Genomic DNA, 56656 nt, shown 5'->3' with positions numbered 1-56656 from the left:
GCGACTGCGCGGCGAGCAGGATTTCATCGTCGCGCCGACCCGAAATCTCGGTCACTACGTGGTCGGCAGGCTCGCCGAGCGGCTCGGCATCGTGGTCGAGTTGAGCGTCTCGCCGGTGAGCGGCATCGTCGCGCGCCTGACGCTGCCGCCGGGGATGCTCGAGACGGAGCAGCAACAGCGCGGCGACCCGCGTGAGCCCGCGCCCCGCTCCGCCAGGCAGAGCGATCCCAGTTCGCCGAAGGCGCGCCCCACCGCGACTGCCGGGGTTCACACAGCGGTTCAGGCGGGGTCTTCGGCCCGCACCCAGATCGGTGCCGCACGATCCGAGCCGGCGGCAAGCCTCGGCGCAGCCGAAACAACCCGCGCCGCAATGCGATCCGATGCGGACGAAAACCCCGTGCGGCGCACCGAGAACGGCCTGGTCAAACGCAACAAGAAGGCTCGCGGCGCCAGTTCGGGCGTTCGTCCCGGCCCGGCAGTCCGGCCGGAGCCCGCCCCCGCGGTCGAGCGCTCACCCGAGCAGATCCGCGGCATGCTGTCGGCCTTCCGATCGGGCCATCAGCGTGGTGCGCCCCCACGGCACGCCGCCGAACGTGACCACCGCGTCCCCGTGGCCGACGCGGCGCACGAACTCCAACCCGCAGCGACCATGACAGAGGAGATCCGGTGACCACCCCCATATCGAGCGCCGACCAGCACACGTTCGACTGGCTGCTGGCCAACTTCGTTCGCGACACCGACGGTGTGCGCGAGGCGGTCGCGGTCTCCTCGGACGGCCTGCTCATCGCCATGTCCGACGGCTTGGACCGCGCCTCCGCCGACCGGCTCGCCGCCATGGTGTCCGGGCTGGTCGGGCTCGCCAGAAGCGCGTCGCGCAGTTATTCCTTCGACGGGCTGAAGTTGATCATGATCGAAATGAAACGCGGATTCCTGCTGGTGTCCGCCATGGGCGGCGGCAGCTGTCTCGGCGTGATCGCCGACAGCGGCTGCGATGTCGGACTGGTCGGCTACGAGATGGCGGTGCTCGCCGACCGTGCGGGTGCGTTGCTGGACCCCGCGCTCATCGCCGAACTGCGCCAGTCGCTGCCGCGATGAGACACGAAGCGGCTCGGGGCGACGACCGTTTCGTGCGCCCCTTCGTGGTCACCGCCGGACGCACCACACCGCTGTTGGACGGACTGCGCGTCGAGACGTTGGTGCGGGCCGAACCCGCCGCGCTGTCCGCACCGCTGCGCTTCGAGCAACGCACCCTCGTGCGGTTGTGTCAGCGGCCGCATTCCATCGCCGAGATCGGCACCGCGCTCGGCGTCCCGATCGGGGTCGCCAAGGTCGTCGTCAGCGACCTGGCCGCCACCGGACACGTGACCGTGCGCGCCGCCGATCAGCTCACCGCCGCCGCCATCGAGAGGATCAGGGACCTTGTCCGGGCACTTTGACACACGCACGCCTGCCATGCCGTCGTCGGTGAAAATCGTGGTCAGTGGCGGATTCGGCGTCGGGAAGACGACGTTCATCGGGGCTATCTCGGAAATCGAGCCCCTCGTGACCGAGGCGGCGATGACCGAGGTGGCGGTCGGCGTGGACGACGCGGGACACGGGGCGGACAAGACGCAGACCACCGTCGCACTCGACTTCGGGCGCATCACCCTGGACAGTGCACTGCTGCTGTACCTGTTCGGCACGCCGGGCCAGGACCGTTTCGTCTTCCTGTGGGACGACCTGGTCGACGGGGCGCTCGGTGCGGTGATCGTGGTGGACACCAGCCGCGTCGACGACTGCTATCCGGTGCTGGACTACTTCGAGGCGCGCGGCACGCCCTTCGTCGTGGCGGTCAACCGCTTCGACGGCGGCACCCGCTTCGATCTCGACGAGGTCCGTGAGGCACTCGAGCTCGAGACGTGGATCCCGGTGCTGGAATGCGATGCCAGGCGACGTGATTCGGTGAAGCAGGTGCTGGTGTCACTGCTCGAACAGGTCCTGTTGCACCGTGCGGATCACCTCACCGCCCGAGACGCGGGCTGAAATCGGGTCGATCGGCCGGCGGAAACAGTGCGCCGCGCCGCCGATGAATTCGCCGCGCGTGCGTCGTCTGTACTGTTGCCCCACCCTGACGACCACAAGGAGCAGCAGCATGAGCAACGGCGCAGATCTCGCCCTCACCCACATCGGCGTCCTGGTCGCCGACCAGGACAAGGCCCTGGAGTTCTACCGCAACGTGATCGGCCTCGAGGTGCGGGCCGACCTGCCGTTCGCCGGTGGGCGCTGGCTGACCGTCGGCCCGGCGAAGCAGCCGGGCATCGAGTTCATCCTGGAGACGCCGGAGATGGTGCCGGACGAGGCGGCCGGTGCGGCGGCGCGGGCGCGGCTGGCCAACGGCGCGCAGGGCACGCTGATCTTCATCACCGACGACGTGGACGCCACCTTCGCCCGGCTGCGCGACGCCGGTGTCGAGGTGACGCAGGAACCGATCTCCCAGCCGTACGGCGTGCGCGACTGCGGCTTCCGCGACCCGTGGGGCAATCACCTGCGCTTCTCCCAGCTTCCCGGCTGAGCCGGTCGCGGCCGGTGCGGGCCGCGTCGCATACCCCGGCGGCCCGCGCAATACTGTCTGATCATGGGCGAATCGATGAGCGAGACCGAACAGGACGCCATCCGGCCGCTGCGCGACGACATCCGGTTTCTCGGCGGCGTGCTCGGTGACACCATTCGCGACCACGAGGGACCGGAGGTCTTCGACCTCATCGAGCGGGTACGTATCGAAGCGTTCCGGGTGCGCCGCGAGGAGGTCGAGCGCAGCGCCGTCGCGGAGATGCTGGACGGTGTGGACATCGCGGTGGCCCTGCCGCTCATCCGCGCGTTCAGCTACTTCGTGCTGCTGGCGAATCTGGCCGAGGACATCCAACGCGATCGCCGCCGCGCGGCGCACGAGGCGGCGGGCGAACCGCCGCAGGACTCGTCGCTGGCGGCCACCTACCGCAAGCTGGACGCGGCGGCGCTGGACGGGACGCGGGTCGCCGATCTGCTGGCCGACGCGCTGGTGTCGCCGGTGATCACCGCGCACCCGACGGAGACGCGCAGGCGCACCGTCTTCGACGCGCAAGCGCGGATCACCGAATTGATGCGCCTGCGTCAGCGCTACGCCGAGAACGAGCGCGAGCGGGCGGACCTGGAACTGCGGATCCGCCGCCAAGTACTGAGTCTCTGGCGAACCGCGCTGATCCGCCTGGCGCGCCTACGGATCCAGGACGAGATCTCGGTGGGTCTGCGCTACTACGACCTCACCCTGTTCGACGTGATCCCGGCGATCAACGCCGAAGTGCGCGCCGCGCTGCGCTCGCGCTGGCCGGGCGTGGAGCTGCTGCCGCGCCCGATGCTGCGTCCCGGCTCGTGGATCGGCGGCGATCGCGACGGAAATCCCAACGTCACCGCCGAGGTCGTGCGTCAGGCCGCCTACCGCGCGGCGGGCGTCGCGTTCGAGCGTTACCTGCGCGAGCTGGTGGAACTGGAGAAGACGCTGTCGCTGTCGGCTCGGCTGGTCGCCGTGACGCCCGAGGTCGCCGCGCTCGCCGAGACCGGATATCCCGATCCGGCCGCGCACGCCGACGAACCGTATCGCCGTGCGCTGCATCATGTCCGGGCCCGGCTGACCGCCACCGCGTCGGCCGCGCTCGGCGAGATTCCGCCGAACGGACTGGACGCCGGAGCACGGCCCTACCCGAGCCCGCAGGCGGTGCTGGACGACCTGGACGCGATAGACGCCTCCCTGCGGCGCAGCGGCGACGGCTTGCTGGCCGACGATCGCCTGGCCGCGCTGCGCCACGCCCTGGAGACCTTCGGCTTCCACCTGCAGAGTCTGGACATGCGGCAGAACTCCGAGGTGCACGAGCAGGTCGTCGCCGAACTGCTGGCCTGGGCCGGCGTGCACCCGGACTACGCGAGCCTGCCGGAGTCGCGCCGGGTGGAACTGCTCGCGGCCGAGCTGCGCACCCGCCGCCCGCTGCTCGGCCCGCACGCACGGCTGAGCGAACTGGCCGGCAAGGAACTCGACATCGTCCGCGCCGCACGCGAGGTGGTGGACACGCTCGGCGCGGCGGCGGTGCCGACCTACATCATCAGCATGTGCACGTCGGTCAGCGACCTGCTCGAAGCCGCCCTGCTCTTGAAGGAAGGCGGACTGCTCGACCCGGGGGAGCCGGACGGGCCCCCGAGCTGCCCGGTGGGCATCGTCCCGCTGTTCGAGACCATCGAGGATCTCGGCGCCGGAGCGGCGACGTTGTCCGCGGCGCTGGAGGTGGGTGTCTATCACGACCTGGTGGCCGCGCAGGGCATGCGCCAAGAGGTGATGCTCGGCTATTCCGACTCCAACAAGGACGGCGGGTACCTGGCGGCGAACTGGGCGTTGTACCGGGCCGAACTGGATCTCGTCGAGGTCGCTCGCAAGACCGGCATCCGGCTGCGGCTGTTCCACGGCCGCGGCGGCACGGTCGGCCGCGGCGGCGGACGCAGCTACGACGCGATCCTCGCGCAGCCTGCCGGGGCGGTGCGCGGCTCGTTGCGGCTCACCGAGCAGGGGGAGGTGATCGCCGCGAAATACGCCGAACCCGGCACGGCGCACCGCAATCTGGAGTCACTGATCGCGGGCACCCTGGAGTCGACCTTGCTGGACGTGGAGGGACTCGGCGCCGACGCCGAGCCGTCCTACGGCATCATGGACGACCTGGCTGCCCGTGCCCGCGCCGCGTACGCGCGGCTGGTGCACGAGACCCCCGGTTTCGTCGAGTATTTCCGGCAGTCCACGCCGGTCGCCGAGGTGGGCGACCTGAACATCGGCAGCAGGCCCGCCTCGCGCAAGCCGACGAACACGGTGGCGGACCTGCGCGCCATCCCGTGGGTGATGTCGTGGAGTCAGGCGCGGGTGATGCTGCCGGGCTGGTACGGCACCGGAACGGCGCTCGAGGAGTGGATCGGCGGCGACCCGGAGCGCCTGGCCACCCTGGCGGATCTGTACCGGCGCTGGCCCTTCTTCCGCACGGTGTTGTCCAACTTGGCGCAGGTGATGGCCAAGAGCGATCTGGACATCGCCGCCCGCTACGCCGAACTCGTGGACGACGTGGCGTTGCGCGAGCAGATCTTCGGCATGATCCGCGACGAGCACGCCCGGACGGTGCGCATGCACGCCGCGATCACCGGAAACGATCATCTGCTGGCGGACAATCCGTCGCTGGCCGAGTCCATCCACAACCGTTTCCCCTACCTGGAGCCGCTGAACCAGATGCAGGTGGAGCTGCTGCGCCGCCTGCGCGCCGGGGACGACTCCGAACTGGTCAAGCGCGGCATCTTGCTGACCATGAACGGCTTGGCCACCGCCCTGCGTAACTCGGGTTAGCCGTCGAACGGCCCGGGCCGGGAGGAAGGAAGGTCGTGTCGATCGACGAAGCAGCCGTGGCGGCGCTCGCGGACCGCCGGATCGGTCCCGAACACAAGGGCATGTCACCCGCGTTCTGGGGGCGGAGCGTGCGGGAACTGCGCGGTGCCGCACCGGCCCTCGACGAGCTGGAGACGCCGGTGCTCACCGTCGACCGCGCGGCGCTGACGGCGAACATCGCGGTCATGGCCGAGTGGGTGCGCGCGGCCGGGGTGCGCTTGGCGCCGCACGGCAAGACCACGATGGCGCCACAGGTGTGGGCCGAGCAGCTGGCCGCGGGCTCGTGGGGCATCACTCTGGCGACCATCTGGCAGACGCAGGTGGCGCGGTCCTTCGGCGTCGCGCGGGTATTGCTGGCCAACGCGCTGGTCGATCCGGTCGGATTGCGCTGGGTGGCGCGGGAATCGGCGCGTGACCCGTCGTTCGAGTTCCTCTGCTGGGCCGACAGTGTCGAAACGGTCGCGCTGATGGACGCGCATCTGCGCAGCGTCCCGGACGCGAAGCCGATCCGGGTACTGGTGGAACTCGGTGGCCCGCACGGCAGAACCGGCGCGCGCACGGTGGAACAGGCGCATGCCGTGGCGGCGGCGCTCGACGCGGCGGCGCGGTTGACGCTCGCCGGGGTCGGCGGCTACGAGGGGGCGCTCGCCCACGACCGCACGGCGACCGGTGTCCGCGCGGTGCGCGATTACCTCGGCGAACTCGCCCGCCTGCACCGGGAACTGCTGGCGGCGGGGCGATACCGCGGTGCGGCCGTCGTCACCGCCGGTGGCAGCGCCTATCCGGAACTGGCGCTGGAGTACCTCGCCCCGTTGTCCGACGAACAGGGACGGCGGGGCGTCGCGACGACGGTCGTGCTGCGCTCGGGCGCTTATGTCATCCACGACGACGGCTTCTACGCGAGCATGTCGCCGCTGTCGGCTCCCGAGTGCGCGCGGCCGCTGCGCTCGGCGATGCACGGTTGGGCCCGCGCGCTCTCGCGCCCGGAACCCGGGCTCGCGTTGCTGGATGCCGGTAGACGCGATCTGCCGTTCGACGAGGGACTCCCGATTCCGCAGCGCGTCGCGGGACCGCACGGCGGCGCGCTGGACCCGGACGCGACGGTCACCGCGCTGAACGACCAGCACGCTTTCCTCCGGTTGCCCGACGACGCCGAGTTGCCCCTCGGCTCGGTCGTACGGCTCGGTCTCTCGCATCCGTGCACCGCCTTCGACAAATGGCGGCTGATCCCGGTGATCGATGACGCCGACGCCCCGACGCCTCGGGTGGTGGATCTGTTGCACACGTTCTTCTGACACGGCCGCCTTCGAAAACCGGCATGCGCGTCATCGCGCCCATGGCGATGCGCAGGTGTCTACCTGGGCCTGCAGATCTTCTGCGTTCGATCGTTCAGCGGGTAGTGCTACTGGTGGTCCGGCCGGGAGGACGTGACCGGGGCGGCACCCTCGGCGGATCGGTGAGTATCTCCCCGTTGCGGCGGTAGTGATCCGCGTTACGGGGACGTTTTCGTTTACTACGTTTGTAGTATCGTGCAGGGTAACCGCTCGTCGAGCGGTCCGGAGAGAGGGGTAGCGATGCCCGAGGCGCTCATCGTGGGCGGTGGCATCGGTGGGTTGGCGACCGCGGTGGCCTTCCTGCGGCGGGGCTGGCGCGTCGAAGTGCTCGAGCGCGCTGCCGAGTTCACCGAAGTCGGCGCGGGGCTGTCCCTGTGGCCGAACGCCCTGCGCGCGCTCGACGCACTCGACCTGGGAGACGACGTGCGCGCCCGAGCCGTCGAGCAGGGCGCCGCGGGCATCCGCGACCGTGCGGGACGGTGGCTGACCAGGATGGACACCGAAGCGATCCGGGCACGGTACGGCAGCCCGATCATGCTGCACCGCGCCGATCTGCTGCACATCCTGCGCTCCGCGATCCCGGCGGCGGCGTTGCGCACCGGTATCACCGTGTCCGAGGCCGGGACGGACGGCACGGTGGTGCATTCGGCCGGGACGTCCGGCGCAGACGTCGTCGTCGGCGCCGACGGCATCCGCAGCGTGGTACGCCGTGCCGTCTGCGGCGAGATACGACCGCGTTACGGCGGCTACATCGCGTGGCGCGTCGTGGTCACACCGCATCAGCCGGTGACCGAGATGGGTGAAAGCTGGGGCCGCGGCGAGCGTTTCGGCTACGTTCCGCTCGCCGACGGCCGGGTCTACTGCTTCGCCACCGCGAACATGCCCGCGGGAACGGCGGGCGGCGGACTCGCCGAGTTGCGCAGCCGATTCGGCGGCTGGCACGAGCCGATTCCCGCCCTGCTCGCCGCGGCCGGGGACGCCGAGGTGCTGCGGCACGATCTCTACGACCTGCCGCCACTGAAAACCTATGTGGCAGGCCGGACAGCGCTCGTGGGTGACGCGGCGCACGCGATGATGCCGACTCTCGGGCAAGGCGCCTGCCAGGCGCTGGAGGACGCCGTGGTGCTGGCCGAGGTGGCCGCGCGCGGCGGTGACCTGAGCGGCTACGACCGGGAACGGGGGCCGCGCACCCGGATGATCGCCGCCCGCTCGCGCCGGCTCGGCGCGCTGGGGCAACTGTCGTTCCCGCCCGTGGTCGCGATCCGCGACGCCGTGGTGCGAGCGGTCCCCGACGCGATGCAAGTCCGATCGATGGCCGACGTCCTGGACTGGCGCTGCTAGCCGACGGCGTATTCACGGCGCGGGGAAGGCGCGCACGGCCCGCTCGCAGCGGGCGGCCTGGGCACGGAGGGCGTCGGCGAGTTCCGGTGGACCCGTGAGCAAGGTGAAGTCCAGATCGACCGAGGTGATCATCCACACCAGCTGCTCGGGCGAGTCGCTGCCCACGTGCAGGCGGCAGCTGTGCTCGTCGACCGCTTCCAGGACGCCCATCCCGGGCCACACCCGGTCGGCGGCGTCGTCGGCCGAGTGGTGCAACAGCACCGTCGCCTGCTGTGGCCAGGCGTGCGCCGACAGCCGCATCGAAAGATATGCCGCGACATCGCCTTCCGGCGGTTCGCGGGGGGTGAAGCGTGGTCCGGTCGGGATTCGGGGGGTGACCCGGTCCACCCGGAAGGTGCGCCAGTCGGCGCGATCCACGTCCCATGCCACCAGATACCAGTGCCTGCTGAAGTGCACGAGGGTGTGCGGCTCCACGGTGCGCAGGCCGAGCGCGCCGCCGTGCGCGCGATAGTCGAACCGCAGGCGTTCGTGGCGCTGGCACGCCTCGGCGATGGCCACGAGCGTGTCCGGACGAACCTGCGGCACCGGCGCGCCGACCCGTAAGGTGGCGCCGCGCAGGGTGCGCACCCGATGCCGCAAGCGGGGTGGCAACACCTGCTCCAGCTTGGTCAGCGCGCGCAGCGACGCCTCTTCGAGTCCAGTCGCGGCGCCGCCGGAGGCGCCGCGCAACCCGACCGCCACCGCGACCGCTTCCTCGTCGTCGAGCAACAGCGGCGGCAGCGCGGCTCCCGCGCCGAGGCGATACCCCGCCGCGCCCCGGGTGGCGTGCACCGGGTAACCGAGTTCGCGCAGCCGATCGACATCACGGCGGACCGTACGGCCGGTGACGCCGAGCCGCGCGGCCAGTTCGGGCCCCGTCCAGTCGGGGCGGGTCTGCAGCAGAGTCAGCAATTCCAGCAGGCGGGCCGACGTTTCCAGCATGCCGCCAGCATGCCGGAAAGTTAGGAAAGATCCCGTCCTGAGCGCTTCCCGCGGTGGCGGGCACGACTACCGCATCCGACATCCGCCCGTTCCGCATCGCCATTCCGCAGGAAAAGATCGACGATCTGCGCCGCCGCCTCGCCGCCACGGTGTGGCCGAGCGACCTGCCCCGCGTCGGGTGGGAGAAGGACATGCGCGTGTCCTACCTGCGGCCGCCGGCCGCATACCGGCGTACCGAATTCGACTGGCGCGCGGTGGAAGCGAAGCTCGATGAGCTGCCGCAGTTCGTCACCGCGATCGACGGGCGGCACGTGCACTTCCTGCGCGTCCGCTCACCGGAGCCGGATGCTCTTCCGCTGGTGCTCGGGCAGGGCCGGCCCGCGTCGTTCGCCGAGTTCCTGGAGGTGCTCGGGCCGCTCAGCGATCCGCGGGCGCACGGGGGCGATCCGGCCGACGCCTTCCACCTCGTCGTGCCCTCCCCGCCGGGGTTCGCGTTCTCCGACGTATCCCGGAACCGGGTGCGGGTTCGACCGAGCGGTTCGCGGACGTGGTCGCGGCACTCATGGCGCGCCTGGGCTACGACCGCTACGGCGTACGGGCGCGGCGACGCGGGGTACAAACTCGCCGAGGACGCGCACCACATCGTCCGATGGACCGAGGACGACCGCGGCGAGCACTTCGCGGCGATGGAGGCGCCGGATCTGTTGATCGCGGAGGTGCGGGAGTTCTTCCGCGCATTGCGCCGAGAAGGTGTGCCTGCCTGCTGTGGCCTAGTTTCCGGAGTAACGCGCGTGCATGGCGGCGGCGGTCGCCGCGAGTCGCGCGCGCAGGTGCGGCGGTTCCAGCACTTCGACGTGCTCGCCAAGCGGCAACAGGCCGTGGGCCAGCACCTCGTAGGACTCCGACGGCACCACCACCTCCACCCATCCCTCGGCGTCGGGCGGTCCGGCGGAGGCCAGCGCCTCCGCGACCGCCGCCGGCTCGTTCGTCAGCCGCAGCAAGCGCAGATGGGTGGCGGCGATCCGGCAGCGCGCCCGCACACGCAGCATGGATCGCGCGAACTCGTCGGCGGCCTCGGCCCAGTGCGCCCGCAGGTCGAAATCCGCTGGGCGGAGGAATGTTTCGCCGGTCGGTTCGGCCGCGACGAGACGACCCACCCGGTACGAGCGCGGGGTGGATCCGCTGCGGGCCACGAGGTACCAGGTTCCCGCCTTGAGCACCAGGCCGAGCGGGTCGAGCAGGCGCTCGACCACCTTGTCCTTGCGGCCGTAGCGCACGCGCAACCGACGGTCGTGCCAGAGCGCGTCGGCGATCGTCGCGAGTGTCGGCGTCTCGTCCGGCCTGTGGAACCAGCCCGGGGCGTCGACGTACACCCGCTCGGCGATGCGCGTCGCCCGCCCGCGCAGTTCCGGCGGCAGCGCGGCGAGCACCTTCAGCTGCGCGGTGGCCAGCACGGTGCCGAGTCCGAGATCGGCGGCGGCGCCGGGCAGGCCGCTCAGCAGCACCGCGTCGGCCTCGTCGGTGGTGAGGCCGGTGAGCCTGGTGCGATAGCCGTCCACCAGCCGCACGCCACCGGCCCGGCCCGGCTCGCTGTAGATCGGGACGCCGGCCGCCGACAGAGCCTCGATGTCGCGGTAGACGGTGCGCACCGACACCTCCAGTTCCCGGGCCAGCTCGGGTGCGGTGAGCCTGCCCCGGGTCTGCAGGAGCAGCAGCAGTTGCACCAATCGACCAGCCCGCATAGACCGCGACACTAGCCGCAAACCTTGACACAGGAAGACAGGTTTTCGCCGTACCGTCCTCGGCATGACCACTTGGAGTCGATTCGCCGACGAAGCACCGCACATCGCCGAGGTCTTCCTGCGCAGGCATCGCGCGGCGGGCAATCTCTGCATGCTCGGCACGATCCGGTCCGACGGATCCCCGCGCATCAGTCCGATCGAGCCGCGGATCTTCGAGGAGTCGCTCGTGATCGCGGGAATGCCGGGCACGACCAAGTTCCGCGATCTCGCCCGGGACCCGCGCTTCTGCCTGCACACGGCCACCGTCGACACGAACGTCTCCGACGGCGACGCCAAACTCTTCGGCGCCGTCGTCGACAATCCCGACCGGGACCTGCACGCCCGCTTCGCCCAGCACCTGTTCGACGCGACCGGGTTCGACATCCGGGGCCGGGAGTTCGACCACTTCTACGTCGCCGATCTCACCGGGGCCTCGACGGTGGAAGTCGCCGGCGACCACCTCGACATCACCATCTGGAAGCCGGGCGCGGGCGAGCGCGTCGTGCGCAAGCACTGAGCCGCCGCCACTCACGCCCGTGCCGTCGACCGGAAGGCGACGGGCTCGGGACCGGGAGACCGCGGCGGCGCAGGTCTTCCAGGAAACGGCGGACGAGCGGAGCGCTCGGGGGCGCGGTGATGCCGACGACCTCACGCAGCAAGCGGTCTCAGGTTGCGCACGATGCCGGAGAACGTGGCAGGCAGCGGCCCAGGCCGGGCGGTCCCCTCTTGCTGTTCCCCGGCGTGGCCGCGCGGCAGCCTACGCCGGGGCGGACGGTGATGGCCGCGACCAACAGGGCGATGCGGTTCCTCGCCGAAGCGCTGGCGGTCGAGTCGCGGAGGTCGCCTGGCATGGGCACGGACTGTCAATCGCACCCACGCGGCTGCCGGCCACCGAGCTCGGCGCGCCTGCGCCTCAGCAAGTTCCGTTCGGCCGCGTTCTCCGTGCGGGCGATGGCGGCGTCGTAGGCGGCAACGGCCTCCTGGGTGCGGCCGAGGCGGGTCAGCAGGTCGGCGCGGATGGCATGGAACAGGTGGTACCCCGCCAGCGGCAGGGCGTCCACCTGTTCCAATGCCGTTGCCGGACCGCGTACCTCGGCGACCGCCACCGCGCGATTGAGCGCGACGACCGGGTTCGGCGTGAGCGCGGCCAGCTGGTCGTAGAGCCGCACGATCTGACCCCAGTCGGTAGCCGCGGCGACGGGAGCGTCGGCATGCACCGCGTTGATCGCCGCCTGGATCTGGTACGGCCCCGGCCGGTCGCGGCGCAGGCACTGCCGGACCAGCGCGTGCCCTTCGGTGATCAGGTCGCGGTCCCAGCGACCGCGATCCTGGTCCGCGAGGGGGATCAGCGCGCCGTCGGCACCGGTACGGGCTGCTCGGCGGGACTCGCTCAGCAGCATCAGCGCGAGCAGGCCGGTCACCTCCGGCTCATCCGGCATCAGCTGGGCCAGCAGACGGCCGAGGCGAATCGCCTCGGCACAGAGGTCGGTCCGGACCAGCCGCGCGCCGGAGGACGCCGTGTGCCCCTCGGTGAAGATCAGATACACGACGGCCAGCACCGCGCGCAGCCGACCGGGCAGCTCCGCGTCGGCGGGCACCCGATAGGGAATGCGGGCATCGCGAATCTTGCCTTTGGCGCGGACCAAGCGTTGCGCCATGGTCGTTTCCGTGACCAGGAAGGCTCGCGCGATCTCCGAGGTACTCAGCCCGCCGAGCAGCCGGAGGGTCAGCGCCACCTGCGCTTGCGGTGCGAGAGCTGGATGGCAGCAGGTGAAGATCAACCGGAGGCGGTCGTCACGCACGCTGCTCACCGCCTCTTCCGGTTCGTCCTCGGCACGCAGGAGGGCGGCCTGCGCGTGCCGGTCCGCGCGGGAGGCCTCGCGGCGCAGACGGTCGATCGCCCGGTTGCGCGCAGTGGTGATGATCCAGCCCGGCGGGCTCGGCGGGAGACCGTCGGCGGGCCAGCGCTGGACGGCGGCGGTGAACGCGTCCTGCACCGCGTCCTCGGCGACGCCGATGTCACCGAAGACGCGGATGAGACCGGCGACCGCCCGGCCGTAGTGCTCGGCGAAAACCGCTTCGATCACCGAGCCCGTCACGGGTTCGTCCATCTACTCGTCCTGGATCGGACGGACCTCGATGGGCAGGCCGACCACGGTGGCGAGCTTGCGGCCCCAGTCCAGCGCCTCGTCCAGATCGGCGGCGCGGATGACGGTGAACCCGCCGATGTGCTCCTTGCCCTCGACGTAGGGGCCGTCGGTGACGAGCACGTCGCCGTCACGGGCGTGCAGCACGGTCGCGGTGCCGGGCGCGTGCAGGCCTGCGGCGAACACCCAGGCCCCCGCCGCCCGCATCTCGTCGTTCAGCGCGCCGACCTCGCGCATGATCTCGGGCAGGTTCTCCGGCACGCCTTCGTCGGGCTGGTAGATGCTGAGCAGGTAGTGCTTCATCGCTGGTCCTCCTCATCCACGCCGGTAGGTGGTGATGACGACACCGGTACCGGTCGTCACGGTGTCGGCCGACCGCAGCCGGCCCAACGCCACGCCGTCGAACAGGCGGCGACCCGAGCCGAGCACCAAGGGGTGGATCAGCAACAGGAACTCGTCCACCAGATCGTGGCGCATCAGCGAGCCCACCAGGTCACCGCTGCCCAGGACCACCAGATTCCGCTCCGGGTGCCGCCGTAGCAACTCGGGCACCGCGGTCACCGCGTCGCCGCCGAGCCAGGTCGAGTTCTGCCAGGGCAGCGGCCCGCTCCCGGTGCGGGAGGCGACGATCTTCTCGGTCTTGTCCAGCGCCTCGGCCATCGGATCGCCGACTTGCCGTGGCCAGTATCCCGCGAAGTCCTCGTAGGTGCGCCTGCCGAGCAGCAGCGCGCCGCGGTGGGCCGCCATGTGCCTGCCCATGACCTCGGCCTGCACCGGGTCGTCGTGCCGGTGCGCCCGGCCGCCGTGGGCGAATCCGTCTCTGCTGTCCTCGTCCGCCCGCCCCGGCGCCTGCATGACGCCGTCCAAGGTCAGGTGCTCCACCGCGATGATCTTGCTCATCTCCGCTCCTTCCGCGACCGGCCCGGCGCCGGTCTCACCACCTACACGAACGGGCCTGGGGCGGATCGACAGCGTCGCCGAGATTTGTGGGCGGATATTCCGGCGTCTCCCGATCAGGACGGCAGCTGGGCGGGCAAGACGCGCTGGATCTCGGGATAGCTCACGATGCCCGACGGAACGGCAGTGTCCTGCCGTACGGCGCGCGCGACATCCAGCGCGGCCGACAGCGCCGCGCGGTACAGCAGCGATCCGGTGCTGATCCGGCGTACGCCGAGCTCGGTCAGGGTCGCGAGGCCCGGGCCCGTGGGCGAATAGAGCACATTGACCGGTACTTCGCTGCACGCCACGACCTGCGCGATACGCGCCGGGTCGGTCAGACCGGGGACGAAGACACCGTCGGCTCCGGCCGCGGCGTACCGCCGCACGCGGTCGTGGGTGGAGCCGTGATCCAGACCCAGCCAAAGGGTGTCCACGCGGGCATTGACGAACAGTTCCGGCGTGCGTTCCTTGACCGCGGCGATCAGCGCGGCCTGCTGCTCCGGTGCGGCCAGCGCCGACCCGCGTCGGCCGTCTTCCAAGTTGACGCCCGCGATCCCGCCGGCGGCGAGTTGCTCGGCGAAGTCAGCGACCGCGCCGGGCCGCTCGTCGAAGCCACCCTCGATATCTACGGTGATCGGGACCGGCAGACCTGCCATGCGGCGAGCGGCCGCGAAGGTCTCCGCCTTGGTGACACCCGCGCCGTCGGTGCGCCCGGCCGCGGCGGCCACGCCCAGGCTGGTGGTGCCGATCGCCGGGAATCCTTCGTCGGCCAGCAGGGCGGCCGAGGCGAAGTCCCAGGCGTTCGGCAGGACCAGGGGACGGTCGCGGTGATGCAGACCGCGGAAGATGACGAACTCGGTCGGCGGCGGCGTCACCGCAGAAGGCGAAGTCATGCCGCGACCGTAGCGACGGGACGTTTCGGCGACCGCCGAAACGACGACCCGCCATCATGGTGGGATGCCGACCAGAGGAGCCCAGTTGGCGGCCCTGGCCGCTCTGCTCGCCGACCGCACCCGCGCCGACATCTGCCTGGCGCTGGTGGATGGTCGGGCCTGGACCGCGGGCGAGCTGGCCCGCCACACCGGGGTCGCGCCGTCCACCGCGACCGAGCATCTGGACCGCCTGCGCGACGGCGGGCTGGTGGTCGAGCACCGGCAGGGCAGGCATCGCTATCTGCGGCTGGCGGGCCCGCACGTGGCGGACCTGCTCGAAACCATGGTCGCCCAGCTGGACCCGCCCGCCGCCGCGGTGAGCGGGCTGCGCACCGCCACCGTCGCGGCGGCGCTGGCCCGCGGCCGCACCTGCTACGACCATCTCGCGGGCCGGTTGGGCGTGGCCGTCACCGACGCGATGATCGCGCGCGGCCTGATGAGTGCCGACGGTGGTTTCGCGCTGACCGAACCCGGTCTGGCGTGGCTCACCGGACCGATGGGCGTCGACCCGGCGGCGCTGCGCGGCACGCGGCGGCCGGTGGCCAGGCCGTGTCTGGATTGGACGGAGCGGCGAGTCCATCTGGGCGGCTCGGCGGGCGCGCAGCTGTGCCGCCGCCTGAAAGAGCTCACGTGGATCGCAGGCGTCGGCAGTGGGCGCGCGGTACGGGTCACCGCGCTGGGCCGAGCGGGGTTGGCGGAGACGCTGCACATCGACTGTTCGGCGCTGCGCTGACTTGTCCCGGACCCCCTGCGGGCCCGTCGTTTGCGCGCAGATCTGAGGGGTATGAGGTGCTCGTGACCACGCTCGCGGCGACCAGGCTGTGAATGAGCTTGCACAATCATGCATAATCATCACATGGTTGATTCCTCGGTCGGACCCGTCGTGCGGGTCGCGGTAGCCGGTGCCAGCGGGTACGCGGGCGGCGAAGTGTTGCGACTGCTGCTGGGGCATCCCGCCTACCGAACCGGGCGCCTCGTCATCGGGGCGCTGACCGCGGGCTCGAACGCGGGCACCGCGCTGGGGGAGTTGCAGCCGCATCTGCTGCCGCTGGCCGATCGGGTGCTTGCGCCCACCACGGCCGCCGAACTGGCCGGCCACGACGTGGTCTTCCTCGGCCTGCCGCACGGCCAGTCCGCGGCCATCGCCGCCGAGCTGCCCGAGTCCACGGTGATCATCGACTGCGGCGCCGACTTCCGGCTCACCGACCCGAAGGCCTGGGAGAAATACTACGGCAGCCCGCACGCGGGCAGCTGGCCCTACGGCCTGCCCGAGCTGCCCGGCGGCCGGGAGAAGCTGCGCGACGCGACGCGGATCGCGGTCCCCGGCTGCTATCCCACCGTCGCCAGTCTCGCGCTGGCTCCCGCCGTCGCCGCGGGCATCGTCGAGCCCACCGTGCACGTGGTCGCCGTGAGCGGCGCGTCCGGCGCCGGCCGCAAGCTCGACATCGGGCTGCTGGGCTCGGAGGTGATGGGCTCGGCGCGGGCCTACGGCATCGCGGGCGCGCACCGGCACACCCCGGAAATCGCGCAGAACCTCGCGGCGGCGGGTGGCACGGACGTCGCGGTGTCGTTCACTCCGGTGCTCGCGCCGATGCCGCGCGGCATCCTCGCCACCTGCACCGCGCCGACCCGCGTCGACGCGGCACAGGCGCGCGCCGTCTACGAGAAGGCCTACGCGGACGAGCCTTTCGTGCACCTGCTGCCGGAAGGCGTATTGCCGCAGACCGGTTCGGTGCTCGGCTCCAACGTCGTCACCCTGCAGGTCGCGGTGGACATCGACGCGGGCCTGCTCGTGGTGATCGGCGCGATCGACAACTTGACCAAAGGCACCGCGGGCGCCGCGGTGCAATCGATGAACCTGGCCCTCGGATTCGAGGAGACCGCAGGACTTTCCACCGTAGGAGTGGCACCGTGACGACAGCCGACCTCGCCGACGGCAAGCTGGTCCGCACCCAGGGCGTGACCGCACCGCTCGGCTTCCGCGCGGCGGGCATCGCCGCGGGCATCAAGGCCAGCGGCAAGCCGGATCTGGCGCTGGTGTTCAACGAGGGGCCGGAATACCCGGCCGCGGGCGTGTTCACCCGCAACAAGGTGAAGGCCGCTCCGGTGCTGTGGTCACAGCAGGTCCTGACCGGCAAGCGGCTGCGCGCGGTGATCCTGAACTCCGGTGGCGCCAACGCGTGCACCGGCCCGGGCGGATTCCAGGACACGCACAAGACCGCCGAGGAACTCGCCGCGGCGCTGAGCAACTGGGGCACCGAGACCGGAGCCGGGGAGATCGCGGTCTGCTCGACCGGGCTGATCGGCGACCGGCTTCCGATGGACAAACTCATCCCCGCCGTCACCGAGATCGTGCACGAGATGGGCGGCGGTCTGTCCGGCGGCTCGGACGCCGCCTGGGCCATCATGACCACCGACACCGTGCCCAAGGAGGCGGCGTTCCACCACCGCGACAAGTGGAACGTCGGCGGCATGGCCAAGGGCGCGGGCATGCTGGCCCCGTCGCTGGCCACCATGCTGGTGGTGCTCACCACCGACGCGGCGGTCACCGCCGACCAGCTCGACCAGGCGCTGCGCAACGCCACCGCGCGCACCTTCGACCGGCTCGACGTGGACGGCTCCTGCTCCACCAACGACACCGTGCTGCTGCTGGCCAACGGCGCCAGCGAGGTCACCCCCAGCCAGGAGGAGCTGGACGCGGCCGTGCTCGCGGTCTGCGACGACCTGGCCGCCCAGTTGATGGCCGACGCCGAGGGCGTCACCAAACGGGTGCTGGTCACCGTCGCGGGCGCGGCCACCGAGGACGAGGCCGTGGCCGCGGCACGCACCGTCGCACGCGACAGCCTGGTCAAAACAGCGCTGTTCGGTTCCGACCCGAACTGGGGTCGCGTGCTGGCGGCGGTCGGCATGGCGCCGGTGACGCTGGATCCGAACCGGATCTCGGTGTCGTTCAACGGCAAACCGGTCTGCGTCGACGGTGTCGGCGCGCCCGGCGCTCGCGCGGTCGACCTGTCCGGCACCGACATCGAGGTGCTGATCGAGCTGAACGTCGGTTCGGCGCGCGCGACCATCCGCACCACCGACCTCTCGCACGGTTACGTCGAAGAGAACTCGGCCTACAGCTCATGACCAGCGAGGTGCTGCACGCGCTGTCCGCGCTCGACAAGGCGCACGTCCTGGCCGGCGCCCTGCCGTGGCTGCAGAAGTTCCGGGACAAGATCGTCGTCGTGAAGTACGGCGGCAACGCCATGATCGACGACGACCTCAAGCAGGCCTTCGCCGCCGACATGGCGTTCCTGCGCACCGTCGGCGTGCACCCGGTGGTGGTGCACGGCGGCGGCCCGCAGATCAGCGCGATGCTGCAAAGGCTCGGTTTGCACGGCGAATTCCGCGGCGGCTTCCGGGTGACCACGCCCGAGGTGATGGACGTGGTGCGGATGGTGCTGTTCGGCCAGGTCGGCCGCGAGCTGGTCGGCCTGATCAACACGCACGGCCCGTACGCGGTCGGCATCTCCGGCGAGGACGCCGGACTGTTCACCGCCACCCGCCGCACCGTCGAGGTCGACGGCGAGCCCACCGACATCGGCCTGGTCGGCGACGTCACCGAGGTGAACCCGGACGCGGTGCTCGACCTGATCGGCGCCGGACGCATCCCCGTGGTGTCGACCATCGCGCCGGACGCCGAAGGCGTGGTGCACAACATCAACGCCGACACCGCCGCCGCGGCGCTGGCCGAGGGCATCGGCGCCGAGAAACTGGTGATGCTCACCGACGTCGAGGGCCTCTACACCGACTGGCCGGACCGGTCCTCGCTCACCTCCAGCATCGATACGACCGCACTGGCCGAGTTGCTCCCCCGCCTCGACGCGGGCATGGTGCCCAAGATGGAAGCCTGCCTGCGCGCCGTGACGGCCGGGGTGCCGACCGCGCATGTCATCGACGGCCGGGTCCCGCACGCCGTGCTGCTGGAACTGTTCACCGGAGAAGGAATCGGAACGATGGTGACTCCCGCCCCGCTCATCCCGAACGGGTCCGGCGCACCGAACGGAACGAAACAATGAGCACAGCTGAACTGCAGAAGCGGTGGTCTGCCGCGCTGATGAACAACTACGGCACACCGAAGGTCGCGCTGGTGCGCGGCGCGGGGGCCGTGGTCTACGACGCGGACGGCAAGCGCTACGTCGACTTCCTCGGCGGCATCGCGGTCAACAGCCTCGGCCACGCCCACCCGGCGATCCTGGAGGCGGTCACCCAGCAGCTCGGCACGCTCGGGCACGTGTCGAACCTGTACGCCAGCGAGCCGGTCATCGAGCTGGCCGAGCGGTTGCTCGCGCACTTCGGCGACGGGGAGGGCCGCGCGTTCTTCTGCAACTCCGGCACCGAGGCGATCGAAGCGGCATTCAAGATCGCCCGGTTGACCGGGCGGCCCAAGATCGTCGCCTGCGAGGAGGCGTTCCACGGCCGCACCATGGGCGCGCTCGCCCTCACCGGGCAGCCGTCCAAGCGGACCCCGTTCGAGCCGATGCCACCCGGCGTCGTGCACGTGCCCTATGGCGACGCCGCGGCGCTGGAAGCCGTGGTCGACGAGGACACCGCCGCGGTGTTCCTGGAGCCGATGATGGGGGAGAGCGGCGTGGTGGTTCCGCCGTTGGACTACCTGGCCAAGGCGCGCCAGATCACCGCGCGCAGCGGGGCGCTGCTGGTGCTCGACGAGGTGCAGACGGGCATCGGACGGACCGGGAAGTTCTACGCCCACCAGTCCGTCGGCATCGTGCCCGACGTCATCACGCTGGCCAAGGGTCTCGGCGGCGGGATGCCGATCGGCGCGGTGCTGGCCAACGGGCGGGCGGCCGAACTGCTCACACCCGGCCTGCACGGCACCACGTTCGGCGGCAACCCGGTCTGTGCGGCGGCGGCGCTCGCGGTGCTGCGGACCATCGACGAGACCGACCTGCTCTCGCACGTCGAGTCGGTGGGCAAGCGGCTCAGCGACGGCATCGAACTGCTGCAGCATCCGCTCATCGATCAGGTGCGCGGTGCGGGCCTGCTGCTGGGCATCGTGCTCACCGACGAGGTGTCCGCGCAGGTCGAGGCGCGGGCACGGGAGGCGGGCTACCTGGTCAACCCGGCCAAGCCCGACGTGATCCGGCTGGCGCCGCCGCTGGTGCTCACCGAGACCCAAGCCGACAATTTCGTCGCCGACCTGCCGGAGATCCTCGACGCCGCGCTGGCGGACGCGAAAGGGGCTGCGACGCAATGACCTCCGTACGGCACTTCCTGCGTGACGACGACGTCAGCCCGGCCGAGCAGGCCGAGATCCTCGCGCTCGCGGCCGAACTCAAGAAAGCACCGTTCGCGCGGCGTCCACTGGACGGCCCGCGCGGCGTCGGCGTGATCTTCGAGAAGAACTCCACCCGCACCCGGTTCTCCTTCGAGATGGGCATCGCCCAGCTCGGCGGGCACGCGGTCGTCGTGGACGGCCGGGACACCCAGCTCGGCCGGGAGGAGACGCTCGGCGACACCGGCCGGGTGCTGTCCCGGTATGTGGACGCCATCGTGTGGCGCACCTTCGAGCAGTCCCGGCTGGACGAGATGGCCGCCACCGCCACGGTGCCGGTGATCAACGCGCTGTCCAACGAGTTCCATCCCTGTCAGGTGCTCGCCGACCTCCAGACGCTCGCCGAGCACAAGGGCGAGCTGACCGGACGCGACCTGGCCTACTTCGGCGACGGCGCGAACAACATGGCGCACTCGCTGTTGCTCGGCGGCGTCACGGCGGGGCTGAACGTGACCATCGCCGCGCCCACCGGGTTCGAGCCGCAGCCGTGGGTGGTGGAGGCCGCGCGCAAGCGGGCCGCCGAGACCGGCGCCACCGTCACGGTGACCGCCGACCCGGTCGCCGCGGCATGGGGCGCCGACGCGCTGGTCACCGACACCTGGACCTCCATGGGACAGGAGAACGACGGCCTGGACCGGGTGGGCCCGTTCCGTCCGTTCCAGCTCAACACCGACTTGCTCGCCCACGCCGAGCCGGACGCGGTCGTGCTGCACTGCCTGCCCGCGCACCGCGGCGAAGAGATCACCGACGAGGTGCTCGACGGGCCGCACAGCGTGGTGTGGGACGAGGCGGAGAACCGCCTGCACGCGCAGAAGGCGTTGCTGGTCTGGCTGCTGGAGCGACGATACGGGGGAGCGGCGTGAGCGGTCATGCCAACAGGCCGCAGCGGAGCCTGATCGGCTCCGCTCGTGCCGGAAGGAGCGGCGTGAGCGTTCAGGCCGGAAGGCGGCAGCGGAGCGTGACCGGCTCCGCTTGTGCCGGAAGGCGCAGCGTGATCGAGGACGTGCGTATCACCCGGCATGGCCCGTGCTCATCTGTGCCCAGCGAGCGAATCGGTCCTCGCCCCGGCCCGCGCTGGACCAGCGAGGTGCGGCGGTGAGCCGGTGTCAGCGCGTGCGCCGCGCGCGGCCGCGTACGACGGTCCCGCGCCCCAGCGAGGCGCGGCCGTGAGCGTCTCGCAGTCGGAATCCGGACGAAGCGGCCCCGCCATCGCCCGCACCCGCGCCGGGCGGCAGTCGCGCATCGTCGAACTGCTGTCGGCGCACGCTGTCCGCAGCCAAACCGAGCTCGCGGCGCTCCTCGCGGCCGAAGGCATCGAAACCACGCAGGCGACATTGTCGCGCGATCTCGACGAACTCGGCGCGGTGAAGCTGCGCGCGGCGGACGGCGGCGCGGGCGTCTATGTGGTCCCCGAGGACGGCAGCCCCGTGCGCGGCGTGACCGGCGGCACCGACCGGTTGTCCAAACTGCTCGGCGACCTACTGGTCTCCACCGACGCCAGCGGCAACATCGCGGTCCTGCGCACCCCACCCGGCGCGGCCCACTACCTGGCCAGCGCCTTGGACCGCGCCGCCCTGCCCTACATCGTCGGCACCATCGCGGGCGACGACACCATCGCCGTCATCGCCCGCGAGCCGCTGACCGGCGCGGAAGTGGCCGCGAAGATCGAACAACTAGCCTGATCGTCACGAACGCGGCAACCGGTCCCGTACCAACACGGGTGACTCGCCGGGATGCTGGAACGCGGCGACGAATGGGCGTGTTTCCTGCCATGGGCAGACGGTCCGCCCGTGCTTCTGAGAGGGTAGAGGGGAGGGTGTCGGCCCAGCTCAGGGTTGGCCCCACCCGATTATGAATGGGCTTGCATCGTCGTGCATAATCATTTGGAGGACGTGCGGGCCGCTGTGGCGGGAAGCCGGTCCGTATCACGCAGACGAGCACCGAACCATCGAGGAGCACACAGAACATGTCCGAGCGCGTCGTACTCGCCTACTCCGGTGGGCTGGACACCTCCGTCGCGATCAGCTGGATCGGCAAGGAGACCGGCGCCGAAGTGGTGGCCGTGGCCATCGACCTCGGCCAGGGCGGCGAGGACATGAACGTGGTGCGCCAGCGCGCCCTGGATTGCGGCGCCGTCGAGGCGATCGTGATCGACGCCCGCGACGAGTTCGCCGACCAGTACTGCCTGCCCACCATCCAGGCCAACGCGCTGTACATGGGTCAGTACCCGTTGGTGTCGGCGATCAGCCGTCCGCTGATCGTCAAGCACCTGGTCGAGGCCGCCAAGTTCCACGGCGCGAGCACCGTCGCGCACGGCTGCACCGGCAAGGGCAACGACCAGGTCCGCTTCGAGGTCGGCATCGGCGCGCTCGCGCCCGACCTCAACGTGATCGCCCCGGTCCGGGACTACGCGTGGACCCGGGAGAAGGCCATCGCCTTCGCGGAGGAGAACTCGCTGCCGATCAACGTCACCAAGAAGTCGCCGTTCTCCATCGACCAGAACGTCTGGGGCCGCGCGGTGGAGACCGGGTTCCTCGAGGACCTGTGGAACGCCCCGACCAAGGACGTCTACGACTACACCTCCGACCCGACGGTGAACTTCGAGGCGCCGGACGAACTGATCATCACCTTCGACAAGGGTGTGCCGGTGGCGATCGACGGCCGCCAGGTCAGCGTGCTGGAAGCGATCGTCGAGCTGAACAAGCGCGCGGGCCGCCAGGGCGTCGGCCGGCTGGACATGGTCGAGGACCGCTTGGTGGGCATCAAGAGCCGGGAGATCTACGAGGCGCCCGGCGCCATCGCGCTGATCACCGCGCACCAGGCGCTGGAGCACGTCACCATCGAGCGCGAGCTGGGCCGCTACAAGCGGCAGGTCGAGCAGCGCTGGGGCGAGCTGGCCTACGACGGCCTGTGGTTCTCTCCGCTCAAGCGCGCCCTGGACGCCTTCGTCCTCGACACGCAGCAGCATGTGTCCGGCGACATCCGGATGGTGCTGCACGGCGGCTCGGCCGTGGTCAACGGCCGCCGCTCGGAGCAGTCGCTCTACGACTTCAACCTGGCCACCTACGACGAGGGCGACACCTTCGACCAGTCCCTGGCCAAGGGCTTCGTTCAGATCCACGGCCTGTCCTCCAAGGTCGCCGCCCGCCGCGACCTGAACCAGAAGTAGGCCACGGGCGTGCCGGTGCCGAAACGCACCGGCACGCCGATGCGTCGTGCGAGGCCGTACTCTCGAATCGGCATACGGAACGCGCTGACCAGGGCCGTGATGCAGCCGTAAGGCAACCTCCGAGCACCTTCGCCCCCGGCGCGAGATGCCGCTCTCGGCAGATGGTGTCGAGCAACCACCGAGCCGCGTCGAGCCGGACCCGCACCACTCGCCCTCGCGCGCCAACGCAACAGCTGGTTCCTCGAGCCAACGGAGCAACCGAGTCGCAAACCAACGCACCAACTGATCCCGCAAGCCAACGCACCAACTGATCTCGCGAATCAACGCACCAACTGATCTCGCGAATCAACGCACCACCCGATTTCGCAAGAATGTGGGCGACTCACCGGGTACGCCCAGAACCCGACGGTCACCCAACGCAGGACCTGAACGTAAAACAGCCCCGTTTCGACTTGTACGGCCTGAAGGCCCGGAGAGGCGGGGATTCTGAAGACGCGGAGAGGCGGACGAGCACATGAGCACGAACCAAGGCGCGCTTTGGGGCGGCCGATTCGCCTCCGGCCCGGCCGAGGCCATGGCCGCGCTGAGCAAGTCGACCCACTTCGACTGGGCGCTGGCCCCCTACGACATCCGCGCCTCGAAGGCGCACGCACGAGTGCTGCACAAGGCCGGGCTGCTGTCGGACGCCGATCTGTCCGGCATGCTGGACGGCCTGGATCGCCTCGCGGCGGACGTCGCGTCCGGCGCGTTCGGTCCCGCCGACTCCGACGAGGACGTGCACGGCGCGCTGGAACGCGGCCTGATCGAACGGGTCGGCCCGGAGCTCGGTGGCCGGTTGCGGGCGGGGCGTTCGCGCAACGACCAGGTGGCGACCCTGTTCCGGATGTGGCTGCGTGACGGCGTGCGCCGGGTGGCCGCGGGCGTGCTCGCGGTGGTCGACGCGCTGGTGGAGCAGGCCGCCGCGCATCCGGACGCGGTCATGCCGGGCAAGACCCACTTGCAGGCGGCGCAGCCGGTGCTGCTGGCCCATCATCTGCTCGCGCACGCCCACCCGCTGCTGCGCGACCTGGACCGGCTGCGTGATTTCGATCGCCGCGCGGCGGTGTCGCCCTACGGTTCCGGTGCGCTGGCGGGTTCCTCGCTCGGACTCGACCCGGAGGCGATCGCGGCGGAGCTGGATTTCGATTCGGCGGCCGCCAACTCGATCGACGCCACCTCGGCGCGGGATTTCGCCGCCGAGGCCGCGTTCGTGCTGGCCATGATCGGCGTCGACCTGAGCCGGATGGCCGAGGAGGTCATTCTCTGGAGCACACCGGAGTTCGGTTACGTCACCCTGGCGGACGCCTGGTCGACGGGGTCGTCGATCATGCCGCAGAAGAAGAATCCGGACGTGTCCGAGCTGACCCGCGGCAAGGCGGGCAGGCTGATCGGCAACCTCACCGGGCTGCTGGCCACGCTCAAGGCGCAACCGCTGGCCTACAACCGTGACCTGCAGGAGGACAAGGAGCCGCTGTTCGACTCGGTCGCGCAGCTCGAACTGCTGCTCCCGGCCATCGCGGGCTTGGTCTCGACCCTGACTTTCCACACCGATCGCATGGCCGAACTCGCACCCGCCGGCTTCACGCTGGCCACCGACATCGCCGAATGGCTGGTCCGCCAGGGTGTTCCGTTCCGGGTCGCGCACGAAGCGGCGGGTGCGTGCGTGCGCGTCGCGGAATCTCGCGGCGTCGGCTTGGACGAGCTCACCGACGAGGAGTTCGCCGCCGTCGACCCGGCGCTGACCGGGAAGGTGCGCGAGGTGCTCACCGTGCAAGGGTCCATCGCGTCGCGGGATGCCCGCGGCGGTACCGCCGGTGTGCAGGTCGCGGCGCAGCTGGCGGAGGTGCGCGAGGCGGCGGCCGCGGCGCGGGCCTGGCTGGACTGAACCAGCCACGATCCGCGAGGCGGGCGGCAGCGGCCGCAGGCCCGGCTCGACCAAAAGTGCCGGTTTCGCGACCGGGTCCGGTGAGTCGGCCTATCCGACGACGGTGATGTCGGCGCCGCTGAACAGCAGGTCACTGCGCTGTCGGGCGCCGACGGCCTCCGCCACCGCTTCGGCCTCCGGCGCCAGCTCGCGCAACTGCCGGAGAAACACCTCGACGGCCAGCGTGGCCATGCTCTTGCCGGGGCAGACATGCCTGCCGAAGCCGAAGGTCAACGGCAACTTCCCGGAGCCGTTCAGCGCCGTGCAGTCGGGGAAGACGGCCGGATCGCGGTTGGCCGCGGCGAACAGCACGAGCAGCGGTCCGGCGGGCAGCCGCGTGCCGCTGGAGAGCACGACCGGCGTCCTGGCTCGGCGCTTCCACGCCACCAGCCCGGGATCCAGTTGCAGGATTTTCGCGGCGACCCGTGTGCCGCCCTCCGGTTCGGTCAGGAGGTTCCACCAGGTCCGGTCCGGATCGCCGAGCAACCGCTGGACGCCTTGCTGGATGCTGCCGCTCACGGTGTGCACTCCGGCGGCGAGCGAGTTCGCCATGGCCGACACCGCGATCCGATGGGAGAGGCCGGCGTCGCGCAACTTGCGCGCGAACCCGGCCGCCTCGCTGCCCCGGCCTTCCCGCACCGCTCTGCCGCTGACCGTGAACAACCACCCCAGCGCGCTCACCGCGTCGGCCAGTTCCCGTCCACGCATCACCCGGCCGAGCAGTCCCGATTGCGCTCCGCTCCACGCGGCCACGTGCGGCCAGTCCGCCGCGGGCAGGCCGACCGCCGCGCCGACGGTCCGGGCGGCGTAACCGATGGAGAGGGCGGTCACGTCCAACGGCGACCCGGCCCGGAAACCCGCGTCGCGCACCGCCTCGTGGAAGTGCTCGGCCATCTGCGCGGCCCGAGCGGGCCGATCCGCCGCGGAAATCGTGAAGTGTCCCTCCGGCCCGGCCATGGTGTTCCACACGCGCTTGTGCAGCCGATCGTCGGCGAGGTTGGCGGTGGCCTTCGCGGGTGGCGGAACCAGATGCCGGACGAAATGCGGTATGGCTCGCGGTGTCGCCGCGATACGCGCGTAACCGACCAGCGGGTCCAGCGAATTCGTATTGGAAATGCCGGGCGTCGTCGCGTCCAGCACCTCACGCACGTCGGCGTACTTCCAGATCATGCGCAGCCCGCAGCGGTGCGCATAGCTCGGCTCCGGCCACTCGTGCAACCGCCGATACCGCTCGTCGCGCTCGGCGTACGGCAACTCGTTGCACGTCACCTCATCGAAGGGAAAATCGGTTACCGCAACGGCCGAGCAACGCATGGCGCGATGGTATCGACGCGTCGGCCGTGGTCGCCGTGCCGTGAATTCCCGGTGCTGGGGAGCGGGCGCGGGAAGGTGATCGCCGACCGGTGCGCGCTCGTGCGGCTGTGGCTACGCTGCGAAAATGACCTTGCTCCTGCTCGCTTTGGCCATCGCTTCCGAGGTGACCGCCACCGTCTCGCTGAAACTGTCCGACGGATTCGCCAAGCTCGTACCGTCCATCGTGGTGGTTGTCGGCTATTGCGCGGCGTTCTTCTTCCTGGCCCAGGCGTTGAAGCGGGGCATGCCGATCGGAGTGGCCTACGGCATCTGGTCGGCGGTCGGCGTCGCCGCGATCGCGGTGATAGGCGTCCTGTTCCTCGAGGAGCGGCTCACCGTCGTCCAGGTCGGCGGCATCGCGCTAGTGATCCTCGGCGTACTCGCCCTGGAACTCGGCGGCGCGCACTAACCCCTCTCCACGCGCACGAGCGGCACATGGTCGCGGCGTTTCGCGAGTAGGTCCCTCGGTGGTGGGTCACTCGATGAAGGTGCGATGGCGACGTCCGGTCAATCCGAGACGCGGACCGCGTATCCCGCGTTCGCGAGGGCGGTGAGCACGTCGTCGCGGTGGTCGCGGCCTCGTGTCTCCAGGGTGAGGGCCACCTCGACCTCGTCGATCGCCAGCCAGGTCCCGGTCCGCGAATGTGCCACGTCGACCACACTGGCGCTCGTCTTCCCGATCACCGCGAGCAGCGCCCCCAGCGCGCCGGGGCGATCGGAAATGGTCACCCGCACGGCCAGATAACGGCCCGCCGCGCTCAGGCCGTGCCCGATCACCCGGGTGAGGAGCAGCGGGTCGATGTTGCCGCCGGACAGGATCGCGCAAACCGGCCCGCGCAAACCGAGTTCCTCCGGCGCGTGACTGGTCAGGGCGGCGACCGCGGCGGCGCCCGCCGGCTCGACGATCAGCTTCGCGCGTTCCAGGCACAGCAGCAACGCCTGCGACAGCGCTTCCTCGTCCACCGTGACGATGCGCGAAACATGCTGCGCCACATGATCGAACGGCACGGTGCCGGGACGCCCGACCGCGATGCCGTCGGCCATCGTCGCCATCCGCTCGACCCGCACCGGGCGGCCCGCCGCCAGCGAGGCGGGCCAGGCGGCGGCTTCCGCCGCTTGCACCCCGATGACGCGCACGTCCGGCGCCAGCTGCCGCAGCGCGAGCGCGACTCCGGCCAACAGGCCGCCGCCGCCGGTGGGCACGAGCACCGTGCCCACCTGGGGCAACTGCTCCGCGATCTCCGTGCCGACGGTGGCCTGACCGGCCACGATATCGGGATGGTCGAACGGGTGGATCAGCGTCGCGCCGGACCGGTCGGCGAAATCCAGGGCGGCGTCCAGTGATTCGTCGATGGTCTCGCCGACCTGGCGGACCTGCGCGCCGTACGCCTTGGTCGCCATCAGTTTCGGCAGCGACGCCCCGACCGGCATGAACACCGTCGACGCGATGCCGAGCGACGACGCCGACCACGCCACGCCCTGCGCATGGTTACCGGCGCTCGCGGCCACGACGCCGCGCTCGCGCGCCTCCCGCGGCAGATTCGCGATCCGGTTGTAGGCGCCGCGCGGTTTGAACGAACCGGTGCGCTGCAAGTTCTCGCACTTCAACCACACCTCGGCGCCCACGCGTTCGGACAGCACCCGCGAGGCCAGCAGCGGCGTGCGCCGGATCACGGGGGCGAGCAGCCGCCCGGCCGCCTCGATCCGGGCTATGTCGACCGATTCCATACCGCCATGCTGCCACTCGGGCGGGCGAGGTCAGGCCGCTCTGGCGAGGTTGTGGGCCAGCGCGCCCAACCGGGCCAGGCGCGCGTCGCCGAGCGGTGTGATCCTGCTGCCGAGGCGATTGGTGACGAAGCCGAGCGACATCCCGGTCACCGGGTCGGCGAAACCGCCGGAGCCGCCGAGGCCGAAATGGCCGAAGGCCGAGACCGGTTCGGCCTTGGACGGCTTCATCGGCACGCCGTGGTAACCGAGGGCCCAAGGGATGCGGAAGGCCAGCACGTAGTCCGGGGTGAACACTTGCCGCCGGGTCATCTGCTCGATGGTGTCCGGGCTCAGCAGCCGGTGGCCGTCCAGCTGCCCGCCGTTGGCGAGCGCGCCGTACACGCGGGCCAGCGCACGGGCGGAGAAGACGCCGTTGAGGCCGGGCATCACCGAGTCGTACAGGCGTGGGTCGGCCACCAGCTCGGCGAATCCCACCGGGGTGGTGTCGGCGGCGGCCGCGAAACGGGTCCGGGCGAGCAGTCGCGAGCTACGCTCCCAGCTCATGCCCGCCACCGTCAGGCGCGGGAAATTGGTGGCGATACGCCCGCGCTCGGACGCCGGGACCCGGAACCAGAGGTCCTCGGCCGCGAGCGGTTCCGCGATCTCGGTGCGCAGCACATCGGTGAATTCCGCTCCGGTCACCCGCCGCACCAGCTCCGCGGTGAGGTGCCCGTAGGTGATGCCGTGGTAGCCGCTGGTCACCTTGTGCCGTGGATCGGGCGCGGCGGCCGCGAGCGCCGCGGTGACCGCGGCGTCGTCGAAGAATCGCTCGACGGGGCCGGGCAGCAGCCCGCGCAGCCGGTGCAGCCCGGCCCGGTGGGTCAGCATCGCCCGCACACTGATGCGGTCCTTGCCCGCCGCCGCGAACTCCGGCCAGTATGTCGCGACCGGCTCGTCGTAGTCGATCAGGCCGCGCTCGGCCAAACGATGCACCAATGTGCTGGCGATCCCCTTGCCGGTGGAGTAGGCCATCGCGATCGTGTCGTGCGCCCACGGGATGTCGGGATGCGCATATCCGGCCCAGACGTCGACCACCGGCTCGCCGTGCAGGTAGACCGCCAGCGCGCCGCCGCCGTCGGACGGACGCCGGAACAGCCGGTCGAACTCCGCCACCAGGCGCGCGAAACGACGATCTACGAACTGTCCTGCCGAAACTGTCATCGAAACCTGTGCCTGTCTTTCAGCGTCTGCGGCGTCGCGAACAATCCCATGCTAGGTGTCTCGTTTCGCTCGAGACCGGTGGCCGGGACGCGCACCCACCACCCGACCGGTCGGTACTGTGAGAAGACGTTTCCTGACCGTCACACGGGTGACCGGGGACGCAACACGCTGCCCCTAGCGTGTTGCCATGCCCCCGAGACGACGTTCGGCGCTGCTCGCGAGGTTGGTCGTCGACACACCCGGCCGCCCGCAGATCATCCTCGGCGAACTGCGCCGGGTGATCCTCGACGGGGCGGTGCCGCCCCGCACCGTCATCCCGCTGCGCGAGGTGGCGGAACTGTTCGGCGTGAGCCATATTCCGGTGCGCGAGGCGCTCAAGACGCTGATCGGGGAGGGACTGGTCACCCACGAGCCGCACGCGGGATACACGGTGGCGCAACTGACCGCCGCCGAGTTGCGCGAGATGTACATCGTGCGGCAGACCTTGGAGACGGCCTCGCTCGCCGCGGCCGCCATGAACCACTCCGCCGCCGACCGCGCCGAACTGCTGGATGTGAACGAGGCCCTGGAACAGGCGATTCGCGACGACGACCCGGCCGCCTACCACCGTGGGTCGCGCACCTTCCATGTGGCGCTGACCCGGCCCTCACGCATGTTCCGACTGCTGCACATGCTCGAAGCGGCATGGAACGTCACCGAGCCGGTGCAGTCGATGGTGCACATCGGCCGGGCCGACCGAGTGCGGCTGCACACCGACCACGCGTTGATGCTGGACGCGTTCCTGGCCCGGGATGTCGAGCGCCTGCTGCTCGTCGCCGAACATCACCATCGCAGGCTGGAGTCCGTGATCGCGACCTTGCCCACCGATACCGGTCTGCTCGCGCCGGAAGATATATCTGCCGCGCAATAGCCGGGCAATAACCGCGCAATGGACGGGCAATAGCAGATTCCTACCGTCGTTTCGATCACAGTTTCACCCTTCGGATGGGAAGCGCCATGACCGAAACCATCGCCGCGGCACCCGCCCCCGAGCGGATCGCCCCCGCCGGCTACGACCCACGGCTGACCAACGACGATCTCGCGCCGCTGCGCAAGCAGAACTGGGGCTCTTACAACATCTTCGCGTTCTGGATGTCGGACGTGCACAGCGTCGGTGGCTATGTCACCGCGGGCAGCTTGTTCGCGCTCGGCTTGGCCAGCTGGCAGGTACTGGTGGCCCTGCTGATCGGGATCACCCTGGTGTATTTCTTCTGCAATCTGGTCGCCAAGCCGAGTCAGATGACCGGCGTGCCGTACCCGGTCATCTGCCGCAGTGCGTTCGGCGTGCTCGGCGCCAATATCCCCGCGATCATCCGCGGGCTGATCGCGGTGGCCTGGTACGGCATTCAGACGTTTCTCGCTTCGGCGGCACTGGATGTCGTATTGGTGAAGTTGTTTCCGTCCCTCGGGCCCTACGCGGTGGCAGGCGACTATGGGTTCCTCGGTCTGTCGCTGCTCGGCTGGGGTAGCTATTTGACGCTGTGGGTGGTGCAGGCCTGTGTCTTCTGGCAGGGCATGGAGTCCATTCGCCGGTTCATCGACTTCTGCGGGCCCGCGGTGTACGTGGTGATGTTCCTGTTGTGCGGTTACCTGATCGCGAAGGCCGGCTGGGGCGCGATCGATCTGAACCTGGGCGCGGTGCGGTACACCGGATGGGACTCGGTGCCGGTGATGCTGGGCGCCATCGCGCTCGTGGTCTCCTACTTCTCCGGGCCGATGTTGAATTTCGGCGACTTCTCCCGGTACGGCAAGTCCTTCGCCGTGGTGCGCCGGGGCAACCTGCTCGGTCTCCCGCTGAACTTCCTGCTGTTCTCGTTGCTGGTGGTGATCACCGCCTCGCTGACGGTGCCGGTCTACGGCGAGCTGATCACCGACCCGGTCGCCACGGTGGCGCGCATCGACAGCACCTTCGCGATCGTGCTCGGCGCACTGACCTTCACTGTCGCCACCATCGGCATCAACATCGTCGCGAACTTCATCTCGCCGGCCTTCGACTTCTCGCACGTGAGTCCGCAGCGCGTCAGCTGGCGCGCGGGCGGCATGATCGCCGCGGTGGGCTCGGTGCTGATCACGCCGTGGAATCTCTACAACAACCCGGAGGTCATCCACTACACGCTGGAGGTGCTCGGCGCCTTCATCGGCCCTCTGTTCGGGGTGCTCATCGCCGACTACTACCTGGTGCGCAAGCAACGCGTGGCGGTGGACGACCTGTTCACGATGTCCAGCAGCGGACGCTATTGGTATCGCGGCGGATACCACCCGGCCGCGGTGATCGCGACGGTCGTCGGCGCGCTGGTCGCGGTGATCCCGGTGCTGGCCAAGGACGTCACCGGTATGTACACCGCGGCCCAGTACAGCTGGTTCGTCGGTTGCGGCCTGGGCTTCGTGGCCTACTACGTCCTGGCCACGCGCACCCGGCCTGCGGTGCGGGAGAGCGCGGCCTGATGCGTATTCGCGTGGTCAACCCCAATACCTCCCGGGCGATGACCGACACGATCGAGCAGTGTGCCAGGGCCGTCGCTGGTCCTGGCACCCTGCTCGACGCGGTGACCTCGGAGATGGGACCGGCCTCGATCGAAAGTCACTACGACGAAGCGCTCAGCGTTCCCGGCCTGCTCGCCGCGATCCGGCGCGGGGAGGCCGAGGGGGTCGACGGCTACGTGCTGGCCTGCTTCGGCGACCCCGGTCTCGACGCCGCGCGCGAGTTGGCCGGGGGACCGGTGATCGGGATCGCCGAAGCCGCCATGCGTACCGCCGCTCATCTCGGTCGCGGGTTCAGCGTGGTCACCACCCTGGGCCGGACCGTCGGCCGGGCGGCCGATCTGGCGGAGCGCTACGGGATGCGGCGCTTCTGCCGCGGTATCCACGCCTGTGAGATTCCCGTGCTCGCCCTCGACAGCGATCCGGACGCGCGCAAGATCGTCATCGAAGCGTGCAGGGAAGCGGTCGAGGCGGACCGGTCCGATGCGATCGTTCTGGGCTGCGCGGGGATGGCCGATCTGTCCGCGCAGGTGCGCGCCGAGGTCGGCGTGCCGGTGGTGGACGGTGTGGCGGCGGCGACCCTGACCGTCCAATCGCTGCTCACGCTCGGTCTGCGCAAGTCCGGAAGGGGCGAATTCGCCGCGCCGCCGCCGAAGCCGTACACCGGCGCGCTGCGATCGTTCGGCGCCTGAGCGAGGCTCAGGCGGCTACCGCGATGGCGAGCTTGCGCAGTTCGGCGTCCGGGTCGGCGACGTCGACCACCAGGCGTGTGACATCGGCGTTCGCCAAGTCGATACGGATGGCGTGCCCGTCGAAGCGTGTGTCCCAGAATTCCTTGCGGCCCTTGCCGCGGAAAGTCCCGGCTGCGATCACGCCGGGGAAGAAGGCGCCGGGCGCGCGCACCCACGGCGGGCGGCGGTCGACTCCAGCCAGGCCGAGCGCGGTGATGTCGGACAAATCGAAGGTCAGGTGGTCGCGCAGCGCCAGCACTTGATGTGCGCCGAGCACGTGCACCGTCACCCTCGTTCCGGTGACCTCGAATTCGACCATCACACACCTCACTTCACCGAGAACTCGTACAACGTCAACGATGCAGAACGGTCCTGGCCGCAGCCTGTGCCGTTCCTATGAGTTCTCTCAGGTTGGCTTCATTGTGTTACACGGATATGCGCATTCGATCATGTGACCTCTCCGGCGACCGCAGCGGCGAGCGCGCCTGTCCAGCCGTACTACAGCCGGGAAGGGAAGCCGTCGCGACCTTGCGGGCTGGATCGAGGCAGCGGTGGAGCCGATGATGCGATTCGCTGCCTCGGGCCAGGGCGAGAGACCGCGGCGATCAGGGTGCGATAGGCCGCGTGACGTGCGCGTGCTCCGCGACGTCGAGCACACCCGCCAGCCACGGCGTGTAGGCATCCGGATTGTCGGCCAAGGCGTCGCGTAATGCGTCCGGTTGGATCCAGGCGAAGTCGGCGACTTCGGCCGGGTCCGGCCGAGGCGCGCCGATGTCCAGGCGCCCGATCAGCACGTGATCCCATTCGGACTCCACGCGGCCGGTGCGCAGGTCCGCCGCGTGATAGCGGTAGATCCCGGCCTCGGTGAGCGCGATCGTCAGGCCCATCTCCTCGGTCAGGCGCAGCCCCGCCGCGGTTGCGACGGGTTCGCCCGGGGCGGGGTGGCCGCAGCAGGTATTGGCCCACAGCGACGGGAACCTGGTCTTGACCGCCGCACGCTGCTGCAAGAGCACCCGGCCCGCCGAGTCGAACAGCAAGACGGAGAACGCGCGGTGCAGTCGCCCCGGGGCCTGGTGGGCCTCAGCGACCGAGCACGCGCCGACCGCGCGGCCCGCGTCGTCGACGAGCTCGACGGGCAGGGCCTCGCGGTCGGTGTACGGCGGGACGAAGGTGTCGGTCACCTGCCCACCTTATCGGCGGCGATGAGCAGGTAGTGGAAGCTGCCCTCCCGGTACGCGGTCAGGAACGGCTTCTCGACACCCGTGGCGAGCTCGGATTTCGTGCGCAGCTCCCAGTACGGGATCGTCGCGGCGGTGAGTTCGGTCACGGCGATGGGCACGAGGTCGTTCTCGGCCATGGCGCGGAAGTACTCGCTGCGCGGATGGATCATGCAGCCGTAGTGTGCGTCGATCCAGCTCACCGAGGACGAGCGACCGCCGGTCACGTCGTTGGAGCACCCGGTGATGCATACGTAGCGCCCGCCCGGCTCCAAGAGGCGGGAGAACTCGCGGAACAGATCGAACAGGTCCACGTACATGGTGGTCTCGTTGGTCCAGATTCCGCGCATGGAGCCGCTCTCGAATCCGGTGTCCAGCATGTTGCGGAAGTGGAAGCGCACCTTGTCCGCGACGCCGCGGTGGACGGCCTGGTCGTTGGCGAAGCCGACCTGGTACTCGGAGATGGTGACGCCGTCGACCTGGCAGCCGAAGCGCTGGTTGGCCATGAAACTGGTGCCGCCACGACCGGAGCCGCCGTCCATCAGCCGGTCGCCGGGACGGATGTCGCCGAGGTGGTCGAGCAGGAAATCGGCCTGCGCGGTCTCCAGCCGGTGCAACTCGGTGACGATGCGCTCCTCGCGAGTGTCCTCCGGGCTGGTCAGCACGGACAGGTCCGGGTCGCCGATGCCGTAGTGGTGGTGATAGAGCCCGTCGACCTCACCGAGTTTGGTGTTGACCCGGTCGTCGTTCGGGTTGTTGTTCCAGTACGCGGCGACGGATTTCTGGTAGCTGGTACGCAGAACGGTCCCGGTCTCCGGGTTGAGCATGGTCATGCGCGATCATCCTCTCTCGGTGCGGTACTGCTTCATTGCTCACTTGCGGGGAGCTTCAGTGCGGGTCGCGATAGCGTTTGCTGTCCGCGTGCCAGGCTCGGTTGCCTCCCATCCAGGCCCACAGGCCCGTGAGGAAGCGGCGTAATTCCGGTGAACCCAGCGCGGCCAAAGGGGCCGCCTCTCGTTCGAACCGGTGCACCAGTTCGTCGTGCACCTCGGCGGTGCGCAGCACCGCCTCGCGGCGCGAGCAGCGCTCCTCGGCGGCCAGGACGGTCGGAAGATTGAACTCCCTGCCGTTGGAGAGGTCCTCCCGCGCCATCGAGTACAGGTCGTTGACCATCTGGCTGGCCAGTGCCGCCGTGGTGACCACACGGCGGACCGCGGGGTCGGTGTATTCCGCGGCCTGCAATTCATAGCCGCCGACCACGTCGGTCGGCGCCATGCACGGCAGGAAACTGTGCGGTTGCCGGTTGGTGAGGTACTCCCAGACCGGTGGCATCCGCCCCGCGGCCCGCCACCCCGCTTCCGCACCGAGCGCGATGAACCAGCCCGCGATCTCGGTGCGCAGCCGGGCCAGTTGCGCCGGACGCGCGTAACGGGCGAGGTGCTCGAAAGACGTGCGGAAAGCGCGCAGGATCGGGTCGGCGTCGAGGGCCGCCTCGAGCTGCGCGACGTAGCGCGCGGGAAGGTGCACCGGGTCCATGGCGGCGGCCGCCAATTCGAGCCGGGGACCCAGCTCCGCCTCGGCGCTGGAGGGGGTGCCGTCCGGAGCCCGGTCGTCGGCGTCCTCCTCGCAGTAGTAGTCGTCCACGGACCATTCCGAGACCGCGCATTTCGCCGCCGCCAGCAGCAGGTCGGCGTTGTCGCAGTCCGGGTGGGCGAGCATGATCAACCGGCCGAAGTCGGCGTCGCGTAATTCGTCCAGCCGGCCTTCGTACAACCCGATGTCCCTGGCCCAGTCGACGATGCCGGTGTTGACGGCTTCGGCGAGCGCCGGATCGTCACGCAGCGGCGGCGGGCAGTACAGCGGCGGGATCGGATCGGCGCGATCGGGATGCGCCGTGCCCGTTCCGGCCGACCCCGCCGCATCCCCCGCGCCGTCCGATTCGGTTCGGCGAAGCGGTGTGGGCTCGGCCGTGCGTGGCAGTGTGGCGAGGCCGTGGATTCCCGATAAGGCCGACGCCGTGCCGAGTCCGGTGGGTGCCGCGGGGATGCGTGGCGCTGTCGGCGACTGCGTTCGCCCCGCCGCCGGAATCGGCACTTGTGCGCTGCCGAAGGTCGGCGGAGGAGTGCTGGTGCCGCCGATGGCGGGGGAGGGTGTCGCGGCGGTGGACGTGGTTCCACGATCCGGAAGCAGTAGTGCCGCCGCGCCCAGCCCGGAGGGACCGAGCAACCGGCGGCTGGGCTTCCCGCCCTCCGGTGCACCCGGGATCGAAAGACCGTACGAAGCAGGTGCTTTCGTTGCGAACAGTTCGGCCGGAGCGGACGTCCGGGTGTTGGTGAGTAGCGCGACGACGGCGGCAGCCACCTCATCGGTGGCATGCGCCGCCCCGGCGCGGGAGAGCACCGACATGCCCATCCCCCCGGTCAGTCGGCTTGCCGGGCGACCGAGACGTTGTCGAGCACGCCGAGGGCATCCGGCACCAGCACCGCCGCCGAGTAGTAGCAGCTGATCAGGTAGGAGATGATCGACTGGTCATCGATGCCCTTGAAGCGCACGTTCAGGCTCGGCTCGTATTCGTCCGGAATCCCGGTCTGGTGCAGCCCGATCACGCCCTGATCCTTTTCGCCGGTGCGCATGGCCAGGATCGAGGTGGTCTGGGTGTCGCTGATCGGGATCTTGCCGCACGGGAAGATCGGTACGCCACGCCATGCGGGGACACGGTGCCCGTCCACCTCGATCGGATCCGGGTAGATCCCGCGCTTGGTGCATTCGCGTCCGAACGCGGCGATGGCCTTCGGGTGAGCGAGGAACAATTTCGTGCTGCGGCGCATGCTGAGCAGTTCGTCGAAGTCGTCCGGAGTGGGCGAGCCGGACTCGGTGTAGATGCGCTGTTTCAGATCGCAGTTGTGCAGCAGACCGAAATCGGGATTGTTGACCAGGTCGTATTCGCGCCGTTCATACAGAGCTTCGATGGTCAGGCGCAGTTGCTGCTCGACCTGGTTCATCGGGTCGTTGAACAGGTCGGCGACCCGGGTGTGCACCCGCAGCACGCTCTGCGCGAGGCTGAGTTCGTATTGGCGCGGTGCGGCGTCGTAGTCGACGAAGGTGCCTTCCAGCAACGGTTCGCCTGCGTGGCCCGAGGAGATCGTGATATCGGCCTCGCCCTTGTTGTTCTGCGGACGACTGGGTGCGGCGGCGACGCGGTCGAGTTGCTCTCGCAGCGCCGGAGTGTTGTCGATGAACTCCGTCAGCGATTGCCGCGGGAGGACCAGGACGGTCGTGCGCGTGACCGTCTTGATGGTGACCGGCCAGATCGCCGACGGCTCGGTGAATATGGTGTCGCCGAAGAAATCGCCGCCGCCCAGGATGCCGAGCTTCGTCTGCTCGCCGTATTCACCCGATCCGATCTTGCTCAATTTGCCGTGCACGATCAGCAGCACCTGATCCATGGGATTGCCGAATTCCGCTACGACGGTGCCGGGTTCGAGATCGCGTTGTTCGAAACGATCCGCGAGGCCGCGCAGGACTTCCTCGTCGTCGAATCCGCGCAGTGCCGGAAGCTCCTGCAATTCCAGCGGAATCACCCGCGCGGTGGAACCGTCGATGACGAATTCCACCTCGCCGTTGCCCACGGTGTGGGTCAGGCGGCGATTCACCCGGTACACGCCGCCGTTGACCTGCGTCCACGGCAGCGCGCGAGTGAGCCACCGAGAACTGATGCCCTGCATCTGCGGTTCGGATTTGGTGGTGTGCGCGAGCAACCCCGCTGTGCTGGTGCTCAGGCTCTTGCGCACGTTGTTTTCCGTTTGGACTGGCATTTCAATGGTCATGCGTGGTCCTCACCTCGAGACGGCCACCGGGACATGGTGACGGGTTGTGAAGCAGAGTGGATTGAGGGTCGCCGATAGTTCAGAGTCGCTGGGTGTTCACATCAAACAGCAGCGGGCATGCCCGCACAGAGCTCATCGAACGAAATTGCCTACGCGCCATGGCGTTCCAGACACGATTGATGGTAGACGCCGAAAGCGGCTGAGCACAGGAAAATTTCGAAGATCGTCTCGTGGCCCGGCGGATGGTCACGACACGCGGTCGATTCCGGAAACGGCGGGTGGCATCGCCGGGTCGTCTTCGGATTGCGTTCTGGTCGCGAAGGATTAGCTGTCGCCGGGCGCTCACTCGCGCCCGGCGCTGTTCGGTGCTCCTCGTGCGTTCACCGCGACCGGAAGCCGCGCCGATCTACCGGAACCGGCTCCGCCGCTCCGATACCCGCCGACGCCGCCGCGACGGGCATGCTGTGTTCCGTGCCGGGTCCCCTACGCTGAGTCGAGCGGACTCCGTGCCGTGCTTCCGATCGGAGACCCGACCGTGTCTCGTCCTGGATCCGGTGCGCGGGGTGGGGCGGTCGACGTCGGAAGGGCTGTTCGGCTCCTCGGTGCCGCAGCGGCGACCGCGAGGTACTCGAGCCGATGGATGGACGCCGCGGAGGCCGACCGCGGCACCCCGGCATGTGACGTGTCACAGCGGACACATAATGGACAGATGGTGTGGGAAGCTCGTCTGAACACCTCGCGGTGTGTGATGCGGGTCACGTTCTAGGGTAGGGCCAGGAGCGATGGTGAAGTTGAATGCGAAGGTTGTGATGGGCTCGGTGCAGCGGTTGATGGCGACCGCGCAGAACGGCCTGGAGGTCATCCGCTTCGGCGGGCTGACCCATGACGTCGCGTCCTCGCCGTTCGAGGTGGTGGAACGCAGACGCATGTACCGGCTGCGCCATTACTTCCCCGACGACGCGACCCCGGGGCGTCCGGTGGCCTTGCTGGTCCCGCCGCTGATGGTCAACGCCGACATCTGGGACGTGAACGCCGAGGACGGCGCCGTGGGGATCCTGCACCGCGGCGGCGTCGACTGCTGGGTGGTGGACTTCGGCTCGCCGGCGAGCGAGGAGGGCGGCTGGCAGCGCGACCTCGCCGACCACGTGCTGGCCGTCAACAGCGCCATCGACACCGTCAACGAGGCCACCGGCTCCGGCGTGCACCTGATGGGCTACTCGCAGGGCGGCATGTTCGCCTATCAGACCGCCGCCTACCGCTACGGCAAGGGCGTGGACAGCATCGTCACCTTCGGCAGCCCGGTCGACATCGTCGCGGGCATGCCGTTCGGCCTGCCCTACGGCATGGTCTCCGACGTCGCGGACTTCCTGGCCGACCACGTGGTCACCCGGCTGCCGATCACCGACTCGATGGTGCGGATCGGCTTCCAGCTGCTCGACCCGGTGAAGACGGCCAAGTCCAGGATCGATTTCCTGCGTCAGTTGCACGACCGGGAAGCGCTGCTGCCGAAGGAGCGGCAGCGTCGCTTCCTCAACAGCGATGGCTGGGTCGGTTACGCCGGACCGGCCGCGGCGGACCTGCTCAAGCAATTCGTCGCGCACAACCGGCTGATGGTCGGCGGTTTCGTCATCCGCGACCACCCGATCTCGCTGGCCGAGCTGAAGTGCCCGATCCTGGCGTTCGTCGGCGAGGTCGACGACATCGGACAACCCGCCGCGGTGCGCGGCATCGTGCGGGCCGCGCCGAACGCGGAGGTCTACGAAGCGACGCTGGTCGCGGGCCACTTCGGCTTGGTGGCCGGAAGCATGGCCACCAACCACACCTGGCCGCTGGTGCGGCAGTGGGTCGAATGGATGAACGGCGACAAACCGCTGCCCGCGGAGATCGTGCCGATGGCCGAGCACGTGGCGAGCAATCGCCCTCGGTCGGCGGCGACCCGGGTGGTGCACACGGCCGCCACACTGGCGGAGGCGGGCACCGGGGTGGGCAAGGCGCTCGAGGGCATCGCGAACAACACCGTACGGGGTTCGATCGAACTGGCAGGCGAAGCGGCGCGGGCGCTGCCCAGGCTGACCCGTCTGGGCATGATCCAGCCGCACACCCGGATATCGCTCGGCCGATTGCTCGCCGAGCAGGCCCGGCGCGCGCCGCAGCGGGACCTGTTCTTGTTCGACGACCGCGTGCACACCAACGCGGCGGTCAACGAGCGCATCGACAACGTGGTGCGCGGACTGATCTCCGTCGGCGTGCGCCCCGCCATGCGGGTCGGCGTGGTGATGGAGACCCGGCCCAGCGCGCTGGCCTCCGTCGCGGCGCTGTCGCGGCTGGGCGCGGTGGCGGTCCTGCTGGCCCCGAACAGCGAATTGAGCCGTGCGATCGAGCTGACCGGCGTGGAGACGCTGATCTCCGATCCGGAGAACCTGCGACAGGCCGCCGCGACCGGCGCCAAGGTGCTGGTACTCGGTGGTGGCGACACGCGCGAGCTGGCGCTGCCCGTGAGCGACCGCTTGATCGACCTGGAACAGATCGATCCGGCGCGGGTGCACGTGCCCGCGTGGTACCGGCCCGACCCCGGCCTCGCTCGCGAGCTGGCGTTCGTGCTCGTCACCGGCACCGGCGAGCGGCTGGAGACCAAGTACATCAGTAACCATCGCTGGGCGCTGTCCGCGTTCGGCACCGCGACCACGGCCGATCTCAACCGCAGGGACACCGTGTACTGCCTCGCGCCGCTGCACCATTCGTCCGGGCTGCTGGTCAGTCTCGGCGGGGCGGTCGCGGGCGGGAGCCGGATCGCGCTGGCCCGGTCGCTGGACCCGGAGCGCTTCGCTGAGGAGGTACACCGCTACGGCGTCACCGTGGTCACCTACACCTGGACCATGTTGCGTGACATTCTCGACGCCGAGGTGTTCCCGACCGGTCATCGCCACCCGATCCGGCTGTTCATCGGCTCCGGTATGCCCGCCGGACTGTGGCGGCGCACCGTCGAGCAGTTCGAACCGGCCCGTGTGCTGGAGTTCTACGCCTCGATCGAGGGCGACGTGGTGCTGGCGAATGTGGCCGGGGTGAAGCGCGGCTGCAAAGGCAGGCCGGTCCCCGGCACCGCGAAGGTGGAGCTGGTCGCGTTCGACCCGCTGACCGAACGCATCCTGGTCGACGGATCCGGCTTCGCCCGCCGCTGCGCGGACAACGAGGTGGGCCTGCTGATCGGCAAAGCGTCCGACGGCGTCGACCTCTCCGCGGGCGGCCTGCGCGGCGTCTTCGCGGCGGGCGACTCATGGATGCCGACGGAGAATCTGTTCCGCCGCGACAGTGACGGCGACTACTGGCTGATCGACCGCACCGACACGGTGATCCACACCCGGCGCGGGCCGGTCTTCGGCCAGCCGATGGTCGACGTGCTCAACGACGTCACCGCCGTCGACATGGAAGTCGCCTACGGGCTCAACGTCGGCGACCACTGCATAGCGGTGGCCGCGGTGACCGTGCGCAAAGGCTTCCGCCTGGACCCCGAGGACATCACCGAGGCGTTGCGGGTACTGGATCCGGATCAGCGCCCCGACGTGGTGTACGTGGTGGACGACATCCCGCGCAGCCCGTCGTTCCGTCCGTCGTCCCGCGCGGTGCAAGCGGCCGGTCGGCCGGAGCCGGGACCGGACACCTGGTGGTACAACCGGGCTTCGGATGCCTACGAGATCCTCACCGAGGACCAGGCGCGCACGCTGTTCGGCGACTGACCGCGATTCACGTTGCCGAAGCGCCTGATTCACCGACCGATGGCATAGTGAGTGCCTGTGAGAACGAGCCTCATCTACCGCAACGGGACCGTCTACGAGGTTCTGATGCGCGGGTTGTACGGCAGGCACTACACGGCTCGGTATCGCGCGATCGCGGAGCTCGTGCCTGCGGGTGCGAGCGTGGTCGATCTGTGCTGCGGGCCCGCGACGCTCTACACCCGCTACTTGCGCCACAAGTCGGTCGACTACACGGGGCTCGATCTGAACGAGCGTTTCGTCGCGCGCGTGAACGAAGCCGGCGGTCGGGGCAGAGTGTGGAACCTGCGTTCCGGCGACGCGCTGCCCGAGGCCGATTACGTCATCATGCAGGCCAGCCTCTATCACTTCCTGCCCGAGCCGCGCCCCCTCCTCGATCGGATGCTCACGGCGGCCACCGCACAGGTCATCGTCGCCGAGCCCGTCCGCAACTTGGCGACCAGCGACAACCCGGTCCTCGCCACGATCGGCAAACGGTTCACCGACGCGGGCGACGGCGAGCAGGCGCACCGCTTCACCGAGCAGACGCTGGACGAGCTCTTCACGGCGTACGGCCCACGGGTGGCCCGCCGGTCACTGATCGCGGGCGGCCGGGAGAAGCTCTACGTGCTCACCGCGTGATCAGACGGTGAACGCGGTGACCGCGTCCACCACCCGGGCCACCTGCGCGTCGGTGAGATCCGGCCAGAGCGGCAGGCGCACGACGGTCGCGGAGAACTCGGCGCTGCGGGCGCACGCGCGCGGCGTGCGGCCGAGCTTGAAGCCGGCCGGGCTGGAATCCAGCGGAATGTAGTGGAACGGCGCGGAGATGCCCTGTGCGGCCAGATGTGCGATGAGGTCGTCGCGGCGGCGCTCGGTCGGGGTGCGCAGGTAGTACAGGTGCGCGGTGTGCTCGCGATCGGAGGGCACCGACATCAGGCGCACGTCGTTGCGCTGGGCCCAGTCCGGCAGGGCGGCGGCGTAGGCGTCCCACACCCGGTGGCGTCCGGCCTGGATGGCGTCGAACTCGTCCAGCTGCGCGTCCAGCACCGCAGCGTTCAGCTCGCTCGGCAAGTAGCTGGAACCGATGTCCTGCCAGGAGTACTTGTCCACGGCTCCGCGCAGGAACCGGGCCCGGTCGGTGCCCTTCTCCCGGATGATCTCGGCGCGGGCCATCAGGATCTCGTCGGTGAGCAGCAGCGCGCCGCCCTCGCCGCAGTGCACGTTCTTGGTGTCGTGGAAGCTGAGCGTGCCCATCGTGCCGATGGTGCCGAGCTTCCTGCCGCGCCAGGTGCCGCCGAGCCCGTGCGCGTTGTCCTCCACGACGGCGATGCCGTGCGCGTTGGCCAGCTCCAGCAGTCCGGCCATGTCGGCGGCGACGCCGCCGTAGTGGATGACCACCACGGCCTTCGTGCGCTCGGTGAGCACGGCCGCCACCGACTCCGGATCGAGGTTGCCGGTGGCCGGATCGATATCGGCGAAGACACAGGTCGCTCCGCGCAGCGCCATCGAGGTGGCGGTGGAGGTGAAGGCGAAACTGGGCACGATCACTTCGTCGTCGGGGCCCAGCTCCAGCAGCAGGCCCGCCATTTCCAGCGCGGACGTGCAGGAGGTGGTGAGCAGGGCGTGCGGTGCGCCCGTGATCGCCTTCAGCTTCGCGGTGGCCGACGCGGTGAACTGTCCGTCGCCATGGCTGTGGTCGGAGGCCAGCACGGCCTCCAGATTCGCTAGTTCCCGGCGCGCCCGGTACGGACGGCTGAAGATGACGCGGTCAGTGCTCAACCCGGTCGGTCCCCCTGCTGGCGGTGGTGGCGGTCGGTGGCGAAATGTCGGCCGGACGCGGCGTCGGCGTCTCGACGGTGAGATAGAGGGGTTTGCCCACCAGGATGTGCAACGCGACGCCCAGGTACTCGGCGATGAGCCCGAGCGAGAACAGCACGGCGCCGGAGCACAGCAGTAGCACTACGATGGTGGAGGCCCAGCCTTCGGGCGCCCAGCCGTCCGTGGTCAGCGCTTCGAACACGACGATCGCGGCTATCACGCCGCCGGCCAGCGCCAGGGTGACGCCGAGCAGGCTGACCAACCGCAGTCCGCGCGTGCCGCTGCACAGCACCATCTTCCAGAACAGGGAGAACAGGCGGCGGTAGTTGTACCCGGACTCCTCCCTGCCTTCGGCGCGCAGCACCACCGGCGCCTGCGCGACGGCGCCGACCACCCAGGTCAGCGCGACGTCCAGGTAGACGCCGTTGGAGGCGACCTCGGCGAGCTGCCTGCCGATGTCCCCGCGGATCAGCCGGTAGCTCTCGAACCGGGTGGAATCCGGGAACGCGAACAGCGTCGCGAGGACCAGCTTGGCTCCGCGCGAGGTCAGATTGCGCAGAAATCCGTGCGGCCTGGTGTTGCTGGGCTTGGAATAGACGAGATCGGCGCGCTGTGCCAGCGCCGTGTCCACGAACGTGCTGATGAAGCGGGGATCGTGCTGGCCATCCTCGTCCATGGTGACGATCCAGTCACCGGCGGCGACCGACATCCCGGCGATCGTGGCGGCGTCCTGGCCGAAGTTCCGGCTGAGCCAGACGGTGCGCACCGCGGGGTAGGTCCGCTGCAGTTCCTGCAGGACCACGTCGGAGCGGTCCGGGCCGTGATCGTGCACCAGGATGATCTCGGTGACGGTGAACGCCGTGCCGCCGGGAGTCTCGGAGGCGCGGGTGAGCTCGTGCAGCTCGGCGACCAGGCCGGCGATCGTGTCCTCACCGCGGTACACCGGCACGACCACCGACACCGTGTGCGGCCGGTCCACGCCGGGCCGCGCCGGTGCACCGTTCGTCGCGGGGGCGCCGGAACGGAGTGTGCGGGCGGGGGGAATCGGCATCAGCTGGTTCGACTTTCGATGACGGTGCGTGCCGGTACTCGTCGCAGGACTGCAGAGCCCGAACCGGTGTGGACTCTAGCACGGGGCGCAGGGCGGCTACCGGAGCAGCTGATCATGCCCTCATCTTGGTGGCGTCCGCGACCGATGCCAAGCGCAGGGCTGCCCTGTAGGGTTTGGAACTCGTGACGGACAGTGCAGTGCCCGGCTCGCGGCCGGATGTCTATTCGCGGCGAGATGTCTACCGGTGGGGGGTCATCACCGCGCTCGGAGTGATCGCGGGTTACCTCGCTGTGCTGCTCGCCAACGCCCGGCATTTCTTCACCGACGACACCGAATCCCAGTACACCTCGCTGTGGGTGGGTCTCGGCCGCGCGCTGCGCGCGGGCGAATTCCCGGTCATGGTGCCCGAGCAGTGGATGTCGGGCAACAACACCATGGACGACGCGGGCCTGTTCAACCCGCCGCAGTTGCTGATCGATCTGATCGCGCCCTCGGTGGACAACGTCGCGCTGTACGCCACCGTCGTGAAGCTGATCTTCTCGATCATCGCCGCGCTCGGCGTGTACCGCGTGTGCCTCGTCTACGGCGGCAGGCCCGCCTGGTCGGCGGTGGCGGGTATCGCGCTGCCGCTGTCGGGCTTCTTCCTCTTCTTCGACGAAGCCAGCTGGATGACCGCGCTCACCGGCACGGCCTGGATGGTGCACGCCTGGGCGGCGTCGGTGCGCTATACGCGTGGTCTCGGCGGACCCATCCCGGTGTTCGTCTACCTGTACCTGACCATTTCGACGCAGTACATCTTTCCCGCGGTGGAAGCCGTGCTGATGCTGCTGGCCGTGGCCGTGGGCGAACTCGTGTACCAGCGCAAGTGGCAGCCGGTGCTGCGGCTGACGCTCGCGGCGGGCTGTGCCGGGCTCGCCGGCCTGCTGACCTTCCTGCCGTCGATGCTGTCGGCGAAGGTGACCTGGCGCGGCACCGCGCAGATCAACAACGATCAGTTCCTCACGGTGCCCTGGTCGGAGTCGCTGAACGCCAGTCTGCCCAGCTCGCTGCCCGCCTTCACGTCGTGGTGGGGTTACGTGCAGCCGCTGCCGGTCACCTACATCGCCTGGTTCCTGATCCCCGCCCTCGCGTTCATCGATTGGCGTCGCGCCCAGAAGGCATGGCGGGAGCTGAGCGCGGTCGCGATCTTCGCGATGATGATGCTGATGTGGACCGCGGGCCCCGGTTCGGTCGGACCGCTGCGCTGGCCCGCGCGCGTGCTGCCGATGCTGGCCATCGGCCTGCTGATCCTGGTGTGCGTGCTGCTGGGGCGCTACGGCACGGTGCGGGATCCGAAGAGTCGCGGCATCGCGGCGGGCGTGCTGATCCTGCTGCTGTGGGTGCGCTCGTTCTCCGCCGACCCGCACGATGTGATCTGGCACGTGATCGCGGCGCTCGCGCTGGCGGCGCTGGTCGCGGCGGCGGTCTGGCTCGGGCGCACCAAGGGGACCGCGGCGGCGTGCGCGCTGACCATCGTCGCGATGTTCCCGATCGCGTACTTCCAGGTCGATGCCGCGCAACCGACGCCGATGTCGTGGAATCTGCCCACGAAGCGTTCGCAAGCGAAGGCGGCGTTCCCGGATTTCGCGGGCAACACCATCCAGTTGGGCGATCGCGGACTACTGCAGCCGCAGGACAAGAGCGTCGAGGGTGCCTACGGGTCGCTGGTCTTCGGCAACTACGCCCGTGGTCTCGAGCTCGACTACGTCAACGGATACACCCCCAGCGGTCACTTCTATTTCGGTGAGCTGCTGTGCATGCGCTGGGACGGCAGCGTCTGCCCCGACGCCTACCGGCGGATGTTCGCGCCCGAACCGACCACCGGGCGGCCGCTGGTCGATCTGATGAATCTGGATCGTGTGGTGCTGCAGCGTGCGCTGTTCCCCGAGGCGCCCGGCCAACCGGCGCCCGAGGGATGGAAGTGGGCGGACTACCCCGGGCACGAGCGCTACATCGCGGTGCTGGAACGCGTTGGCGGACTCGTCTCGACGACGAACGGCCGCGTCACCGATGCCGAGAAGGTGAGCGCGACGTCGATCTCCGAAACCGACACCACCAGCCGGGTGCGTGTGTCCTCCGCCGAAGGCGGCCGGGTGGTGTTCGCCCGATTGGGCTGGCCGGGATACCGGGTCACGCTGGACGGCAAGTCGCTGCCGATCACCACGGTCGCCAAGTCCTTCATCGCCGTCGACGTCCCCGCGGGCACCCAGAACGCCGAGCTCGTGCTGACCTGGCGTCCGCCCGGCTGGAAGATCGGCACCGCCGCCGCCGTGGCGGGCGTGCTCGGGCTCGGGGTACTGCAGTGGCTGCAGGTCCGTTCCCGGCGCCGTGAGGAGCCGGAGGAGGCGGACGACGCCGAGCGCACCGAGCCGGATCGTGAGCTGGCGGACGTCGTTTCGTGAGGACGAACGCGCGTCCGGTCGCCGCGGAGGCCGCGGCCATGGGTGACGGGCCCGCGCCGGGACTCCTGGTGCGGGTGTTCCGGCGACAGGAGGTCGCGTTCGCGGTGGTCGGCGCGGGCAACACCCTGCTGGGCATCGCGCTGACCGTCGCGTGGCTTGCGGTGCTGGGCGACGCGTGGCCGCCCGCCGTCGCGGTGGTGCTGGCCTACGCCATCGGCATCGTCGTCGCCTTCGTCTTGCACCGGACGCTCGTGTTCCGGGTCCGCGGCCGCCTGCTGCGCGACTTCGCCGGCTTCGTGGTGGTGAATTCCGGCGGGCTGCTGCTGAATACGGTGCTGTTGTCGCTGGCCGTATCGGTGCTGCACCTGCCGCGGATCCCGTCGGCGGTGGTGGTGATGGGCCTGGTAGCCGTCGCCAGTTTCTTCGGCCACCGCTACATCTCGTTTCACCGCGAGCCGGAGGCCGAGACCCGACGCGCTGCGCGATAGCGCCTTCCAGGACGGCATTCCGGCACTGGCTTGCCCGTGCGGCACCGCGTTGACGGTAGGGTCTGTGACTCGTGGCCGAACGTAGCACCTTTCCTTCCCGCGAAGTCTGGACATGGGGCGTCATCACGGCGCTCGGGGTGGTCGCGGGATACGGTGCGGTGCTAGCCGCCAACGTCCGGCATTTCTACACCGACGACACCGAATCGCAGTACGCGCCGCTATGGGTGATGCTCGGCCGGTATCTGCGTGAAGGACGCCTCCCCGCGCTCGTCCCCGAGCACTGGATGGCGGGCAACTACACCATCGAAGAAGCCGGACTGCTCAATCCGCCGCAACTGCTGATCGATCTGATCGCGCCGTCGGTGGACAACCTCGCGTTGTACGCCACCGTGGTGAAACTGATCTTCGCCATCGTCCTCGGGCTCGGCGTCTACCGGATCTGCCTGGCCTACGGCGCGAAGGCGCCCTGGGCGGCGGTCGCGGGCGCCGCCATCCCGTTCACCGGCTGGCTGCTGTTCTTCGACGAAGCCAGCTGGATGACCGCCTTCACCGGCACCGCGTGGATGGCCCACGCGTGGGCCTCCGGCGTGCGGTACGCCCGCGGGCGCGGCGGGCCGATTCCCACCTTCGTCTTCCTCTATCTGGCCATCTCGGTGCAGTACATCTTCCCCGCGGTGGAAGCCGGTCTGATGGTGGGCGCCGTCGCTGTCGGCGAACTCGTGCATCAGAAGGCGTGGCGTCCGGCGCTGCGCCTGCTGACGGTCGCCGCGTGTGCCGCGCTGGCCGGGTTGGCGACCTACCTGCCCAGCATGCTGTCGGCGAAGGTGACCTGGCGTGGCACCGCGCAGATCAACAACGACCAGTTCCTCACGGTGCCGTGGTCGGAGTCGCTGAACGCCAGTCTGCCCAGCACGCTGCCCGCGTTCAACTCCTGGTGGGGCTACGTGCAGCCGATGCCGGTGGTCTACATCGCCTGGTTCCTGGTTCCGGCGCTGGCCTTCGTCGACTGGCGCAAGGCGCTCGGCTCGGCGCGCGAAATCGTCGCGCCCGCGCTGTTCGCGGTGATGGCGTTGATGTGGACGGCCGGTCCCGGCGCGATCGGGCCGCTGCGCTGGCCCGCACGGGTGCTGCCGATGGTGGCGCTGGGCCTGCTGGTGCTGGTGTGCGTGCTGCTGGGACGCTTCGCCACCGTCCAGGACTGGCGGCGGCGTGGCGTCGCGGCCGCGGTGCTCATCGGTCTGTTGTGGGCGCGTTCCTTCTCGGCCGCGCCCCACGAGGTGATCCGGCATGTCGTCGCGGCGCTGGGTGTGGCCGCGCTCGGCGCCGCCGCGGTCTGGCTCGGGCGCAGCCGTGGCGCGGCCGCCGCGTGCGCGCTGATCGTCGTTTCGGTATTCCCGATCGCGTATCTGCAGGTATGGGCGGCGCAACCGACTCCGATGGGCTGGAATCTCCCGGAGAACCGGTCGGCGATGAAGGCAGCGTTCCCCGAATTTCCCGGAACCACGCTGCAACTGGCGGACCGCATGCTGATTCCGCCTGCGGAACGCACCCTTTCCGGCGCGTACGGGTCGCTGGTCTTCGGCAACTACGCCAAGGATCTCGAGCTGACCTACGTCAGCGGGTACACCCCCAACGGCCACTACTGGTTCGGCGAGACGTTGTGCATGCGCTGGGACACCAGCGTCTGCCCCGATGCCTACCGGCGGGCGTTCGCCACCGAACCGACCACCGGCCGGACCATCGTCGATCTGATGAAGGTCGACCGGGTCGTGCTGCAGCGCGCTCTCTACCCGGACGCGCGCGACCAACCCGCGCCGTCCGGCTGGAGATGGGTCGACTACCCGGGGCACGAGAAGTACATTTCCGTGCTCGAACGCGTCGACGGTCCGATCTCGGGCCGGGACGGCCGGATCGCGGCTACCCAGGGCGTGACGGCCACGTCGGTCGCCGAATCGGACACGACCAGCCGGGTGCGGGTGAGCTCCCCGGGAGGCGGGCGGATCGTGTTCGCCCGGCTCGGCTGGCCCGGTTACCGGGTGACCATCGACGGCCGAGCGATCCCCTCCACGCTGGTCGCCAAAACCTTTGTGGCCGTGGATGTTCCGGCCGGTAGCTCCGGTGAGCTGGTGCTGTCCTGGCAACCGCCGGGCCTGTGGATCGGCGTCGCGGCGGCACTGGCCGGGCTGCTCGGCGTCGGTGCGCTGCAGTGGGCCTACCTGCGCGGCAGGCGGCGGCTCGACGGGTCGGCCGAAGCGAGCGACGCGCCATCGCCGCCCGACGCGGCCGCGACCCCGGACACCGACTTGGCCGACGCCGTCCGATGAGCGCGGGCGCGGCGGATCGACCGGGTGCGCCGGCTGTCCGGCGGTCCGATGCCGGGAACCCGGGTGCGGCCAAGGCCTGCCAGACGGATGTCGAAGGCGTGGAGTCCGCGGCGCTGCCCGCCGACCCAGGCCCGCTGCTGCGCGTGGTGCGTCGCCAGGAGATCGCGTTCGCGATCGTCGGCATGGTGAACACCGGCCTGGGCATGGCCCTGACGGTGCTGTGGTTGGCGGTGCTCGGCAACCGGGCGCCCGCCGCGCTCGCACCCGCCCTGGCCTACAGCATCAGCGTGGTCGTGGCGTTCGTCCTGCACCGAACCCTCGTGTTCCGGGTGCGCGGGCGCCTGGTGCGGGATTTCCTGGCGTTCGTCGCGGTGAATTCCGGCGGCTTGGTACTCAACATGGTGTTGCTCCAGCTGGGGGTCTCGCTACTGCATCTGCCGAGCATCCCGTCGGCGGTCGCGGTGATGGCTCTGGTGGCGGGCGCGAGCTTCTTCGGTCATCGCCACATCTCGTTCCGCCGGACACCCGCAGCCGATACGGACGGTTCTCGGACCGGCCCGGCCGGAAGGTAGGTTTCTCGTATGCCTGAGCACACCTTGGATGCCACATTGCTGAGCCTGTTGGCCTGCCCGCAGGACAAAGGCCCGCTGCGCCTGGTCCGTGCCGACGACGGCAGCGCGCTGCTCTACAACCCGCGCCTGCGCCGGGCATACCCGATCGAGAACGGCATCCCGGTCCTGCTCGTCGACGAAGCCAGGGATGTCACCGACGCCGAGCACGACGCGTTCACCGCGCAGGCCGACGCCTGACCCACCGCACGGCCGTCCGGCTTCGCTCACGACTCGCCCGTCGCCCGGCAACGGATCCGTCACGGTCGTTTTGCGTCCATTGACCGTTCCGAGCCGGCTCCGCCATGATCATTTGCACCTCGGAACGGTCCGCTCGCTCCAGCGAAGGGGTGACGCGGCCGGCCGGACGAGCGGCACGAGTGGCGTATGGGAGAGAGGTCGGGAACGTAATGGGCGATACGCGTTTACGTAACTGGACAGCTCGATGTGCGATCGCCTTCGGAGTCGCGGCGGCGGGATTCACCATGGCGGTGCCCGCCCAGGCCGAACCGCTCTGGCCCGGTGGCCCGGACATCCCCGGTATGCCCGCGTTGATTCCGCCCCCGCCTCCCGTCGCGCCGTGTTCCACGGCGGCCCGTGCGTGCATGCGGCTGTCCACCGACGAGGCGTGGCTGATGGACGAGGGCAAGGTGGTCTACGGCCCCACGCCGATTTCGCACGGAATGCCGGGATACGAGACGCCGCCCGGGGTTTTCCACGTGTCGTTCAAGAAAGAGTTCCACTGGAGCACGATGCACAACGCTCCGATGCCGTACGCGACCTTCTTCAACGGTGACATCGCGTTCCATGTCGGCCCGATCGAAAAGAAGTCGCACGGCTGCGTCCGGATGACCCACGAGGGAGCCAAGGCGTTCTACGAGTACCTGTGGCCTGGTGACGTCGTCGAAGTCGTGGAGTGACGGCCCCGCCGCGCCACGGTCAGCGGGTTGTCGACTCCGGGCCGATATCGCCGGTCAGATAGCGCTGCAGCGTCGGGCCCACCGCCGCGACCAGGTCGGCGGCGGGCATCGAGGCCAGGGGTTCCACTCCGACGATCTTGCGGCCCACCAGCACGCCGATCATCTGGGACGCGACCAGGCCGATCCGGACCCGGCCGTCGTCCTGCGGGGTGGCGATGCGCACGCGGACACGTTCCAGGACGACCTCCAACAGGAACCTCCTGGCCAGGGACGGGTCGTCGTTGCCTGCCAGGATGCTGCGCACCACGGCGACCACACCCGGCCCCGCGGGCGAATCCCACACCCCGAGCACCGCGCGAATAATGGTCTCGCCCAGGTTGTCCAACGGCGCGGCCTCGATGGTGCGCAGTGTCGCCTCGGGGTTCACCGGGAATTCCACCACTGCGGCGAAGAGCTGTTGCTTGGTGCCGAAGTAGTGGTGCACCAGGGCAGGATCGACCCCGGCGTCGGTGGCGACGGCGCGCACCGATGTCTTGTCGAAGCCCACGTCGGCGAAACGCGCGCGGGCGGCCGCGAGGATGGCCTCGCGGGCGCCCGATTGCCCCGGTCGGCGGCCCGTGCGGGCAGGCCGCTCGGCGCCGCCGGAACCATTGCCTGCCGTCACGTGGTCCGCCGTCGTAGCGTGGCCGCGCCCAGGCACAAGGCCACGATCGCGAATCCGGCGACGATGGCCAGATCGCGCCACATCTCGCCGGTGACCTCCGGATGCGTCGAAACCTGTTGCAGTGCGTCGACCGCGTAGCTCAGCGGCATCACGTTGCTGATCACCTCCAGCCAATCGGGCAGCTGGCCGCGGGGAACGAGCAAGCCGCACAAGAAGATTTGCGGCGCGACCACGACCGGCATGAACTGTACGGCCTGGAATTCGGTGCGCGCGAACGCGCTTGCCAGCAGCCCCAGCGCCACACCGCACACCGCGTTGATCACCGCGATCAGCACCACCCAGCTCGGGCTGCCCGCCGCGTGGAGCCCGAGCAAGCCGAACGAGACCAGACAGGCGACGACCGCTTGCGCGGCGGCGGCCAGCGAGAACGCGGTGCCGTATCCGGCGAGCAGGTCGAGTTTCGTCAGCGGCGTGGACAGCAGCCGCTCCAGCGTGCCGGAGGTCCGCTCGCGTTGCATGGCGATCGCGGTGATCAGGAACATCACGATGAACGGCAGGATGCCCAGCATGCTGATGCCAACCCGATCGAACAGCGAGACCGGGTTCAGCGGATTGGTCGGAGTGTCCTTGTAGATGAAATACAGCAGCGACATCAGCAGTGCGGGGACCACGAGGATCATGGCGACGGTGCGGTGGTCGTTGCGCAACTGCCGCAAGATGCGGCCGGTGGTCGCGGCGTAGGGGCGCACCGTCGGCATCCGCCGGGGCACGGCTTCGGAGAGGGCGGTCATGCGTTCTGTCCCATCGTGATCAGGGTGAGGAAGGCGGTCTCGAGGTTCTGCTCACCGGTCTGCGTGCGCAGTTCGTCGGGGCTGAGCTGGGCGAGCAACCGCCCCTCGCGCATCAGCAGCAGCCGGTCGCAGTGCTCGGCCTCGTCCATGACGTGACTGGACACCAGCAGCGTGGTCCCGTTCGCGGCCAGCTCGTGGAACTGCTTCCACAATTCGACGCGCAGCACCGGATCCAGGCCGACCGTCGGCTCGTCCAGCACCAGCAGTTGCGGCTCGGCGACCAGCGCGCAGGCCAGGGACGCGCGGGTCTTCTGCCCGCCGGACAGCTCGTCACCGCGCTGCTGGGCGTGGTCGGTCAGGCCGACCGCCGTGATCGCGTCCTCGACGTCGGCGCGGTCGCGGCCGTAGAGCGCGGCGAAGTACGCGACGTTCTCGCGGACGCTGATGTCGTTGTAGATGCTCGGCGCCTGGGTGACATAGCCGATCAGGTGGCGCAGCGCGGCCGAGCCCGCCGGGCGCCCGAGCGCGCTGACGTCGCCCGATTCGATGATCTGAGTGCCGACGATGGCACGCATCAGCGTGGTCTTGCCGCATCCGGACGGGCCGAGCAGGCCGGTGATCGATCCGCGCGGGATGGTGAGCGAGACGTCGTGCAGTACTTCGCGGCCGCCGCGGCGGACCCGCAGATTCTTCACCTCGACGGCGGGGGATGGGGTGGCTTGCGACACGGTCGCCTCAATTCATCGAGTGTTGAATTCACTATGCGATGAATTTAACGTGTCCGCGCGGAACAGGCAAGAGCGGTGTGTGTGGCATCAGTGGCCGTGGTGCGCGGGTGGCGTTCCCGGGGTCTGTCCGGGCTCCAGGACCACGAATTGGCCCATCATTCCGAGGTCCTCGTGCCAGAGCAGATGGCAGTGGTACATGTACGGGGCGTCCGGATCGGCCGGGCCGTCGAACCGCATGGCCAGTCGCACCGTGCTGTTCGGCGGCAGGAAAACGGTGTCCTTCGGACCGGTCGATGCCGCGGGCGCCGGGCCGTCGTCCACCGCGAGCACACGGAATTGCACGTCGTGGATGTGGAAGTTGTGCGGCATGCCATCGTTGTTGCGCACCACCCAGATCTCCGTGGTGCCGCGCGTGACCGCGAAATCGATGCGGTCCATGGCCATCGGGGTGCCGTTGATCCCGGCCAGATTCAGGTCGAACTGTCGTTCCCGGACCGCGTCACCGCCGTCCGGCGTCGCGGACGAGGCCAAGAGCGCGGGCAGTTCCGGTGACGGCCGCAGCGTATCGGCCGCGCGTAACTCGAGGACGTCGAAGGTGTCGTCGCCGCCGGCGAAACGCTGGGTCCAGAAGTCGAGTCCGGCGTCGAGTTCGCCGCTGCGGAGCACGGTGCGCTCGCCCGGCCGCATCCGCACCACGATCTCGGCCCGCTCACCCGGCGACAGCCGCAACCGGTCCTGCGTGCTCGGTCGTTCCAGCAGGCCGCCGTCGGTGGCGACGAGCGCGAACGGTCGCCCGCCGGCGAATTCGAAGGTGTAGACCCGTGCGGTGGATGCGTTGAGCAGGCGCAGCCGGACCAGCTCGTCGCCGACGTTCCGGTACGGCGCGAGCGTTCCGTTGACCATGGTCCGATCGCCGAGGAACCCGACGTCGCGGAACATCTCGTGCGCGGAGTCGAAGGCCGCGCCGTCGAATTTCACGTCCTGCACGATCACCGGCAGATCGTCCACGCCGTATTGCGAGGGAAGGGTGAGCGTGCTGGATACGTCGTCATCGAGCAAGAACATGCCCGCCAGCCCCCGGCGCACGTGGGCTTCGGTCGCGCCGTGCGGATGGGGGTGGTACCACAGGGTCGCGGCGGGTTGGTCGACGGTCCACTGCGGTGTCCAAGCGGCGCCGGGCGCCACCATCTGGTGCGGCCCGCCGTCCATCGCCGCGGGCAGGTGCATGCCGTGCCAGTGCACGGTGGACGCCTCCGGCAGGGTGTTGCGCACGGTGACCGCCACCGTCTCCCCGCGCCGCGCCCGCAGTGTCGGACCGAGGTAGTCATCGTTGAACCCCCAGGTCGGCGTGGCCCGGCCGGGAAGGAATTCATGCTGCCCGGCGCGCATGTCGAGTTCGAACGTGCGCGTGCCGTCGGCGCCGACCCGCGACGGAGCCAACGCAGGGATGGCGAGTTCGTTCCGGAATTCCGTCTTGCCGACGGTGGATACGACCGCGCCGGTGTATATCCAGGCGACCCCACCGATGATCAGGATCGGCAAGGTCGCGAGGCAGACGACAACCACGAGCAGCCGCCTGCGCGGCCGGGCATCCGAAGACATGGACCGACGGTAGAAATCCGCACTCCCGCAACACATCCGGAACCATCCCGATTTCCTCCCGGATACGCCCCCGAGGCCGGTGGCGTGACCTTTCGGGGTGTGCGGGCAGTCGAACCGTCGGCGCCCTCGGTCCATCTCCTACCGAATGGAACAGACTGGCCGGTCTTTCAGCGGCGCCGCGACGGCCGTTCTAGGCTCCAGCCGTGACCAACCAGAGCGCCCTGTCCGCCGACGGCGGCCAGGTGCGGGCCTCGACGCTCGAACTGTTCTTCGATCTCGTCTTCGTCCTCACCATCACTCAGCTGTCGCACGTCTACTCACACCATCCGGGCTGGCAGGCGCTCGCCCAGGTGGCGCTGTTGTTCGGGTTGATCTGGTGGATGTACTCCGGCTACGTCTGGCTCACCAACGAGGTCGCGCCGAACAGTACGACCCGGCGCACCTGGTTGCTGGTCGGCATGTTCGCGTTCTTCGTGCTGGCCCTGGCGATCCCCGACGCCTTCCACGGCACCGGCATCGCCTTCGGATTCGGATACGTCCTTGTCAACGCCGTGCACACCGCGCTATTCGCCTCGGCGGGCGGCGCATCGGCGACGAACGCCATCCGGCGGATCGGTCCCCTGAACGCGGTGGCCGCAGCCCTCGTGCTGGCGGGCGGATTCGTGCACGGCTGGGCGCAGTACGCGTGCTGGGGGACCGCCTTCGTGGTCCAGGTGATCAGTCCCTACCTCGTCGACACCGGGGACTTCGTGGTCCGCGCCAGTCACTTCTGCGAGCGCCACGGCCTGGTCGTGATCGTCGCGATCGGCGAATCCATCGTCGCCATCGGCGCCGGTCTGGCCGGTGCACAGATCACCGTGCAGCTCATCGCCACCGTGGGGCTGGGCCTCGGCTTGGCCTATGTCCTGTGGTGGGCGTACTTCGGCGTCGACGACGAGCGGGGCGAGCACGCCCTGGCCGCGGTACCGGACCGGGAACGCTCCCGGCCTGCCGTGCTGGCCTACGGCTATGCCCTGTACCCGTTGCTGATCGGCGTCATCGTGGCCGCGGCGGGCATCCAGATGAGCATCGCCCACGGTCACGAAGCGACCTCGGTCGCCGTGGCCGCGGCGCTTTCCGGCGGCGTCGCGCTGTATTTCCTCGGCCAGTTCTGGTTCCGCCTCGCCCTGCGACTGCCGCGCCCCTGGGCACGCCTGCTGGCGGCGCTCGCGGTCGCGGCGACCACTCCGATCGGCGTCTACTGGGTGTCCTGGGCGCAATTGGCCGCGATCGTCGTCGTGGGCTACGTCGCCGTGATCGCCGACGATCTGCTCACCCTGCGGTCCGGCGAGCACAGCGCGTACTTCTGACCGCGTTCGGTCGATGTACCGGTAGCAAGATCGACCACGGGTGCGTCGTACGTCGGCGTCGCTTCTTGTGGTGCGACCGATCAGGCCGACAGCGAAGGTCGACCACGGGTGCGTCGTACGTCGGCGTCGCTTCTTGTGGTGCGACCGATCAGGCCGACAGCGAAGGTCGACCACGGGTGCGTCGTACGTCGGCC

51 protein-coding genes and 1 pseudogene (1 of these 52 running past the window's edge) are annotated in these 56656 nt (G+C 69.7%); 32 read left to right on the top strand and 20 right to left on the bottom strand.

The genetic code is table 11. The features are described 5' to 3' along the window. The 8 genes from ACWEKR_RS32560 to ACWEKR_RS32525 all read left to right on the top strand — a co-directional run. On the top strand, positions 1–670 hold the end of the coding sequence (locus tag ACWEKR_RS32560) for a sensor histidine kinase (protein ID WP_452357751.1). It extends 1697 nt beyond the left edge of the window; 670 of the gene's 2367 nt are visible here — the last part of the coding sequence; its start codon lies off the left edge, out of view; its stop codon occupies positions 668–670. Continuing rightward, entirely contained in the window at positions 667–1095 is a 429-nt protein-coding gene (locus ACWEKR_RS32555) for a roadblock/LC7 domain-containing protein (RefSeq protein WP_195087885.1), read from the top strand. The genes ACWEKR_RS32560 and ACWEKR_RS32555 overlap by 4 nt, the downstream gene beginning before the upstream one ends. Continuing rightward, entirely contained in the window at positions 1092–1436 is a 345-nt protein-coding gene (locus ACWEKR_RS32550) for a DUF742 domain-containing protein (protein WP_452357750.1), read from the top strand. The genes ACWEKR_RS32555 and ACWEKR_RS32550 overlap by 4 nt, the downstream gene beginning before the upstream one ends. A gap of 16 nt (positions 1437–1452) precedes the next feature. Continuing rightward, positions 1453–2022 (top strand): GTP-binding protein, encoded by a 570-nt coding sequence (locus ACWEKR_RS32545; protein ID WP_452357765.1) that lies wholly within the window; start codon positions 1453–1455, stop codon positions 2020–2022. A gap of 109 nt (positions 2023–2131) precedes the next feature. Further along, positions 2132–2551 carry a VOC family protein gene (locus ACWEKR_RS32540; RefSeq protein WP_452357749.1) on the top strand — a complete coding sequence of 140 codons (420 nt, stop codon included), beginning with the start codon at positions 2132–2134 and terminating at the stop codon, positions 2549–2551. Between the two features lie 63 nt (positions 2552–2614). After that, entirely contained in the window at positions 2615–5386 is a 2772-nt protein-coding gene (gene ppc, locus ACWEKR_RS32535) for a phosphoenolpyruvate carboxylase (RefSeq protein ID WP_452357748.1), read from the top strand. Between the two features lie 41 nt (positions 5387–5427). Further along, positions 5428–6720 carry an amino acid deaminase gene (locus tag ACWEKR_RS32530; RefSeq protein ID WP_452357764.1) on the top strand — a complete coding sequence of 431 codons (1293 nt, stop codon included), beginning with the start codon at positions 5428–5430 and terminating at the stop codon, positions 6718–6720. Between the two features lie 279 nt (positions 6721–6999). After that, positions 7000–8100 (top strand): FAD-dependent monooxygenase, encoded by a 1101-nt coding sequence (locus ACWEKR_RS32525; protein WP_452357747.1) that lies wholly within the window; start codon positions 7000–7002, stop codon positions 8098–8100. A 12-nt stretch (positions 8101–8112) separates the two neighbouring features. Here ACWEKR_RS32525 and ACWEKR_RS32520 read toward each other — a convergent pair whose 3' ends face one another. Then, complete coding sequence (locus ACWEKR_RS32520) at positions 8113–9081, bottom strand: helix-turn-helix transcriptional regulator (RefSeq protein ID WP_452357746.1); 969 nt, start codon at positions 9079–9081, stop codon at positions 8113–8115. Positions 9082–9134: 53 nt separating this feature from the next. On the opposite strand from ACWEKR_RS32520, the pseudogene ACWEKR_RS32515 reads away from it, so the two are divergent. Next, a pseudogene (locus ACWEKR_RS32515) lies at positions 9135–9419 on the top strand (epoxide hydrolase N-terminal domain-containing protein); the annotation flags it as partial. 432 nt (positions 9420–9851) lie between these two features. Here the strand turns inward: ACWEKR_RS32515 and ACWEKR_RS32510 are convergent. Beyond that, positions 9852–10823 (bottom strand): helix-turn-helix transcriptional regulator, encoded by a 972-nt coding sequence (locus ACWEKR_RS32510; RefSeq protein ID WP_452357745.1) that lies wholly within the window; start codon positions 10821–10823, stop codon positions 9852–9854. A 64-nt stretch (positions 10824–10887) separates the two neighbouring features. Between ACWEKR_RS32510 and ACWEKR_RS32505 the strand changes: the two genes are divergently transcribed. Continuing rightward, entirely contained in the window at positions 10888–11379 is a 492-nt protein-coding gene (locus tag ACWEKR_RS32505) for a pyridoxamine 5'-phosphate oxidase family protein (protein ID WP_195087914.1), read from the top strand. Positions 11380–11725: 346 nt separating this feature from the next. Here ACWEKR_RS32505 and ACWEKR_RS32500 read toward each other — a convergent pair whose 3' ends face one another. The 4 genes from ACWEKR_RS32500 to ACWEKR_RS32485 all read right to left on the bottom strand — a co-directional run bounded on the left by ACWEKR_RS32500 (position 11726) and on the right by ACWEKR_RS32485 (position 14841). Next, on the bottom strand, positions 11726–12973 hold the full coding sequence (locus tag ACWEKR_RS32500) for an RNA polymerase sigma factor (RefSeq protein WP_452357744.1): 1248 nt from the start codon (positions 12971–12973) through the stop codon (positions 11726–11728). Beyond that, positions 12974–13312 (bottom strand): YciI family protein, encoded by a 339-nt coding sequence (locus ACWEKR_RS32495; protein ID WP_452357743.1) that lies wholly within the window; start codon positions 13310–13312, stop codon positions 12974–12976. It abuts the gene before it with no gap. A 12-nt stretch (positions 13313–13324) separates the two neighbouring features. After that, complete coding sequence (locus ACWEKR_RS32490; protein WP_452357742.1) at positions 13325–13909, bottom strand: dihydrofolate reductase family protein; 585 nt, start codon at positions 13907–13909, stop codon at positions 13325–13327. A gap of 113 nt (positions 13910–14022) precedes the next feature. Continuing rightward, positions 14023–14841 (bottom strand): isocitrate lyase/PEP mutase family protein, encoded by an 819-nt coding sequence (locus ACWEKR_RS32485; protein ID WP_452357741.1) that lies wholly within the window; start codon positions 14839–14841, stop codon positions 14023–14025. A 64-nt stretch (positions 14842–14905) separates the two neighbouring features. Between ACWEKR_RS32485 and ACWEKR_RS32480 the strand changes: the two genes are divergently transcribed. The 9 genes from ACWEKR_RS32480 (at position 14906) to argH (ending at position 25311) form a co-directional block, all read left to right on the top strand. Continuing rightward, complete coding sequence (locus tag ACWEKR_RS32480; RefSeq protein ID WP_452357740.1) at positions 14906–15613, top strand: ArsR/SmtB family transcription factor; 708 nt, start codon at positions 14906–14908, stop codon at positions 15611–15613. 123 nt (positions 15614–15736) lie between these two features. Further along, entirely contained in the window at positions 15737–16795 is a 1059-nt protein-coding gene (gene argC / locus ACWEKR_RS32475; RefSeq protein ID WP_452357739.1) for an N-acetyl-gamma-glutamyl-phosphate reductase, read from the top strand. Continuing rightward, a complete protein-coding gene (gene argJ, locus ACWEKR_RS32470; protein ID WP_452357738.1) occupies positions 16792–18009 on the top strand; it encodes a bifunctional glutamate N-acetyltransferase/amino-acid acetyltransferase ArgJ in 1218 nt (405 codons plus the stop codon). Before argC ends, argJ begins: the two co-directional genes overlap by 4 nt. Next, the gene (gene argB, locus ACWEKR_RS32465; protein WP_195087930.1) at positions 18006–18941 is read left to right on the top strand and encodes an acetylglutamate kinase; all 936 of its coding nucleotides are present in this window, start codon (positions 18006–18008) and stop codon (positions 18939–18941) included. The genes argJ and argB overlap by 4 nt, the downstream gene beginning before the upstream one ends. Further along, on the top strand, positions 18938–20140 hold the full coding sequence (locus ACWEKR_RS32460; protein ID WP_452357737.1) for an acetylornithine transaminase: 1203 nt from the start codon (positions 18938–18940) through the stop codon (positions 20138–20140). The genes argB and ACWEKR_RS32460 overlap by 4 nt, the downstream gene beginning before the upstream one ends. Further along, complete coding sequence (gene argF / locus ACWEKR_RS32455) at positions 20137–21081, top strand: ornithine carbamoyltransferase (RefSeq protein WP_452357736.1); 945 nt, start codon at positions 20137–20139, stop codon at positions 21079–21081. Before ACWEKR_RS32460 ends, argF begins: the two co-directional genes overlap by 4 nt. Positions 21082–21384: 303 nt before the next feature. Beyond that, positions 21385–21900, top strand: a complete 516-nt coding sequence (locus ACWEKR_RS32450; protein WP_324198273.1) for an arginine repressor — start codon at positions 21385–21387, stop codon at positions 21898–21900. A 284-nt stretch (positions 21901–22184) separates the two neighbouring features. Further along, on the top strand, positions 22185–23387 hold the full coding sequence (locus ACWEKR_RS32445; protein ID WP_452357735.1) for an argininosuccinate synthase: 1203 nt from the start codon (positions 22185–22187) through the stop codon (positions 23385–23387). Between the two features lie 514 nt (positions 23388–23901). Continuing rightward, positions 23902–25311, top strand: coding sequence for an argininosuccinate lyase (gene argH / locus ACWEKR_RS32440; RefSeq protein ID WP_452357734.1), 1410 nt, complete (start codon positions 23902–23904; stop codon positions 25309–25311). 90 nt (positions 25312–25401) lie between these two features. Here the strand turns inward: argH and ACWEKR_RS32435 are convergent, their stop codons facing one another. Then, on the bottom strand, positions 25402–26664 hold the full coding sequence (locus tag ACWEKR_RS32435) for a hypothetical protein (protein ID WP_452357733.1): 1263 nt from the start codon (positions 26662–26664) through the stop codon (positions 25402–25404). A gap of 124 nt (positions 26665–26788) precedes the next feature. On the opposite strand from ACWEKR_RS32435, the gene ACWEKR_RS32430 reads away from it, so the two are divergent. Continuing rightward, complete coding sequence (locus ACWEKR_RS32430; protein ID WP_195087941.1) at positions 26789–27112, top strand: DMT family transporter; 324 nt, start codon at positions 26789–26791, stop codon at positions 27110–27112. Positions 27113–27210: 98 nt separating this feature from the next. On the opposite strand, the gene ilvA is transcribed toward ACWEKR_RS32430, so the two are convergent. Beyond that, the gene (gene ilvA, locus ACWEKR_RS32425; RefSeq protein WP_452357732.1) at positions 27211–28431 is read right to left on the bottom strand and encodes a threonine ammonia-lyase; all 1221 of its coding nucleotides are present in this window, start codon (positions 28429–28431) and stop codon (positions 27211–27213) included. A 30-nt stretch (positions 28432–28461) separates the two neighbouring features. Next, positions 28462–29631 (bottom strand): serine hydrolase domain-containing protein, encoded by a 1170-nt coding sequence (locus ACWEKR_RS32420; RefSeq protein WP_452357731.1) that lies wholly within the window; start codon positions 29629–29631, stop codon positions 28462–28464. Positions 29632–29818: 187 nt separating this feature from the next. On the opposite strand from ACWEKR_RS32420, the gene ACWEKR_RS32415 reads away from it, so the two are divergent. The 3 genes from ACWEKR_RS32415 to ACWEKR_RS32405 all read left to right on the top strand — a co-directional run bounded on the left by ACWEKR_RS32415 (position 29819) and on the right by ACWEKR_RS32405 (position 32843). After that, on the top strand, positions 29819–30541 hold the full coding sequence (locus ACWEKR_RS32415; RefSeq protein WP_379256173.1) for a GntR family transcriptional regulator: 723 nt from the start codon (positions 29819–29821) through the stop codon (positions 30539–30541). An 86-nt stretch (positions 30542–30627) separates the two neighbouring features. Beyond that, entirely contained in the window at positions 30628–32115 is a 1488-nt protein-coding gene (locus ACWEKR_RS32410) for an NCS1 family nucleobase:cation symporter-1 (RefSeq protein WP_452357730.1), read from the top strand. Next, positions 32115–32843, top strand: a complete 729-nt coding sequence (locus ACWEKR_RS32405) for an aspartate/glutamate racemase family protein (protein WP_452357729.1) — start codon at positions 32115–32117, stop codon at positions 32841–32843. Before ACWEKR_RS32410 ends, ACWEKR_RS32405 begins: the two co-directional genes overlap by 1 nt. A 7-nt stretch (positions 32844–32850) precedes the next feature. On the opposite strand, the gene ACWEKR_RS32400 is transcribed toward ACWEKR_RS32405, so the two are convergent. From ACWEKR_RS32400 to ACWEKR_RS32380, 5 genes are all read right to left on the bottom strand, one after another. After that, positions 32851–33201, bottom strand: a complete 351-nt coding sequence (locus ACWEKR_RS32400) for a hypothetical protein (protein WP_452357728.1) — start codon at positions 33199–33201, stop codon at positions 32851–32853. A 286-nt stretch (positions 33202–33487) separates the two neighbouring features. Next, positions 33488–34063: an isopentenyl-diphosphate Delta-isomerase gene (gene idi, locus ACWEKR_RS32395; RefSeq protein ID WP_452357727.1), complete on the bottom strand. Its 576-nt coding sequence runs from the start codon at positions 34061–34063 to the stop codon at positions 33488–33490. Next, entirely contained in the window at positions 34060–34932 is an 873-nt protein-coding gene (locus ACWEKR_RS32390; RefSeq protein ID WP_452357726.1) for a geranyl diphosphate 2-C-methyltransferase, read from the bottom strand. Before ACWEKR_RS32390 ends, idi begins: the two co-directional genes overlap by 4 nt. A gap of 55 nt (positions 34933–34987) precedes the next feature. Beyond that, positions 34988–36505 carry a family 2 encapsulin nanocompartment cargo protein terpene cyclase gene (locus ACWEKR_RS32385; protein WP_452357725.1) on the bottom strand — a complete coding sequence of 506 codons (1518 nt, stop codon included), beginning with the start codon at positions 36503–36505 and terminating at the stop codon, positions 34988–34990. A 14-nt stretch (positions 36506–36519) separates the two neighbouring features. Continuing rightward, entirely contained in the window at positions 36520–37926 is a 1407-nt protein-coding gene (locus tag ACWEKR_RS32380) for a family 2B encapsulin nanocompartment shell protein (RefSeq protein WP_452357724.1), read from the bottom strand. Between the two features lie 782 nt (positions 37927–38708). Between ACWEKR_RS32380 and ACWEKR_RS32375 the strand changes: the two genes are divergently transcribed. Both ACWEKR_RS32375 and ACWEKR_RS32370 read left to right on the top strand, forming a co-directional pair. After that, positions 38709–41660, top strand: a complete 2952-nt coding sequence (locus ACWEKR_RS32375; protein ID WP_452357723.1) for an acyl-CoA synthetase — start codon at positions 38709–38711, stop codon at positions 41658–41660. A 57-nt stretch (positions 41661–41717) separates the two neighbouring features. Continuing rightward, positions 41718–42317, top strand: a complete 600-nt coding sequence (locus tag ACWEKR_RS32370) for a class I SAM-dependent methyltransferase (RefSeq protein ID WP_452357722.1) — start codon at positions 41718–41720, stop codon at positions 42315–42317. Here the strand turns inward: ACWEKR_RS32370 and rffA are convergent, their stop codons facing one another. Together rffA and ACWEKR_RS32360 are read right to left on the bottom strand one after the other, a co-directional pair. Continuing rightward, a complete protein-coding gene (gene rffA, locus ACWEKR_RS32365; protein ID WP_195087965.1) occupies positions 42318–43457 on the bottom strand; it encodes a dTDP-4-amino-4,6-dideoxygalactose transaminase in 1140 nt (379 codons plus the stop codon). Further along, complete coding sequence (locus ACWEKR_RS32360; RefSeq protein ID WP_452357721.1) at positions 43447–44547, bottom strand: glycosyltransferase; 1101 nt, start codon at positions 44545–44547, stop codon at positions 43447–43449. Before ACWEKR_RS32360 ends, rffA begins: the two co-directional genes overlap by 11 nt. A gap of 269 nt (positions 44548–44816) precedes the next feature. Between ACWEKR_RS32360 and ACWEKR_RS32355 the strand changes: the two genes are divergently transcribed. The 6 genes from ACWEKR_RS32355 to ACWEKR_RS32330 all read left to right on the top strand — a co-directional run bounded on the left by ACWEKR_RS32355 (position 44817) and on the right by ACWEKR_RS32330 (position 51328). Then, a complete protein-coding gene (locus tag ACWEKR_RS32355) occupies positions 44817–46988 on the top strand; it encodes a hypothetical protein (protein WP_452357763.1) in 2172 nt (723 codons plus the stop codon). Then, positions 46985–47476 (top strand): GtrA family protein, encoded by a 492-nt coding sequence (locus ACWEKR_RS32350; protein ID WP_452357720.1) that lies wholly within the window; start codon positions 46985–46987, stop codon positions 47474–47476. The genes ACWEKR_RS32355 and ACWEKR_RS32350 overlap by 4 nt, the downstream gene beginning before the upstream one ends. Positions 47477–47613: 137 nt before the next feature. After that, positions 47614–49800 (top strand): hypothetical protein, encoded by a 2187-nt coding sequence (locus tag ACWEKR_RS32345; protein WP_452357762.1) that lies wholly within the window; start codon positions 47614–47616, stop codon positions 49798–49800. Positions 49801–49898: 98 nt separating this feature from the next. Continuing rightward, positions 49899–50372: a GtrA family protein gene (locus ACWEKR_RS32340; protein ID WP_452357719.1), complete on the top strand. Its 474-nt coding sequence runs from the start codon at positions 49899–49901 to the stop codon at positions 50370–50372. A 9-nt stretch (positions 50373–50381) separates the two neighbouring features. Continuing rightward, positions 50382–50609, top strand: a complete 228-nt coding sequence (locus tag ACWEKR_RS32335; RefSeq protein WP_195087973.1) for a Trm112 family protein — start codon at positions 50382–50384, stop codon at positions 50607–50609. 284 nt (positions 50610–50893) lie between these two features. After that, on the top strand, positions 50894–51328 hold the full coding sequence (locus tag ACWEKR_RS32330) for a L,D-transpeptidase (protein ID WP_228830084.1): 435 nt from the start codon (positions 50894–50896) through the stop codon (positions 51326–51328). Positions 51329–51347: 19 nt separating this feature from the next. Here the strand turns inward: ACWEKR_RS32330 and ACWEKR_RS32325 are convergent, their stop codons facing one another. The 4 genes from ACWEKR_RS32325 to ACWEKR_RS32310 form a co-directional block, all read right to left on the bottom strand. Further along, the gene (locus ACWEKR_RS32325) at positions 51348–51992 is read right to left on the bottom strand and encodes a TetR/AcrR family transcriptional regulator (protein ID WP_452357718.1); all 645 of its coding nucleotides are present in this window, start codon (positions 51990–51992) and stop codon (positions 51348–51350) included. Further along, on the bottom strand, positions 51989–52783 hold the full coding sequence (locus tag ACWEKR_RS32320; RefSeq protein ID WP_452357717.1) for an ABC transporter permease: 795 nt from the start codon (positions 52781–52783) through the stop codon (positions 51989–51991). Before ACWEKR_RS32320 ends, ACWEKR_RS32325 begins: the two co-directional genes overlap by 4 nt. Then, entirely contained in the window at positions 52780–53511 is a 732-nt protein-coding gene (locus ACWEKR_RS32315; protein ID WP_452357716.1) for an ABC transporter ATP-binding protein, read from the bottom strand. Before ACWEKR_RS32315 ends, ACWEKR_RS32320 begins: the two co-directional genes overlap by 4 nt. Before the next feature lie 87 nt (positions 53512–53598). Then, positions 53599–55113: a multicopper oxidase family protein gene (locus ACWEKR_RS32310; protein ID WP_452357715.1), complete on the bottom strand. Its 1515-nt coding sequence runs from the start codon at positions 55111–55113 to the stop codon at positions 53599–53601. 203 nt (positions 55114–55316) lie between these two features. Here ACWEKR_RS32310 and ACWEKR_RS32305 point away from each other — a divergent pair, with 203 nt between their 5' ends. Beyond that, complete coding sequence (locus ACWEKR_RS32305; RefSeq protein WP_452357714.1) at positions 55317–56462, top strand: low temperature requirement protein A; 1146 nt, start codon at positions 55317–55319, stop codon at positions 56460–56462. The last annotated feature ends 194 nt before the right edge of the window (positions 56463–56656 follow it).

The organism is Nocardia sp. NPDC004573 (assembly GCF_053602135.1).
This window is presented reverse-complemented; position numbering and strand designations above follow the sequence as displayed.

What these genes read in the sequence shown, in the direction of transcription:
- ACWEKR_RS32550 (WP_452357750.1), top strand. Translation starts at nt 1,092, where the DNA reads ATGAGACACGAAGCGGCTCGGGGCGACGACCGTTTCGTGCGCCCCTTC.
- ACWEKR_RS32545 (WP_452357765.1), top strand. Translation starts at nt 1,453, where the DNA reads ATGCCGTCGTCGGTGAAAATCGTGGTCAGTGGCGGATTCGGCGTCGGG.
- ACWEKR_RS32540 (WP_452357749.1), top strand. Translation starts at nt 2,132, where the DNA reads ATGAGCAACGGCGCAGATCTCGCCCTCACCCACATCGGCGTCCTGGTC.
- ppc (WP_452357748.1), top strand. Translation starts at nt 2,615, where the DNA reads ATGGGCGAATCGATGAGCGAGACCGAACAGGACGCCATCCGGCCGCTG.
- ACWEKR_RS32525 (WP_452357747.1), top strand. Translation starts at nt 7,000, where the DNA reads ATGCCCGAGGCGCTCATCGTGGGCGGTGGCATCGGTGGGTTGGCGACC.
- ACWEKR_RS32520 (WP_452357746.1), bottom strand. Translation starts at nt 9,081, where the DNA reads ATGCTGGAAACGTCGGCCCGCCTGCTGGAATTGCTGACTCTGCTGCAG.
- ACWEKR_RS32510 (WP_452357745.1), bottom strand. Translation starts at nt 10,823, where the DNA reads ATGCGGGCTGGTCGATTGGTGCAACTGCTGCTGCTCCTGCAGACCCGG.
- ACWEKR_RS32505 (WP_195087914.1), top strand. Translation starts at nt 10,888, where the DNA reads ATGACCACTTGGAGTCGATTCGCCGACGAAGCACCGCACATCGCCGAG.
- ACWEKR_RS32500 (WP_452357744.1), bottom strand. Translation starts at nt 12,973, where the DNA reads ATGGACGAACCCGTGACGGGCTCGGTGATCGAAGCGGTTTTCGCCGAG.
- ACWEKR_RS32495 (WP_452357743.1), bottom strand. Translation starts at nt 13,312, where the DNA reads ATGAAGCACTACCTGCTCAGCATCTACCAGCCCGACGAAGGCGTGCCG.
- ACWEKR_RS32490 (WP_452357742.1), bottom strand. Translation starts at nt 13,909, where the DNA reads ATGAGCAAGATCATCGCGGTGGAGCACCTGACCTTGGACGGCGTCATG.
- ACWEKR_RS32485 (WP_452357741.1), bottom strand. Translation starts at nt 14,841, where the DNA reads ATGACTTCGCCTTCTGCGGTGACGCCGCCGCCGACCGAGTTCGTCATC.
- ACWEKR_RS32480 (WP_452357740.1), top strand. Translation starts at nt 14,906, where the DNA reads ATGCCGACCAGAGGAGCCCAGTTGGCGGCCCTGGCCGCTCTGCTCGCC.
- argC (WP_452357739.1), top strand. Translation starts at nt 15,737, where the DNA reads ATGGTTGATTCCTCGGTCGGACCCGTCGTGCGGGTCGCGGTAGCCGGT.
- argB (WP_195087930.1), top strand. Translation starts at nt 18,006, where the DNA reads ATGACCAGCGAGGTGCTGCACGCGCTGTCCGCGCTCGACAAGGCGCAC.
- ACWEKR_RS32460 (WP_452357737.1), top strand. Translation starts at nt 18,938, where the DNA reads ATGAGCACAGCTGAACTGCAGAAGCGGTGGTCTGCCGCGCTGATGAAC.
- argF (WP_452357736.1), top strand. Translation starts at nt 20,137, where the DNA reads ATGACCTCCGTACGGCACTTCCTGCGTGACGACGACGTCAGCCCGGCC.
- ACWEKR_RS32445 (WP_452357735.1), top strand. Translation starts at nt 22,185, where the DNA reads ATGTCCGAGCGCGTCGTACTCGCCTACTCCGGTGGGCTGGACACCTCC.
- argH (WP_452357734.1), top strand. Translation starts at nt 23,902, where the DNA reads ATGAGCACGAACCAAGGCGCGCTTTGGGGCGGCCGATTCGCCTCCGGC.
- ACWEKR_RS32435 (WP_452357733.1), bottom strand. Translation starts at nt 26,664, where the DNA reads ATGCGTTGCTCGGCCGTTGCGGTAACCGATTTTCCCTTCGATGAGGTG.
- ACWEKR_RS32430 (WP_195087941.1), top strand. Translation starts at nt 26,789, where the DNA reads ATGACCTTGCTCCTGCTCGCTTTGGCCATCGCTTCCGAGGTGACCGCC.
- ilvA (WP_452357732.1), bottom strand. Translation starts at nt 28,431, where the DNA reads ATGGAATCGGTCGACATAGCCCGGATCGAGGCGGCCGGGCGGCTGCTC.
- ACWEKR_RS32420 (WP_452357731.1), bottom strand. Translation starts at nt 29,631, where the DNA reads ATGACAGTTTCGGCAGGACAGTTCGTAGATCGTCGTTTCGCGCGCCTG.
- ACWEKR_RS32415 (WP_379256173.1), top strand. Translation starts at nt 29,819, where the DNA reads ATGCCCCCGAGACGACGTTCGGCGCTGCTCGCGAGGTTGGTCGTCGAC.
- ACWEKR_RS32410 (WP_452357730.1), top strand. Translation starts at nt 30,628, where the DNA reads ATGACCGAAACCATCGCCGCGGCACCCGCCCCCGAGCGGATCGCCCCC.
- ACWEKR_RS32405 (WP_452357729.1), top strand. Translation starts at nt 32,115, where the DNA reads ATGCGTATTCGCGTGGTCAACCCCAATACCTCCCGGGCGATGACCGAC.
- ACWEKR_RS32400 (WP_452357728.1), bottom strand. Translation starts at nt 33,201, where the DNA reads ATGGTCGAATTCGAGGTCACCGGAACGAGGGTGACGGTGCACGTGCTC.
- ACWEKR_RS32390 (WP_452357726.1), bottom strand. Translation starts at nt 34,932, where the DNA reads ATGACCATGCTCAACCCGGAGACCGGGACCGTTCTGCGTACCAGCTAC.
- ACWEKR_RS32385 (WP_452357725.1), bottom strand. Translation starts at nt 36,505, where the DNA reads ATGTCGGTGCTCTCCCGCGCCGGGGCGGCGCATGCCACCGATGAGGTG.
- ACWEKR_RS32380 (WP_452357724.1), bottom strand. Translation starts at nt 37,926, where the DNA reads ATGACCATTGAAATGCCAGTCCAAACGGAAAACAACGTGCGCAAGAGC.
- ACWEKR_RS32375 (WP_452357723.1), top strand. Translation starts at nt 38,709, where the DNA reads ATGGTGAAGTTGAATGCGAAGGTTGTGATGGGCTCGGTGCAGCGGTTG.
- ACWEKR_RS32360 (WP_452357721.1), bottom strand. Translation starts at nt 44,547, where the DNA reads ATGCCGATTCCCCCCGCCCGCACACTCCGTTCCGGCGCCCCCGCGACG.
- ACWEKR_RS32335 (WP_195087973.1), top strand. Translation starts at nt 50,382, where the DNA reads ATGCCTGAGCACACCTTGGATGCCACATTGCTGAGCCTGTTGGCCTGC.
- ACWEKR_RS32330 (WP_228830084.1), top strand. Translation starts at nt 50,894, where the DNA reads ATGGCGGTGCCCGCCCAGGCCGAACCGCTCTGGCCCGGTGGCCCGGAC.
- ACWEKR_RS32320 (WP_452357717.1), bottom strand. Translation starts at nt 52,783, where the DNA reads ATGACCGCCCTCTCCGAAGCCGTGCCCCGGCGGATGCCGACGGTGCGC.
- ACWEKR_RS32310 (WP_452357715.1), bottom strand. Translation starts at nt 55,113, where the DNA reads ATGTCTTCGGATGCCCGGCCGCGCAGGCGGCTGCTCGTGGTTGTCGTC.